General features: G+C 63.1%; 59 protein-coding genes, 1 tRNA gene and 1 pseudogene (2 of these 61 cut by a window edge). 28 read left to right on the forward strand and 33 right to left on the reverse strand.

All coding sequences use genetic code 11. The features are described 5' to 3' along the window. From thiL to CIT37_RS18530, 6 genes and pseudogenes are all read left to right on the forward strand, one after another. Positions 1–300, forward strand: partial view of a thiamine-phosphate kinase gene (thiL, locus tag CIT37_RS18505; protein WP_095426332.1) — the end only. Its footprint begins 699 nt before the window's first position; 300 of the gene's 999 nt are visible here — the last part of the coding sequence; its start codon lies beyond the left edge, outside the window; the stop codon is at positions 298–300. A gap of 234 nt (positions 301–534) precedes the next feature. Then, the gene (locus CIT37_RS18510) at positions 535–2,655 is read left to right on the forward strand and encodes a sodium-translocating pyrophosphatase (protein ID WP_028144407.1); all 2,121 of its coding nucleotides are present in this window, start codon (positions 535–537) and stop codon (positions 2,653–2,655) included. A gap of 473 nt (positions 2,656–3,128) precedes the next feature. Next, positions 3,129–3,848, forward strand: coding sequence for a reverse transcriptase domain-containing protein (locus CIT37_RS18515; RefSeq protein ID WP_161966427.1), 720 nt, complete (start codon positions 3,129–3,131; stop codon positions 3,846–3,848). Between the two features lie 172 nt (positions 3,849–4,020). Next, positions 4,021–4,275 (forward strand): ribbon-helix-helix protein, CopG family, encoded by a 255-nt coding sequence (locus tag CIT37_RS18520; RefSeq protein ID WP_223153759.1) that lies wholly within the window; start codon positions 4,021–4,023, stop codon positions 4,273–4,275. 140 nt (positions 4,276–4,415) lie between these two features. Further along, positions 4,416–5,483 (forward strand): annotated as a pseudogene (locus tag CIT37_RS18525) (recombinase family protein); the annotation flags it as partial. Positions 5,484–6,096: 613 nt separating this feature from the next. After that, positions 6,097–6,741 (forward strand): group II intron maturase-specific domain-containing protein, encoded by a 645-nt coding sequence (locus CIT37_RS18530; protein WP_197982510.1) that lies wholly within the window; start codon positions 6,097–6,099, stop codon positions 6,739–6,741. Between the two features lie 191 nt (positions 6,742–6,932). Here CIT37_RS18530 and CIT37_RS18535 read toward each other — a convergent pair whose 3' ends face one another. Together CIT37_RS18535 and CIT37_RS18540 are read right to left on the reverse strand one after the other, a co-directional pair. After that, positions 6,933–7,931 carry a Bug family tripartite tricarboxylate transporter substrate binding protein gene (locus CIT37_RS18535; protein ID WP_028141387.1) on the reverse strand — a complete coding sequence of 333 codons (999 nt, stop codon included), beginning with the start codon at positions 7,929–7,931 and terminating at the stop codon, positions 6,933–6,935. A 219-nt stretch (positions 7,932–8,150) separates the two neighbouring features. Continuing rightward, positions 8,151–8,636, reverse strand: a complete 486-nt coding sequence (locus tag CIT37_RS18540; RefSeq protein WP_018320052.1) for an outer membrane protein assembly factor BamE — start codon at positions 8,634–8,636, stop codon at positions 8,151–8,153. A gap of 98 nt (positions 8,637–8,734) precedes the next feature. Here CIT37_RS18540 and CIT37_RS18545 point away from each other — a divergent pair, with 98 nt between their 5' ends. From CIT37_RS18545 to CIT37_RS18590, 10 genes are all read left to right on the forward strand, one after another. After that, positions 8,735–9,298, forward strand: coding sequence for a ubiquinol-cytochrome C chaperone family protein (locus CIT37_RS18545; RefSeq protein ID WP_095425323.1), 564 nt, complete (start codon positions 8,735–8,737; stop codon positions 9,296–9,298). After that, positions 9,295–9,858 carry a YceD family protein gene (locus CIT37_RS18550; RefSeq protein ID WP_095425322.1) on the forward strand — a complete coding sequence of 188 codons (564 nt, stop codon included), beginning with the start codon at positions 9,295–9,297 and terminating at the stop codon, positions 9,856–9,858. The genes CIT37_RS18545 and CIT37_RS18550 overlap by 4 nt, the downstream gene beginning before the upstream one ends. Positions 9,859–10,157: 299 nt before the next feature. Further along, complete coding sequence (gene plsX / locus CIT37_RS18555) at positions 10,158–11,219, forward strand: phosphate acyltransferase PlsX (RefSeq protein ID WP_028141390.1); 1,062 nt, start codon at positions 10,158–10,160, stop codon at positions 11,217–11,219. Continuing rightward, positions 11,216–12,196, forward strand: coding sequence for a beta-ketoacyl-ACP synthase III (locus tag CIT37_RS18560; RefSeq protein ID WP_028141391.1), 981 nt, complete (start codon positions 11,216–11,218; stop codon positions 12,194–12,196). The genes plsX and CIT37_RS18560 overlap by 4 nt, the downstream gene beginning before the upstream one ends. 134 nt (positions 12,197–12,330) lie before the next feature. Further along, on the forward strand, positions 12,331–12,672 hold the full coding sequence (locus CIT37_RS18565; protein ID WP_028141392.1) for an integration host factor subunit alpha: 342 nt from the start codon (positions 12,331–12,333) through the stop codon (positions 12,670–12,672). Positions 12,673–12,696: 24 nt separating this feature from the next. Further along, entirely contained in the window at positions 12,697–13,281 is a 585-nt protein-coding gene (locus tag CIT37_RS18570; RefSeq protein ID WP_028141393.1) for a MerR family transcriptional regulator, read from the forward strand. 128 nt (positions 13,282–13,409) lie between these two features. Next, positions 13,410–13,487 (forward strand) — tRNA-Pro (locus tag CIT37_RS18575). A 182-nt stretch (positions 13,488–13,669) separates the two neighbouring features. Then, on the forward strand, positions 13,670–14,413 hold the full coding sequence (locus CIT37_RS18580; protein ID WP_095425321.1) for a TIGR04255 family protein: 744 nt from the start codon (positions 13,670–13,672) through the stop codon (positions 14,411–14,413). Further along, positions 14,410–14,865, forward strand: coding sequence for a hypothetical protein (locus CIT37_RS18585; protein WP_152036340.1), 456 nt, complete (start codon positions 14,410–14,412; stop codon positions 14,863–14,865). The genes CIT37_RS18580 and CIT37_RS18585 overlap by 4 nt, the downstream gene beginning before the upstream one ends. Positions 14,866–14,873: 8 nt before the next feature. Beyond that, positions 14,874–15,335 (forward strand): hypothetical protein, encoded by a 462-nt coding sequence (locus tag CIT37_RS18590; RefSeq protein WP_095425319.1) that lies wholly within the window; start codon positions 14,874–14,876, stop codon positions 15,333–15,335. A 3-nt stretch (positions 15,336–15,338) separates the two neighbouring features. Here the strand turns inward: CIT37_RS18590 and CIT37_RS18595 are convergent, their stop codons facing one another. From CIT37_RS18595 to CIT37_RS18635, 9 genes are all read right to left on the reverse strand, one after another. Then, the gene (locus tag CIT37_RS18595) at positions 15,339–16,013 is read right to left on the reverse strand and encodes a hypothetical protein (protein WP_095425324.1); all 675 of its coding nucleotides are present in this window, start codon (positions 16,011–16,013) and stop codon (positions 15,339–15,341) included. Then, complete coding sequence (locus CIT37_RS18600) at positions 16,010–16,768, reverse strand: terminase large subunit domain-containing protein (RefSeq protein WP_095425318.1); 759 nt, start codon at positions 16,766–16,768, stop codon at positions 16,010–16,012. The genes CIT37_RS18595 and CIT37_RS18600 overlap by 4 nt, the downstream gene beginning before the upstream one ends. After that, positions 16,762–17,388 (reverse strand): hypothetical protein, encoded by a 627-nt coding sequence (locus CIT37_RS18605; RefSeq protein WP_095425317.1) that lies wholly within the window; start codon positions 17,386–17,388, stop codon positions 16,762–16,764. Before CIT37_RS18605 ends, CIT37_RS18600 begins: the two co-directional genes overlap by 7 nt. Positions 17,389–17,790: 402 nt before the next feature. Further along, positions 17,791–20,190: a bifunctional DNA primase/polymerase gene (locus tag CIT37_RS18610; RefSeq protein WP_095425316.1), complete on the reverse strand. Its 2,400-nt coding sequence runs from the start codon at positions 20,188–20,190 to the stop codon at positions 17,791–17,793. A gap of 78 nt (positions 20,191–20,268) precedes the next feature. Further along, positions 20,269–20,496 (reverse strand): hypothetical protein, encoded by a 228-nt coding sequence (locus CIT37_RS18615; RefSeq protein WP_095425315.1) that lies wholly within the window; start codon positions 20,494–20,496, stop codon positions 20,269–20,271. Continuing rightward, a complete protein-coding gene (locus CIT37_RS18620) occupies positions 20,493–20,714 on the reverse strand; it encodes a cold-shock protein (protein ID WP_161966428.1) in 222 nt (73 codons plus the stop codon). Before CIT37_RS18620 ends, CIT37_RS18615 begins: the two co-directional genes overlap by 4 nt. A gap of 31 nt (positions 20,715–20,745) precedes the next feature. Further along, on the reverse strand, positions 20,746–20,925 hold the full coding sequence (locus CIT37_RS18625; protein WP_095425313.1) for a helix-turn-helix transcriptional regulator: 180 nt from the start codon (positions 20,923–20,925) through the stop codon (positions 20,746–20,748). Positions 20,926–21,046: 121 nt separating this feature from the next. Then, positions 21,047–21,244, reverse strand: a complete 198-nt coding sequence (locus tag CIT37_RS18630; protein ID WP_095425312.1) for a hypothetical protein — start codon at positions 21,242–21,244, stop codon at positions 21,047–21,049. 29 nt (positions 21,245–21,273) lie between these two features. After that, positions 21,274–21,489 (reverse strand): hypothetical protein, encoded by a 216-nt coding sequence (locus tag CIT37_RS18635; protein ID WP_095425311.1) that lies wholly within the window; start codon positions 21,487–21,489, stop codon positions 21,274–21,276. 293 nt (positions 21,490–21,782) lie between these two features. On the opposite strand from CIT37_RS18635, the gene CIT37_RS18640 reads away from it, so the two are divergent. Both CIT37_RS18640 and CIT37_RS18645 read left to right on the forward strand, forming a co-directional pair. Beyond that, positions 21,783–22,637: a hypothetical protein gene (locus CIT37_RS18640; RefSeq protein WP_095425310.1), complete on the forward strand. Its 855-nt coding sequence runs from the start codon at positions 21,783–21,785 to the stop codon at positions 22,635–22,637. Between the two features lie 56 nt (positions 22,638–22,693). Next, complete coding sequence (locus tag CIT37_RS18645) at positions 22,694–23,167, forward strand: hypothetical protein (protein ID WP_152036341.1); 474 nt, start codon at positions 22,694–22,696, stop codon at positions 23,165–23,167. Between the two features lie 41 nt (positions 23,168–23,208). Here CIT37_RS18645 and CIT37_RS18650 read toward each other — a convergent pair whose 3' ends face one another. The 10 genes from CIT37_RS18650 to CIT37_RS18695 form a co-directional block, all read right to left on the reverse strand. Beyond that, complete coding sequence (locus tag CIT37_RS18650; RefSeq protein WP_095425308.1) at positions 23,209–24,600, reverse strand: hypothetical protein; 1,392 nt, start codon at positions 24,598–24,600, stop codon at positions 23,209–23,211. Beyond that, a complete protein-coding gene (locus CIT37_RS18655) occupies positions 24,597–24,770 on the reverse strand; it encodes a hypothetical protein (protein WP_154694131.1) in 174 nt (57 codons plus the stop codon). The genes CIT37_RS18650 and CIT37_RS18655 overlap by 4 nt, the downstream gene beginning before the upstream one ends. Positions 24,771–24,933: 163 nt before the next feature. Then, complete coding sequence (locus tag CIT37_RS18660) at positions 24,934–25,821, reverse strand: phage tail tape measure protein (RefSeq protein WP_095425307.1); 888 nt, start codon at positions 25,819–25,821, stop codon at positions 24,934–24,936. A 3-nt stretch (positions 25,822–25,824) separates the two neighbouring features. After that, a complete protein-coding gene (locus CIT37_RS18665) occupies positions 25,825–26,490 on the reverse strand; it encodes a hypothetical protein (RefSeq protein WP_095425306.1) in 666 nt (221 codons plus the stop codon). Then, positions 26,487–26,738, reverse strand: coding sequence for a hypothetical protein (locus CIT37_RS18670; protein WP_095425305.1), 252 nt, complete (start codon positions 26,736–26,738; stop codon positions 26,487–26,489). Before CIT37_RS18670 ends, CIT37_RS18665 begins: the two co-directional genes overlap by 4 nt. A gap of 6 nt (positions 26,739–26,744) precedes the next feature. After that, positions 26,745–27,407 carry a hypothetical protein gene (locus CIT37_RS18675; protein ID WP_152036342.1) on the reverse strand — a complete coding sequence of 221 codons (663 nt, stop codon included), beginning with the start codon at positions 27,405–27,407 and terminating at the stop codon, positions 26,745–26,747. Positions 27,408–27,519: 112 nt separating this feature from the next. After that, positions 27,520–27,714, reverse strand: a complete 195-nt coding sequence (locus CIT37_RS18680; RefSeq protein ID WP_095425303.1) for a hypothetical protein — start codon at positions 27,712–27,714, stop codon at positions 27,520–27,522. 129 nt (positions 27,715–27,843) lie between these two features. Continuing rightward, complete coding sequence (locus CIT37_RS18685) at positions 27,844–28,056, reverse strand: hypothetical protein (protein ID WP_099421841.1); 213 nt, start codon at positions 28,054–28,056, stop codon at positions 27,844–27,846. 84 nt (positions 28,057–28,140) lie between these two features. Then, entirely contained in the window at positions 28,141–28,563 is a 423-nt protein-coding gene (locus CIT37_RS18690) for a hypothetical protein (RefSeq protein ID WP_143279310.1), read from the reverse strand. Continuing rightward, a complete protein-coding gene (locus tag CIT37_RS18695; RefSeq protein ID WP_095425301.1) occupies positions 28,560–29,981 on the reverse strand; it encodes a tyrosine-type recombinase/integrase in 1,422 nt (473 codons plus the stop codon). The genes CIT37_RS18690 and CIT37_RS18695 overlap by 4 nt, the downstream gene beginning before the upstream one ends. Before the next feature lie 366 nt (positions 29,982–30,347). Between CIT37_RS18695 and CIT37_RS18700 the strand changes: the two genes are divergently transcribed. Next, positions 30,348–31,214 (forward strand): outer membrane protein, encoded by an 867-nt coding sequence (locus tag CIT37_RS18700; RefSeq protein ID WP_244439225.1) that lies wholly within the window; start codon positions 30,348–30,350, stop codon positions 31,212–31,214. A gap of 29 nt (positions 31,215–31,243) precedes the next feature. Here the strand turns inward: CIT37_RS18700 and CIT37_RS18705 are convergent, their stop codons facing one another. Further along, positions 31,244–31,867, reverse strand: coding sequence for a TetR/AcrR family transcriptional regulator (locus tag CIT37_RS18705; protein ID WP_038948786.1), 624 nt, complete (start codon positions 31,865–31,867; stop codon positions 31,244–31,246). Positions 31,868–31,987: 120 nt separating this feature from the next. Here CIT37_RS18705 and CIT37_RS18710 point away from each other — a divergent pair, with 120 nt between their 5' ends. After that, positions 31,988–32,962 (forward strand): alpha/beta hydrolase fold domain-containing protein, encoded by a 975-nt coding sequence (locus CIT37_RS18710; RefSeq protein ID WP_028141396.1) that lies wholly within the window; start codon positions 31,988–31,990, stop codon positions 32,960–32,962. A gap of 120 nt (positions 32,963–33,082) precedes the next feature. Here CIT37_RS18710 and CIT37_RS18715 read toward each other — a convergent pair whose 3' ends face one another. Beyond that, positions 33,083–33,322, reverse strand: a complete 240-nt coding sequence (locus tag CIT37_RS18715; RefSeq protein WP_007611067.1) for a hypothetical protein — start codon at positions 33,320–33,322, stop codon at positions 33,083–33,085. Positions 33,323–33,934: 612 nt separating this feature from the next. On the opposite strand from CIT37_RS18715, the gene CIT37_RS18720 reads away from it, so the two are divergent. Both CIT37_RS18720 and CIT37_RS18725 read left to right on the forward strand, forming a co-directional pair. Continuing rightward, positions 33,935–34,906 (forward strand): SDR family NAD(P)-dependent oxidoreductase, encoded by a 972-nt coding sequence (locus CIT37_RS18720; protein WP_028141397.1) that lies wholly within the window; start codon positions 33,935–33,937, stop codon positions 34,904–34,906. 251 nt (positions 34,907–35,157) lie between these two features. Next, entirely contained in the window at positions 35,158–36,273 is a 1,116-nt protein-coding gene (locus CIT37_RS18725; protein ID WP_095425300.1) for an alpha/beta hydrolase family protein, read from the forward strand. A gap of 111 nt (positions 36,274–36,384) precedes the next feature. Here CIT37_RS18725 and CIT37_RS18730 read toward each other — a convergent pair whose 3' ends face one another. Beyond that, positions 36,385–36,891 (reverse strand): MarR family winged helix-turn-helix transcriptional regulator, encoded by a 507-nt coding sequence (locus CIT37_RS18730; protein WP_026202299.1) that lies wholly within the window; start codon positions 36,889–36,891, stop codon positions 36,385–36,387. 402 nt (positions 36,892–37,293) lie between these two features. Here CIT37_RS18730 and CIT37_RS18735 point away from each other — a divergent pair, with 402 nt between their 5' ends. After that, the gene (locus CIT37_RS18735) at positions 37,294–38,850 is read left to right on the forward strand and encodes a porin (protein ID WP_028141399.1); all 1,557 of its coding nucleotides are present in this window, start codon (positions 37,294–37,296) and stop codon (positions 38,848–38,850) included. A 319-nt stretch (positions 38,851–39,169) separates the two neighbouring features. Here the strand turns inward: CIT37_RS18735 and CIT37_RS18740 are convergent, their stop codons facing one another. The 3 genes from CIT37_RS18740 to CIT37_RS18750 form a co-directional block, all read right to left on the reverse strand. Beyond that, a complete protein-coding gene (locus CIT37_RS18740) occupies positions 39,170–39,712 on the reverse strand; it encodes a GcrA family cell cycle regulator (RefSeq protein WP_028141400.1) in 543 nt (180 codons plus the stop codon). 73 nt (positions 39,713–39,785) lie between these two features. Further along, on the reverse strand, positions 39,786–39,983 hold the full coding sequence (locus tag CIT37_RS18745) for a hypothetical protein (protein WP_007603456.1): 198 nt from the start codon (positions 39,981–39,983) through the stop codon (positions 39,786–39,788). 197 nt (positions 39,984–40,180) lie between these two features. Further along, positions 40,181–41,122, reverse strand: a complete 942-nt coding sequence (locus CIT37_RS18750; RefSeq protein WP_095425299.1) for an acetamidase/formamidase family protein — start codon at positions 41,120–41,122, stop codon at positions 40,181–40,183. 163 nt (positions 41,123–41,285) lie between these two features. On the opposite strand from CIT37_RS18750, the gene CIT37_RS18755 reads away from it, so the two are divergent. From CIT37_RS18755 to CIT37_RS18765, 3 genes are read left to right on the forward strand one after another with little or no spacing between them, the layout of a single operon-like run. Next, on the forward strand, positions 41,286–42,053 hold the full coding sequence (locus tag CIT37_RS18755; RefSeq protein ID WP_161966429.1) for a YdcF family protein: 768 nt from the start codon (positions 41,286–41,288) through the stop codon (positions 42,051–42,053). A gap of 55 nt (positions 42,054–42,108) precedes the next feature. Then, the gene (locus tag CIT37_RS18760; RefSeq protein ID WP_038948776.1) at positions 42,109–42,891 is read left to right on the forward strand and encodes a DUF169 domain-containing protein; all 783 of its coding nucleotides are present in this window, start codon (positions 42,109–42,111) and stop codon (positions 42,889–42,891) included. A gap of 9 nt (positions 42,892–42,900) precedes the next feature. Then, complete coding sequence (locus tag CIT37_RS18765; RefSeq protein WP_095425297.1) at positions 42,901–44,079, forward strand: saccharopine dehydrogenase family protein; 1,179 nt, start codon at positions 42,901–42,903, stop codon at positions 44,077–44,079. A gap of 203 nt (positions 44,080–44,282) precedes the next feature. On the opposite strand, the gene CIT37_RS18770 is transcribed toward CIT37_RS18765, so the two are convergent. Both CIT37_RS18770 and CIT37_RS18775 read right to left on the reverse strand, forming a co-directional pair. Beyond that, positions 44,283–45,254 carry an IS110 family RNA-guided transposase gene (locus CIT37_RS18770; protein WP_049801720.1) on the reverse strand — a complete coding sequence of 324 codons (972 nt, stop codon included), beginning with the start codon at positions 45,252–45,254 and terminating at the stop codon, positions 44,283–44,285. 308 nt (positions 45,255–45,562) lie between these two features. Beyond that, complete coding sequence (locus tag CIT37_RS18775) at positions 45,563–46,759, reverse strand: FAD-dependent monooxygenase (RefSeq protein ID WP_095425428.1); 1,197 nt, start codon at positions 46,757–46,759, stop codon at positions 45,563–45,565. Positions 46,760–46,906: 147 nt separating this feature from the next. Here CIT37_RS18775 and CIT37_RS18780 point away from each other — a divergent pair, with 147 nt between their 5' ends. Then, the gene (locus CIT37_RS18780; RefSeq protein WP_049801985.1) at positions 46,907–47,383 is read left to right on the forward strand and encodes a MarR family transcriptional regulator; all 477 of its coding nucleotides are present in this window, start codon (positions 46,907–46,909) and stop codon (positions 47,381–47,383) included. Here the strand turns inward: CIT37_RS18780 and CIT37_RS18785 are convergent. The 3 genes from CIT37_RS18785 to CIT37_RS18795 form a co-directional block, all read right to left on the reverse strand. Continuing rightward, positions 47,352–48,608 carry an O-antigen ligase family protein gene (locus CIT37_RS18785; protein WP_161966430.1) on the reverse strand — a complete coding sequence of 419 codons (1,257 nt, stop codon included), beginning with the start codon at positions 48,606–48,608 and terminating at the stop codon, positions 47,352–47,354. The two genes, CIT37_RS18780 and CIT37_RS18785, sit on opposite strands and share 32 nt — an antisense overlap. A 71-nt stretch (positions 48,609–48,679) precedes the next feature. Further along, on the reverse strand, positions 48,680–50,227 hold the full coding sequence (locus tag CIT37_RS18790) for an undecaprenyl-phosphate glucose phosphotransferase (protein WP_038973479.1): 1,548 nt from the start codon (positions 50,225–50,227) through the stop codon (positions 48,680–48,682). Between the two features lie 120 nt (positions 50,228–50,347). Continuing rightward, on the reverse strand, positions 50,348–51,481 hold the full coding sequence (locus tag CIT37_RS18795) for a glycosyltransferase family 4 protein (protein WP_095425425.1): 1,134 nt from the start codon (positions 51,479–51,481) through the stop codon (positions 50,348–50,350). 205 nt (positions 51,482–51,686) lie between these two features. Here CIT37_RS18795 and CIT37_RS18800 point away from each other — a divergent pair, with 205 nt between their 5' ends. Further along, positions 51,687–54,023, forward strand: coding sequence for a GumC family protein (locus CIT37_RS18800; protein WP_095425424.1), 2,337 nt, complete (start codon positions 51,687–51,689; stop codon positions 54,021–54,023). A 181-nt stretch (positions 54,024–54,204) separates the two neighbouring features. On the opposite strand, the gene CIT37_RS18805 is transcribed toward CIT37_RS18800, so the two are convergent. Then, positions 54,205–54,949, reverse strand: the 3' portion of a protein-coding gene (locus CIT37_RS18805) for a GNAT family N-acetyltransferase (RefSeq protein ID WP_038948768.1). The gene runs 437 nt beyond the window's last position; 745 of the gene's 1,182 nt are visible here — the last part of the coding sequence; its start codon lies off the right edge, out of view — the gene reads right to left on this strand; the stop codon is at positions 54,205–54,207.

A 54,949-nucleotide genomic window follows, 5' to 3' on the forward strand; every position in this document is an offset into this window, starting at 1 on the left:
GCAGCGTCCGGGGTCTCGGCCGTGGTCGACGTGGCAAGCGTGCCGCTCTCGGCCGCGGCAGCAAGCCTGATTGCCCGCAACGTCGTTTGCGTCGAGACGCTGCTTGCGGGGGGCGACGATTACGAGGTGCTGTGTACCGTTCCGCCCGCGCAGGCAGATGCGCTGATTGCCGCGGGGCGGGCGGCCGGTCTTGCCGTCACCGCGATCGGCACAATCGTCGCGGGGAAGCAAGGGCCGCGCTTCCTGGACGGGCAGGGCCAGGAATTGGTCTTGAGGCGGCTGTCCTACAGCCACTTCTAGGAATTGCTCCAAACCGGCATCTTAGTTCGCTGCACTTGGTCTAAATACCTGCCGAGATCGGCGTTTTCGGCCTTATCCGGCGTTGCACCCTCAATTTGATTTTGGCAAGCTTGCGACCGACTAAGGCCGCCCCTTTTGGGCAAGGGGCGGCTTTGTTCGAAATCAAGGCGCCGCACCGCTCGACGGACAACAAAAGGCGCCGGGGGTACATCAAGGATCTGAGGCAAAAATCACATGACAGCATTATGGTTGATAGTGCTCTGCGGAGTGCTTTCCGTCGTCTACGCGATTTGGGCGACGTCTTCGGTGTTAAGTGCGGATGCGGGGTCGCCGCGCATGCAGGAGATCGCGGGGGCGGTCGCTGAGGGTGCACAGGCGTATCTGCGGCGCCAGTACACGACGATCGGCATCGTCGGCGTGGTCATCTTCCTCTTGCTTGTCTATTTCCTCGGAATCTACGTCGCCATCGGCTTTCTGATCGGCGCCGTCCTGTCGGGGGCGGCCGGCTTCATCGGCATGAATGTCTCGGTCCGCGCCAATGTGCGGACCGCCCAGGCGGCGACCACCTCGCTCGCCGGCGGCCTCGAGCTAGCCTTCAAGGCGGGCGCGATCACCGGCATGCTGGTGGCAGGTCTCGCATTGCTCGGGGTGACGCTCTATTTCGGCTTCCTGGTGCATTCGCTGAAGCTTGCGCCTGACAGCCGCACCGTCATCGACGCCATGGTGGCGCTCGGCTTCGGCGCCTCGCTGATCTCGATCTTCGCCCGTCTCGGCGGCGGCATCTTCACCAAGGGTGCGGACGTCGGCGGCGACCTCGTCGGCAAGGTCGAGGCCGGCATTCCCGAGGACGATCCGCGCAACCCGGCCACCATCGCCGACAACGTCGGCGACAATGTCGGCGACTGCGCCGGCATGGCCGCCGATTTGTTCGAGACCTATGCGGTGACTGCGGTCGCCACCATGGTGCTCGCCGCGATCTTCTTCGCCAAGACGCCGATCCTCGCCAACATGATGACGCTGCCGCTCGCGATCGGCGGCATCTGCATCATCACCTCGATCATCGGCACCTTCTTCGTCAAGCTCGGGCCGAGCCAGTCGATCATGGGTGCGCTGTACAAGGGCCTGATCGCAACCGGCGTCCTGTCGCTGATCGGCATCGCCGGCGTGATCTACAGCCTGATCGGCTTCGGCAAGCTCGATGGCGTCGACTATACCGGCATGGCGCTGTTCCAATGCGGCGTGGTCGGCCTCATCGTCACCGCGCTGATCATCTGGATCACCGAATACTACACCGGAACCGACTATCGTCCGGTGAAGTCGATCGCCCAGGCCTCGGTGACCGGCCACGGCACCAACGTGATCCAGGGCCTTGCCGTCTCGATGGAGGCGACCGCGCTCCCCGCGATCGTGATCATCGCCGGCATCCTGGTCACCTATAGCCTCGCCGGCCTGTTCGGCATCGCGATCGCGACCGCCACCATGCTGGCGCTGGCCGGCATGGTCGTCGCGCTCGACGCGTTCGGCCCGGTGACGGACAACGCGGGCGGCATCGCCGAGATGGCGGGCCTGCCGAAGGAGGTGCGCAAGTCGACCGATGCGCTCGACGCGGTCGGCAACACCACCAAGGCGGTCACCAAGGGCTACGCGATCGGCTCGGCCGGTCTCGGTGCCCTCGTGCTGTTTGCGGCCTACAACCAGGACCTCAAGTTCTTCGTTGCAGACTCCGCGCACCATCCCTACTTCGCCGGCGTCAATCCGGACTTCTCGCTCAACAACCCGTATGTGGTGGTGGGCCTGCTGTTCGGCGGCCTGTTGCCGTATCTGTTCGGCGCGATGGGCATGACCGCGGTGGGCCGTGCCGCGGGTGCGATCGTCGAGGAGGTCCGGCGCCAGTTCCGCGAGAAGCCGGGCATCATGCAGGGCACCGACAAGCCGGATTACGGCAAGGCGGTCGACCTGCTGACCCGGGCGGCGATCAAGGAGATGATCATCCCCTCGCTGCTCCCGGTGCTGTCACCGATCGTCGTCTACTTCCTGATCTACGCGATCGCGGGCGGCGGCGCGGCCGGCAAGTCGGCGGCGTTCTCCGCCGTGGGTGCCATGCTGCTCGGCGTCATCGTGACGGGCCTGTTCGTCGCGATCTCCATGACCTCGGGCGGCGGCGCCTGGGACAACGCCAAGAAGTACATCGAGGACGGTCATTTCGGCGGCAAGGGCTCTGACGCCCACAAGTCGGCGGTGACCGGCGACACCGTCGGCGATCCCTACAAGGACACGGCGGGTCCCGCGGTGAACCCGATGATCAAGATCACCAACATCGTGGCCCTGCTGCTGCTGGCGATCCTGGCGCACTGAGCGGCGCAGACGAGACAAGACAAACCCCGCGGCGCGAGCCGCGGGGTTTTTGTTGTGTGCCGAGTATGAGCGACAGCTTGGAGGTGGAAGTCCTCTATCCAGCCTGATGGCGGCGAAGGATTAGCGAAGCGCAAGGGCGTCATCGTGAGGTGGGGTCTGAAGAAAGCGTGGAGCAAAGCCGCGGCCCGATGGACAAACACCGGATAACGAGGCCTACCCGGCCGGACGAGCGAGCAATTGATCGCGAAGTCCAAGGTCATCAAAGGTCGGGGTGGTAAATTCGGCGGGCGTGCGGTGAAGGCGGTCGGTCTTACCTCGGGAGGTCTGCGCTGTGTCTCGGCAACGAGACTGAGACCGTCGCAAGACGGCCTGACCGCAGCGCAGAAGTCAGCCGAGGGCGTAGTAGGCGGCAGCGCGCCGCTGAAGGCCTGAACGGTGGAAGTGGTCAGTAGAGCGGCGATCTCGTGCGAGCCATGCGGCAGAAGAATCAGGTCGAGCTGAACTTGAGCCCCGGAGCGGAGGGTGAAGCCCGAAGCGCCGGCGCCCGAGAGCCTGAAGCGCGTGCGGCGGAAGTCTGTCTCGAACGCCCGGCGGTCGCAGGACCGTCGATGGAAGACGTTGTCGAGAGTGAGAATCTGAAGGCAGCGTTGGCGCAAGTAAAGCGCAACAAGGGCGCGGCGGGCGTCGACGGGATGACCGTCGGCGAGCTGTTAGCCCACCTGAAGGAGCACTGGCCTGCGATCCGAGCCCAGTTGCTTGACGGCACCTACAAGCCACAGCCGGTGCGGCGGGTGGAGATACCGAAGGCGTCGGGCGGCCTGCGGCCGCTCGGCATTCCGACGGTGCTCGACCGCTTGATCCAGCAGGCGGTGATGCAGGTGCTGCAGGCGGATTGGGATAGGACGTTCGCCGAGACGAGCTTCGGCTTTCGGCCGGGGCGCTCGGCACATCGGGCGGTGGAACGGGCGCAGGCGTACATTGCGGCCGGCCACAGCATCGTGGTGGACATCGACCTGGAGAAGTTCTTTGACCGGGTCAACCACGACATCCTGATGGGACTGGTTGCCAAGCGGGTTGCTGACAAGCGCATCCTGAAGCTCATCCGCGCCTTCCTGAATGCGGGTGTGTTGGAAGGAGGGCTGGTCAGTCCGACGGAAGAGGGCACGCCGCAGGGCGGTCCGCTGGCTCCCTGAACGCAAAAGATAACTTCCGCTTTGAACGCGTCATCGTCGGCTGGCGTGATAGAGCCGTTGTTGATTTGAGACGCAAAAGGTAATACCGTTATGTCATATGATTCGATCGACGCAAGCGCAGAAAGCCGAGCGGCTGAGGGCGGCGCGACGCTTGCTCGCGAAGAAAATCGGCATGGCGGAGGCGGCCTTGGTGCTGTCGCGCGAAAGCGGCTTGTCGCTGCGGCAGGCCTATCGCTATCTCGAAGTGGCCAAAAGCAGGGAGCGGCTCCTTCCCGCGCCGCAGCCATCAGTGACGCTCTCCCTGAAGATGCCGGCCGATCTTGCCCAAAAACTCCAGACGCATGCGACGGCTTCCAGGCTTTCGGCAAGCGAGGTGATGCGCCGAGCGGTGGCCGCTTATCTCGCGTCTGTCCGCGAAGATGGCTGAGCGGCGAAAAAAACGCGACGTTCGACTCGAATTTGCGTTCGATCGCCTCGTCGCCGTCAAACTTGAACAGGTTTACGAAATTCTCGTTCCAGATCAGGTGCGCTTCGCGCGCGCTGGCGCCGATGTGACGGGAGGCGAAGATGAAGACCGCCGCGATTTACGCCAGAGTGTCGTCGGACAAACAGAAGGAGGAGAACACGATCGCCAGTCAGACGAGCGCGCTGATCGCTTTCGCGCGCGAGCAGAACTGCGACGTGCCGGCGGAATGGGTGATCGAAGACGACGGCTATAGCGGCGCGAGCTTGTTGCGCCCCGGACTTGAACGACTGCGCGACCTCGCCGCAGAAGGGCGGATCCAAGCCGTGCTCGTCTACGCTCCCGATCGGCTGAGCCGGCGCTATGCGCATCAAATCCTTCTTATCGAAGAGTTCGCGCGCGCCGGCGTCGAAGTCTTGTTCATTCGCTCGAGACGGGCAGCGACGCCGGAAGACGAGCTGCTGCTGCAGTTTCAGGGCATGATCGCCGAATATGAACGCGCGCAAATCCTGGAACGGTCGCGGCGAGGGAAGCGCCATCGCGCCCTTCAAGGCCAAGTGAGCGTGCTTTCCGGCGCTCCGTTTGGCTATCGCTACAAGCGCAAGACCGATCACTCTGCCGCCTATTATGAGATCGACGAGCGACAGGCCGGTATCGTGCGCTGGGTCTACGAGCTTTACACCGCAAAAAGCCACAGCATCGGCGCCATCACGCGCCTGCTCAATGAGCGCCAGATTCCGACAGCCAAAGAAACAGGCCGCTGGGAGCGCTCGACGGTCTGGGCGATGCTGCGCAATCCCGCGTATAAAGGAACGGCCTGCTTTGGCAAGACGCGGATCGCGCCGCGCATGCGTGTGACGCGGCCGTTGCGATTGCGCGGCGGCGTCGCTCCTCGCAATAGCGCAAATCATGAGCTTCCTCGCACAGAGTGGATCGAAATCCCTGTGCCGACCATCATCAGCGAAGAGACCTTCGCATTGGCGAACGAGCTTTTGGAAGCCAACAAGAAGCATGCCCCGCGACGCACGATCACGCCGAGCGCCCTGCAAGGATTGTTGAGCTGCGCCAAATGCGGCTATGGGCTCTATCGCACCTCGACCAGGTCGAGCGCTCGAACCATCCATTACTACCGCTGCTTGGGCTCGGATGGCTGGCGCCGGCTCGGCGGGCCGGTCTGCGACAGTCGCCCGACGCGCCAGGATTTGCTGGACGAGGTGGTATGGAAAGAGATCGCGCGTTTACTTGAAGACCGACAGCTCATCGAAGACGAACTTGAGCGCCGGCTCAAGGCGGCGCGCAACTCCGATCCCACACAGCGCCGGGAGGAAACGCTTCGCCGCGATCTTGCGCGTTCCCGGAAAAGCATCGAGCGTCTCCTCACGGCCTATCAAGAGAGCCTTCTCTCACTTGAAGAGCTGCGCAGTCGCATGCCCGATTTGCGTAGCCGCGAACAGGCTTGCTTGTCGGCGCTGCAGGCGATCGAAGACCAATCGCAGGAGCAGGAGGTTTGTCTGCGTCTCGCTGAATCCGTGACTAGCTTCCTCGAGCGCCTCCGCTCGTCCGTCGGCGCGCTCGATATAATCGAACGCCAACGCGTGCTGCGCCTTCTCGTGAAGGAAGTCCTCGTTGGCGACGACAAGATCGTCATCCACCACTCCATCCCCCTCCCACCCACCCCTCCCGGTGGAAAGGCGCCCGGCGCCGCCAATAGCTCCGTGACCGCTCCCCCACCGCAAAGTTATCTTTTGCGTTCAGGGAACCATCTCGCCGCTGTTGTCGAACCTGATGCTGGATGTGCTGGACAAGGAACTGGAGAAGCGCGGCCACCGCTTCGTGCGTTACGCCGACGACTGCAACATCTACGTGCGCAGTCAGCGGGCGGGCGAACGGGTGCTGGCTGGCGTCGAGAGGTTCCTCGAAAAGCGCCTCAAGCTCAAGATCAACAAAGCGAAGAGCGCGGTTGCCAAACCGAGTGTTCGCAAGTTCCTGGGCTTCAGCTTCACCGGCGGGCAAGAACCGCGGCGGCGCATCGCGCCGCAGGCACTCGCCCGCTTCAAGGCGAAGGTTCGGGAGCTCACGCGACGCACGCGTGGTCGATGCCTCGTGCAGATCGCCAAAGAACTGTCGACCTACCTGATTGGGTGGCACGGCTACTTCGGCTTCTGTCAAACCCCGTCGGTGTTGCGCGTGCTTGACCAGTGGATCAGGCGACGGTTGCGCGCCGTTGCCTGGAAGCAATGGAAGTATGGACCCGCTCGCTTTGCCGAGTTGCGACGCCGCGGCGTCGGCCGGGATCTGGCGGCGCAAACCGCCGGCAGCCCACGTGGCCCTTGGCGGCTCGCGAACAGCCCCGCGCTCACCATTGCTCTGCCAAACGGCTTCTTTGCCTCACTCGGCTTGGCTTCCGTCGCGGCACGGCGACCCGCATAATCCGCTGAACCGCCGGATACGGACCCGTATGTCCGGTGGTGTGGGAGGGGCGGAGCCGCGAGGCTTCCCCCTATCCCGATTGTCGTGACAGTGCGTAGGGCGGATTAGCGAAGCGTAATCCGCCGCCGCCCAAACTGCATCGAAGGCGGATTACGCTTTCGCTAATCCGCCCTACAGATCGCGGCCGTGCGTCACTGCACGTCCATCTGCAGTCCTTCCTTCTGGATGATGCCGGCGAACTTCTTCGTCTCGGCATCCACGAAGGCGGCGAACTGCTCGGGCGTGCCGTAATCGGCGCGCGCGCCCATGGCGGCGATCTGCTTCTTGATGTCGTCGCGCTCCAGCATCGCCTTGACCTGGAGATTGAGCGCGCTCAGCACCTCGGGCGAGACGCCCTTCGGCAGGAAGACCGAGAACCATGACGAGACGTCGAAATTCGCCAGCTCCGGTGCGCTCTCGCGCATGGTCGGCAGGTCCTTCGCAAGGTCGCTGCGCTCGGTGGTGGTGACGCAGAGGCCGTTGAGCGTGCCGTTCTGCACCTGCGGCAGGCTCGGATAGAGATTGTCGAACAGGATCTGGATGTCGCCCGCCAGTGCGGCTTGAAGCGCGGGGCCCGCACCGCGGAACGGGATGTGCGTCATCTTGAGGCCGGTGAGCTGGAGGAACCAGGCGCCGGTGAGGTGAGGGCTCTGGCCGACGCCGGAGGAGGCGTAGCTGAGCTTGTCCGGATTGGCCTTGAGATAGGCGATCAGCTCGGCGACCGACTTGATGCCGGTCTTCGGATGCGCCGACACGATGTTCGGGATCCGGATCATGTTGGAGACCGGCTGGAGCTGGTCCGGCTTGTAGGTCAGATTCTTGAAGATGCTGTAGGCGATCGCGTTCGGACCGGGATTGCCGACCAGGATGGTGTGGCCGTCGGGCTTGGCACGAACCACCTCGGCGGTGCCGATCGTGCCGCCGCCGCCCGAGCGGTTTTCCACGACAGCCGACTGGCCCCAGGCGGTTTGCAGATGCGCGGCCAGGAGCCGGCCCAACACGTCGGTCGAGCCGCCGGCCGCAGCCGGCACGACGAGGCGGACGTTTTCGGTCGGCTTCCAGTCCGCAAGGCTCGATCGCGGCAGGATCGCTGCGGCCGAAAGGCCGGCCATTCCGGTGAGCACGCGACGTCGGGACAAAGTCTTTGGCACGAATCCACTCCCTGCTTCTTTCTTTGCAGGGAGGGTAGGAAACCGCAGGTGCGACGGCAAGTCGCGCGCGGCGGTCAGTGCCGCGTGGACGGCGGCACGACGCCGCAGGCGAGGGCCATATACCTTCCGGCGGAATTGGAAGGCGTTCTGGATGCTTGTCTTGAAGCGTTTTCCTGATGCGAGCCGGTCCCCGGCTTCGCCCGAAAACGCTTCGGGGACTCAGTTGAAGCTGAGCAGCTTGAACAGCGGCGTGAGGTAGCTCATCTCCTGGCCCGACGTCGGCGTGGTGCGGCTGATGAAGTCGAAGATCTTGCCGTCCTGCAGACCGTAATTCGCGAGACGCCGCACGCGCCGGTTCTTGTCGAAATAGATCGCGATGACGCGCTGATCGACCACCTTCTGGTTCATGAAGGCGACCATGCGCTCCGAGCGCTGCGAGATGTAGTAGAACACCTCGCCGTCGAGGGTCGCGACCGTGGAGGGCGTGCCCATCACGATCAGCACCTGGTCCTGGCTCGCGCCGATCGGAATCTGCTCCAGCGCGCCGGGCGGCAGGATGTAACCCTTCTGGAATTGCTCGCCGGTGCAGCCCGTGAGCGCGGCGCCGACCAGGGCGACGGCGGCGAGCATGCGCAAGCCGCGCCAGCGTGCATGAAGGCCGCGCCGCTTGTCCGCGCGCAGGCTGATCTGGTTCGTTGTCGTCATAGCGGAACTGATTCCGTCCCCTTGCGTCGCGCGAGGCGCTGAAGTACCGGGCTGGGCGTCTGAATGCAACTCGCGCGCGCCCGCTTGCGGAAACCACAATGCTTTGGCCGTTCAATCACTTCAGGAAACCCCGGCTAACCCCGTCGGGCACCATTGAAGCCATCTATGGCATGATCGTGACGCAGGCGCGAGAACCCATATTTTACCGCGACTTGGGCGTGCCCGATACGGTTAACGGGCGTTTCGACCTGTTGCTGCTGCATCTGTGGCTGCTGCTGCGGCGCCTGCGCACGGTTCAGGGCGCCATCGCAGGAGCCTCGGAGCTGTCGCAGGCGCTGTTCGACCGCTTCTGCGAGGACATGGACGACAATCTGCGCGAGATGGGGGTGGGCGACCAGACCGTGCCGAAGCGGATGCGGGCGTTCGGCGAGGCGTTTTACGGCCGCGTCCAGGCCTATGACCAGGCCATCGAGGCCGGCGGCGAGGCCCTGGCAGAGGCGATCCGCAAGAATATCTTGAACGGGACCGACCTGGACCAGGCGAGGCGGCTTGCGGCCTATGCGCGGGTCACCGAGGCCGATCTCGGCCGGGCCGACGAGGCCGCGCTGCTGCGCGCCTCCTTCAGGTTTCCTCCAGCGCTTCCCGAGGGCGACAAGCCATGAGCCGACCAAATACCGAGCCAGATCCCTGGCGGGTCCCAATCATCGTTGCGCAAATCCCCGACACCGGCCTGCACCGCAAGCTCGAGGCCTCGGCCGCCGAGCGGCAGGCGATGGCCGGGCTTGCGGGCCTCCGCGAAGTCCTGTCGGCCGAGGCCGACTTCGACGTGGTGCCCAGGAGCGGCGGCCGGATCCAGGTGACCGGCAGCGTCCGGGCCCGAATCGGCCAGACCTGCGTGGTCACGCTCGATCCGATCGAAAGCGAGATCGAGGAGGAGGTGGACCTGTTGTTCGCCCCCGAAGCCGAGGCGCGTCGCCTGGCCGACCTGATCGCGGAGGGGCAGGACGAGGAGGCGCCGTCTCAGGTCGCCGACCCGCCCGAGGCGATCGTGGGTGGCATCGTCGACCTCGGCCGGCTCGCCACCGACGCCCTGTTCCTGGCGATCGATCCCTATCCGCGCAAGGAGGGGGTCGTGTTCGAGGCGGAGGTCACCGCCCCCGACCCGGAGGACCATCCATTCGCAGCCCTGAAGGCGCTCCAGGACAACAAGAAGGGCCGATAGCCGGGCATTTCCCCGCGGGATCGTCTTGCGGGGGTGCGCCAGGCATTTGCCGGGATGGTTTCAAAGCGCTCTTTATCTGACTGATTTCAGTGTGTTTCTTGCAAATTTCGCGGTTCGCGGCCGGATCGCCCCGGATGCAAAAGCCTGGGGGCAAGAGGTTGTTTCGGGGTAACAAAACGCTATTGTCGCGCCCCGGCCCGGGTGCGGCGTGGCGCTTGGCCGGCCGCCATGTCCGTGGCGAACTCATTTTGCGGTCCCGCTGATCCAAGACCGCACCAGACCAGGTTTCCAGGACTTTTATGCCAAGCAAGGTTCGCATCGCGCTGGACGCCATGGGGGGCGACGCCGGCGCCGCCGTGGTCATTCCCGGCGCCGCCATCTCGCTTCAGAGGCATCGCGAGACCGAGTTCCTGCTGGTCGGGGACCGCGCCAAGATCGAGCCCGAGCTCGAGAAACATCCGGCCCTCAAGGCCGCTTCGACGATCATCCACACCGACGTGGCCGTCAGCGGCTCGGACAAGCCGAGCCAGGCGCTGCGGCGCGGCCGCAAGACCTCCTCGATGTGGCTCGCCATCGATGCCGTGAAGAAGGGCGAGGCGGATGTCGCGGTCTCCGCCGGCAATACCGGCGCGCTGATGGCGATGTCGCGCTTCCACCTGCGCACGCTGAAGGGGATCGATCGCCCGGCGATCACGGGCGTTTGGCCGACCAGGCGCGGCGATTCCATCGTGCTCGACCTCGGCGCCACCATCGGCGGCGACGCGCACCATCTGGTGTCGCTCGCGGTGATGGGCGCGGCGATGGCGAGCGTGCTGTTCGACAGGAAGCGCCCCACGGTCGGGCTGCTCAATATCGGGGCCGAAGAGATCAAGGGGCACGAGGAGATCCGCGAGGCCAGCGAGATCCTGCGTGCCAGGAACCTGCCGGAGCTCGACTATATCGGCTTCGTCGAGGGCGACGGCATCGGCAAGGGGCTGGCCGACGTCATCGTGACCGAAGGTTTCAGCGGCAACATCGCGCTCAAGGCCGCCGAGGGAACCGCGCGGCAGATGGCGGACTTACTCCGCAACGAGATGCAGCGGAGCTGGCTGTCGAAGCTCGGCTATCTCTTTGCACGCAGCGCCTTCCAGGCCCTGCGCGACAAGATGGACCCGAACAAGTCCAATGGCGGCGTGTTCCTGGGTTTGAACGGATTAGTGGTCAAGAGCCACGGCGGAACCAGCGCCGAAGGCTTTGCCTATGCGATCGATGTTGGCTATGAGATGGCTCACTACGATCTCCTGAACAAGATCAATCAGATGCTCAACCGCGAGGGTGGTGCACTCAATTCCGTGCAGGCCGCGCAGGAGGCTGTTTCGTGACTCAAATTCGTTCGGTCGTGCTCGGCTGCGGCTCCTATCTGCCGGAGCAGGTGGTGACCAACGCCCAATTGGCGGCGCGTATCGACACCTCCGACGAGTGGATCGTGCAGCGCACCGGCATTCGCGAGCGCCACATCGCGGCCGAGGGCGAGTTCACCTCGCACTTGGCGATCAAGGCGGCGCAGGCCGCGCTGACCGATGCCGGCATGGACGCGCAGTCGATCGACCTGATCGTGCTCGCGACCTCGACGCCGGACAACACCTTCCCCGCGACGGCCGTTGCCGTGCAGCACGGGCTCGGTATCACCCACGGCGCGGCCTTCGACCTCCAGGCGGTATGCTCGGGCTTCGTGTTCGCGCTCGCCACCGCCGACAATTTCCTGCGCACCGGCGCCTTCAAGCGCGCGCTGGTGATCGGCGCCGAGACCTTCTCGCGCATCCTCGACTGGAACGACCGCGGCACCTGCGTGCTGTTCGGCGATGGCGCCGGCGCGGTGGTGCTGGAGGCGCAGGAGCAGCCGGGCAAGGCCGCGACCGATCGCGGCATCGTCACCACGCATCTGCGCTCCGACGGCCGCCACAAGGCAAAGCTGTTCGTCGACGGCGGACCGTCCTCGACCCAGACCGTCGGCCATCTGCGCATGGAGGGCCGCGAGGTCTTCAAGCATGCGGTCGGCATGATCACCGACGTCATCGTCGATGCCTTCCAGGCCACCGGGCTCAATGCCGAGACCATCGACTGGTTCGTGCCGCACCAGGCCAACAAACGAATCATCGACGCCTCCGCCCACAAGCTCCACATCGCGCCGGAGAAGGTGGTGCTGACGGTGGACCGTCACGGCAATACCTCGGCCGCCTCGATTCCGCTGGCGCTGTCGGTGGCCCGCAGGGACGGCCGCATCAAGAAGGGCGACATGGTCCTGCTGGAGGCCATGGGCGGCGGCTTCACCTGGGGCTCCGCACTCGTGCGCTGGTAGAGCCACAGTCGATAAAATTTTGCCGGATTTAGCCGCGATTATCGATGCGTCTGCATTGATGAGCGCTGTTGACCGCTGTAACGTAACCTCATAATTTCAGACAACAATTGTTCGCCGTGATGTGGGGCAGGGCGATGACCGATCAAAGTAAAACCGTAACGCGTGTCGACCTGTGCGAAGCCGTCTACCAGAAGGTGGGCCTGTCGCGCACGGAATCGTCCGCCTTCGTGGAACTCGTGCTGAAGGAGATCACCGACTGCCTGGAAAAGGGCGAGACGGTGAAACTGTCCTCGTTCGGGTCCTTCATGGTCCGCAAAAAGGGTCAGCGCATCGGCCGTAACCCGAAGACCGGCACCGAGGTGCCGATCTCGCCGCGCCGTGTCATGGTGTTCAAGCCGTCGGCGATCCTGAAGCAGCGGATCAACGGCCAGCACCGCGCCAACGGTGACGCCAGCAAGGCTCAACAAGAGGCGTAACGCCTTCGGCAAAGGATTTGGCATTTGGACAAGGCGCCGGATGCGTTCCGAACCATCAGCGAAGTAGCGCAGGAACTCGACATTCCGCAGCACGTGCTGCGGTTCTGGGAGACCCGATTCTCCCAGATCAAGCCGATGAAGCGCAGCGGCGGCCGCCGCTATTACCGCCCCGACGATGTCGACCTGCTCAAGGGCATCCGCCGGCTGCTCTACGGCGAGGGCTACACCATCCGCGGGGTGCAGCGGATCCTGAAGGAGCACGGCGTCAAATCGGTGCAGGGCCTCGCCGACAGCGCCGCCGCGGTCTCGTTCGGCGCCATCGAGGACGCCATCGGCGCCAGCCTGATGGAGCCCGAGGACGAGGAGGCGCCCATCAAGGGCGTCGCCGACAGCGACGATGACGACTACCAGGGGGATGAGGAGGAAGGCATCGACTTCCGCTTCACCGAGGTCGACGACGAGGACATTCTCACCACCTTCCGCAAGGGCGGCACGACGGCCGCAGCCCCGGCCGGCCCTAGTGCGCTGGACCGGGAGCGTCTCGGACGCGTCCTCGCCGACCTCGTCGCCTGCCGCGAAATGCTGGATCAGGCGCTGAAGGACGGGTGAGGAGCGGGTTCAGTCGGCTTTGCCGGCAGTTCCGGGCGCTTGGGCTCCGAGCCCATGGAGGGAGAGGCACCAAAATGCTGTGGCCTCGCCTTGCGCATCGCGCCGATCCTAGCTAATGGAACGACGTTCGGAGCGTGGCGCAGCCCGGTTAGCGCACTAGTCTGGGAGACTAGGGGTCGGAGGTTCAAATCCTCTCGCTCCGACCAATACTTAGCCGGATTTCAGGGCGTCCGGATTTCAGCCAGGGTAACGATGGGGGTAACTGGTGGCGCGCCAGCGGCCAGCCTGACATGTTTGTTGTACTTGGTTCTTCGAAACCTATTGTTTACATGTCTTTAAAGCGCGAAGTGCACCTTGGCGTCTTAGCAGCACTGGAAAACCGATTCTCATGACAGTTGCCAAGGATAGACGCCACTACTCCAAGGCTCCGGTTGTCGAGGCGCTCATCGATATTCAAATTGAGCAGGTGCCCGCTGTGGATCTGGCCGCCGTGGAACGACTCACGCAAGCGGTGCTTCCAGAGTTTCCAACACGACTTCCCCTGCATCATCTCCAAATGGGATTTCAGGTTAGTCCGGGCGGCGATGCCGAATTCATGAAGGACCAGCAGACACTGGGTTATCGGCTTGATCGTCCCGGGCGTGTACTCCAATTCCGAACGACCGGGTTTAGCTATAGCCATTTGGCCCCTTACTCTGATTGGACCACGTTCAGTGCGGAAGCTCAGGGATATTGGGATCTGTATCTGGATGCTCTCGCCCCCACTCGCGCCAATCGGTGCGCCGTGCGGATGATCAATCGGCTTCCGCTGCCAGCGGGTGACATTCGGCTCGTTAACTGCTTAAATTTCTATCCCACGTTGCCAGATTCGTTGCCCACCAACGCGCAATCTCTGTTTATGCAGTTGCAACTTCCGATGAAGCAGGTTGATCCGGATGCAATCGCCATTTTGGGACTTTATAGCGCGCCACCGGCGCCAGGACCGAACGCCATTATGCTCGATATTGATTTCGTAATTCAGCGGTCAATCCCAGTGGGCGAAGCGTTTCAGGTGCTCGCGATACTTGGTGACAAGAAGGACGAGATTTTCGAAGCCTGCATCACGGATGAAATTAGGAAATTGATCGCATGAACGCGATTTCTCCGACGCTCTATTTCCCTCAAAGCAACACTGTGTTTGCCAATAGTAGTCCGGTCGTCTCAACCGAAGCGAGCCAAGCGCGCCCGGTTCATCCATTTTCGAGAATCGATCTCGATCAGTGCATGAATAAGATGGCCAATCTGACGCAAGGAAACGCGAGAAGGCCGACCCAGCGAGCGCTGGAGCTTGCTTCAGAGTGGCTTTATCTGATTTTCGATCGAGCCAATAAGCTCGGCGGCTGGAGTAGACCTCACATTTCCTCGACTGAAGATGGCGAGATCGTCTTCGAATGGTGGCGGCAACGACGTAACCTAACGCTGTATTTCGGCGATGATGGTCCGGAGTATATCGAGGTATGGGGTCCCAACATAGATGACGATATGCGTTCGGGAGAGTTGACGAACTGGTCGTTCTCGACAGCTTGGCTTCGGCTGCAATCGTAAAGTGCGATATGGATCCTACCATCGTCGATGATGCGGAAGACCTCTACCGCTCAATTCGCGCGAATTCCGACGAATATACGTACCAAGATGGAAAGCTGTATTTTTCCTCTACGGCTTTCGACGACCGCCACATGCGCCCCTCTGTCGATCGATCTTCCATTCGGACAAATCCGATGGACGCGCGCAAAAGCCCTTCGGATGGTATCACCAAAGTTTTGGCGGCCGCCGTGCGAAGGTCGTGCAGGGTGGAGATTATTGAGAACGGTAATGTCGTCGGAAGCTATGCGGTAGACGCTATTCATCGACCGATCGAAAATGAGCAGGACCAAGTCGACAACCTCGCCCATTGTCAGATCGAGTGCAATCCTACGATCGCGAACAAGTCCCGTTTCAAAAAACTCAAGGCGGGTTTGGCAAACTTAGCTAACGAGCAAGGTTTTGTAGTTCAGCCCACTGACGATCCCGCATAGCGACTAGATCAGCAACTCGCTGACGATCGTCTCCGACCCCTGCGTCGCCATCCACAGCGTTATGGCGACTGAGAGCACCAAGTCGTCGTGAGCGCCGACTCGAGCCGCATAGGTAGTGCGGCCCGCCTCCGAAATCTTCCGTTTGAAGTCCTTCAGTTCTTCCCTCAACGCCGCGGCATCATTCGCGGCGGCCGCGATGCGCAGTTCGCCGCTGTGCGAATGGGCTTCGAGGTTCGAAATCAGCAAGCCCTTTGGCACATGCCACGATCTGCCGTGCTGTGTCGCCTCCAATCCCGCGGTGATGGTGATCCTGTTCGGGTGCAGTCCGGCAGCATCGAACATGTCACCGACCGGACGGCCGACGCCGGTCTCGTCGATCACCAGCTTGGGCTTAAGCCCGTCGAGCGGCGGGCGAGCCAACAGATTGACCACGCGCTGGATCTGTTGCGGGTAAGACATGCCGAGCGGCAAGCGCTCTAGATGGCGCACGTCAAAGTGTTCGGTTCGATCCTGGCGCCAGTAGCCCGCCTTGATATTCTCTTTCCACGTGTCCAGCGGCACGACGCGGTGGTTCATGACGCTGATCGCGGTTGGGTCGGTGCTCTGCCCAAGGTCAACGCCGACGAACCAACGGTCGACCGCGCGGGCGGGGATTTCACGTCTGCTGATTGCCGTCATGACCATAGCGGCCGAACCTCATTGGTGAACATGGCATCGATGATCGATGTCGAGAACGCGGCGTCCTCGGTATCGAGAAATTCGCACAGGTACTCCTCCCGGAATTTCGTCTCGCCAAGGTTCTTGCGCTCGCGCGCGAGGAATTCCGGCGTGATGCGGGGGCACGAGCCCAACGCCACGTGGATGCGGTGCCAGTCCGGATCGTCCGACCGCCACGTCTCATAGAAAACACCCCGCTTGCCGGCGGGCGTCGACAGATAGATCAGTTGGCCATTGGCGTTGGTGGCCAGCATCGGGCGGACGGCCGTGATCAGGGCGTCGGAGCATCGGGACGTCTCGTCAATGATCGCCATGCGGACGTTGGCCAAGCCGCGCAGCGTGTCGCCGTCGTTGTCACCGGGTAGGGCGAGAATACGGGCCTTGTTCTCCAATTCGATGCGGCGCGCTGCGTCCCCGACCAGGGCTGGCGCGTTCGGGATACGGCCGTACGCCAGGCGGGCGCGGCGCACGAACTCGTCGGAGAGGCGCTGTGCCGGCGAGACGATCAGGATCAGGCTCTCGGGTTCGGTGGTGGCGACCGAGAGGGCCTTCATGACCGCCGATTCGGTCTTGCCGTGCTGCCGGGGGATCAGCATGGCGATCTGCGAGGCGGTGGAGCGCACGAAGTCGGCTTGCCAGTCATCCAGCTCGATATCCGCGTCGAGGGCGAGCAGGGCTGGATCCAGCGCGCGGGCCATGTCGGCGGCCATCAGCATGGGAGCGGCACCGGGCAGGGCGGTACGGCTGGCTTGGCCTCGATGAGCAGGGGCGGCTTGCCGGCGCGCTGGGTGATCGCTGCGGCCGCGTCAGTTTCCAACCGGTGCAGGGCCGCACCCACGGCGCGCGCAGCCTCAGGGAAGGGGCGGAGGGCGGTCACGATTGCCTGGCGCATGGCCAGGTAGTCGGCGCTGATCAGGAGCGAAGTCGACCGCACGTCGTGGCGCTGCACGATCATGCCCAAGAGCTTGCCGACGAGCGCCAAGTTCGCGGTGATGGCGCCCTCGGCGCTGATAGCCGCTTTGATATCGCCGAAGTCGATCGCCGTCGCCACGTGCTGTTGCAGTCGCGCGCGCTGGTGCACGAGCTGGGACAGCAAGCCTTCCTGCTCGCTCGCCTGTAGCGCGTCTAGGTCGATCTCGGTGGGCTTCTGCGCGGTCAGGATCGCCGCCCGCATCGCGGGGCTGACGTGGTTCGCCGCGTGGCGGCCGACCGCATCAGCACTGACGTTGAAGCGGCGGGCGAGGGCGTTGTGCGCGATGCCGTGCGCGAGTCCGATCTCGATCTGATGCCGGGACTTGTGAGAGCAGATAGAACACTTCGGGCCGGTCTTGCCCATTACTTAACTCACCTGCGATTTGGCCACGCGAATTCGCGTTTCGATACCCCGATGTTTACCCCAGCATACCAAAGAATCCGTGAATCAGCAAAAGCGCTGCAATGTTAGTAACGCTGCGTAACGGAGCACTAGTCAGTAGAACTAAAGCGCATCGAATCGAGTGAGCAAAGCGGCGCAGATCAGTGGCAAAGAGCGCGCGCATTGATGCAGCGTTACGACCAGTGAGCATTCTCCACCGCCGCCGTGCTTCAGCGCACGCCCGGACGTGGTGGACACGTTGGACGCGGTTTCTCATGTACTCTTTCAGCTCTGCTCTTTTCTCTTTTTCCTATGTCTACACATTAGTGAACTCAGATTCTGACAACATAAAAAACCGCGTCCACCACGTCCAACGTGTCCAGATCATGTTCGAGCCGGCACCGGAGGCGGTACGGCGGCGGCCACGGTGATGCGCCTTGCCGCTGCCAGCCGATCCTGTTCGGTCAGTTCCTGCCGCGCATAGATTGAAATCCTGCCACCGGGTACGCGCCACCGCCCGCCGCTGTCCCGGGCTTCCGGGTTCGTCACGGCGACGTAGCCACATTCAGCAAGGCGCTTCGGGATTGCTCGGCGAAGCTTCGCGTCCTCGAACAGCAACCGCAACTGACTGTCACCGGGCGTATGCGATCGGACCATTGCGAGCGTGAGTGCGTCCGGCTTGCCCATGCTTTCGATCACGTCGGACAGGTCGCCGCTCTCGGGGGCCACGCCGGCCGCGACCACCATGTGCCAGGCGGCTGTCTTTGGCGGGGGCGCCTTAGCGTTGAAGCCTGCCAGATCCAGATCGGCCAAGTAGTGCGCGACCGCTTCGTTCCCGCCGTTCTCGAACCACGCATTGATCTCGTCCCAATATGCCGGGGTGAAATCGTCCTGCGTTCGGGTCGACACGCAGACGAAGTGCCGGCGGTCATCCGGAGCAAGGTACAGAGCATCGAGGTGGTTCGACGTCATGACCACCCCGCACACGTTCGCAGCAGCGTACTGCGGAACATGCTTGGTGTTGATCCGGTGCGCTTCCGGCGGGTTGGTGATTACGTCCTTGGTGGCGTCATAAAACCCGTATCGGGACTCGCCCCCGAGGTCGTGGGCTTCGTTAATCCGGAGGATGACCGACTGCAAATAGTCGTTCCATTCCGAATTGAAGAATGTTTTTGCGGTGATCTGCTTGAAGTTCTGCGGACCGATCGCGGTAATGGCCGGCTTTAGGATGGTGTCTTTGCCGATGCCCTGCGAACCGATGAACACGAGCGCATGGTTCACCTTCTCGCCGGGCCGCTGCACGCGGTGCGCCAGCCACATCACGATGTGGTCGGCTTCGCCGGGATAGATCGCCTGAATATGGCTCAGCCATTTCGAGACGTCGCCCTCGATGCGCTCGACGTGGGGCGGGACGTAGCGATTGAACGTCCGGTCGCCGCGGCTGCGGATCCATCCGTCATTCGTCAGAACCTTGTCGTCGATAATCTTCGGTTCTCCGGGCGCCCAACCCATCGACTTCACAAAACGATGCTGCGAAAGCCATGTGCTCGCGAGGGTGCCCGGGCCTTCGGTCTTCATGGCGTCTTTGACGCGGCCGATGTGCTTGTCGACGCTGGCGGAGTTGAATAGCTCGCCGGTGCGCTCATAGATCATTCTGCCCGACGGCAGATGCGCCCAATAGTCGGTCAGCGCGTTCGCCTGATCGATTGGCAGCTCCGGGTGATCCGGCAGCGGCCCGAGCGCGGCAGTTTGGTATTGCTCGCGCTCTCGCTTGTACCGTTCAATGATCTCCGCGGGGATCTGCACGGGGAGCGGAACAGGGCACTTCGGCGGCTGCGGGCACCCTAACACGCTCCCGAACATCCACGTTGCGTCGCGCTTCAACAGAGCCGGAAGCGTTTCGAGGTTCTCTCCCTCTGTCTTGAAGTCGGCAGGATTCCACCAGCGACGGGTGACTTGGTCGTGCCGGTCCTCCCAAGACATTGCCAGGAATGCTTTCAGGCCGTCTTCACCCGGGAAGCTCAGTTTGATCCGCTTGCCGATCGATATCCATTCATCGTTGCCGAGCGTCTCCGCTCCGCTTGTCCAGCGTTCCACCTTCTTGCCGATCCACCACACAAGCTGATCGTAATGAATGCCGTCGTGCGACACGCCACCGACTGCATCGGGTACCGGCCCGGTGACTGAGGCGCCTTCGGCGCGCTTTAGAAGTGCGAAAAGCGGTGCTGTCTTCTCGCTGTAGGGAATGGGCGGAGGCGCATCGCCGGCAAGCAGGTACGGACAACCACCGAATGCCGAACCGGGCGCGACGTTGTACGCGCGATTGCGGATCGAAATGCGCTCCCGATCTTCCTCCCCGGGCGCCAGCGTGCGGAAGTGGGAAACCTTAATGGATTCGTGTCCGCGATGTTTCTGCGGATCGAAATCGGCCGGGCATTGGAAAGCAAAATGCCAACCGCCGCTCGGGGAATGACAGTAGGGGTTAGGAAGGTCTATGCCGATCTCGGCGCACCAAGCGACAAACTGCGCCCACGCTTCGGCGCGATCGCCGTGGGCGTCGACATCGATCAGGATCAGGCGCGACAAGCAGGCGCTAATCCCGAGTTGGTGACCCTGTGCTCGCCAGGTGTGCCACTCTGCCGCGCTCGTCGTTGCGTCATAGAAGCCGTTTTCGCAAGCCGGCGTTTTGGTGTCGGCCCGGAGGGGAAACAGTGCCAAGCCGTTTTGCTGCGCATACTCGAAAAACGTTGCGATTTCGACGGGATTAGTGTATGAAATTTGCATCGATTGCGCCCTCCATCGGCGCGGTCAGGTGAATGCAGAGCCCGGCGCGTGCCACCGCGTTGGGCTCGTTTCATTTTGTCAGCGCCGCAACGCCGAAGGTGGCGGCGGATATTTCGGCGGGAGCGTCTTGGGTGACCAGGGCAACCGCTGCTCGCGGCAAAAGATCAGCCAGGACAGGTTTTCGGCCAGTTCTTTTGCCCGACGGTGCCAGTCGCCGGGTTCGCAGACGATCTGCTTGCGATAAAGCTCGCAGTGACCGTGCAGCAGCTCGACTGCGTGCCCGATGGCGAGATCGATTTCGCTCATCGGCCGATCACCTGCACGGCGACGGCTTTCGCCTGGCGTCCAACCGGCTTGCGATCATCGCGCAAGATTTCGTACTGGACGCGGTCGCCGACGACGATGGAATCGAAGTCGACAACGTTGCTCGCGTGAAAGAACAAGTCCGGGTCGCGCTCGGAATCGGGTCTCAGAAAGCCGAACCCGCGACTGTCATTGATGAATGTAATTCTTGCGGTGGGCACGTGTATTTTCCTTCTGCTGATGGTTGGCGCGCTACGAGCAGGTTGCCGGAGGTGACTCGTGCGCTGCCAGCCAATCGGCCGCCGCGGCCTCGCTGATGCGGGTGCACTTCCCGATCTTGACTACACGTGGTCCTTTGCCTTCGGCGTGCAGTCGATAAAAGGTCGTGCGGCCGATTCGGTATCGCTGGCAGAATTCGTCGACAGTCAGCATGGTTACACTCCTGTTTCCGAACGCAAAAAATCCCGCCGTAGGCAATCAAGCCTTTGGCGGGTTCGTCACAGCGCAGATGATGCGCTGTAATTCCTAAGCGTTCGTTACTGTCCCTCGTCGTTCACGAGCCGTCCTTGTACAGACGACGAAAGCCCCACATGTCGAGACGTCCATGGTCTGGTGTGTTGATGTACTCAATTTCGACGTCGCTTCTTTCGAGATTTTCGGCCGTTGCAAGGGCCTCCGCAGCGGTATCCTTTTCGACCTCAAAGGACTTCTTGTCGTAGTCTCGATAGCGGCAACCGATTGTGAAAGTCACAATGTTCTTCCTTGCAATGGTCGTTGACGCTACTCGCCACACACGGCCGGCAAGCGACTCCCGGGATAGCTCGCCAGCATCCGGATCTGATTTGCCGGGATGCCAAGCCCGAACAAAGTGGCCATTAAGTCCCGCTGGCTTCCGCCGCGGGTGAAGGCGTCGAGCGCGTCGTCGTACTTGTCCAAATCGGCGATAGTGCGCAGCGCAACGCAGCCAGGATGCCTGGCGCGGATGGTGTCGAGCATGTGATGCAAGCCCCTTTGTGAATCCCCACAGCATGGAACCACAGCAGCCGCAGCGAGTCAATAGAAATTCGGATTTATGTAAATTGTCAACGCGCCTTTACTGCGGAAGACCTCGTGTTTCCGAATGTAAGCCCGGTCGAAATTTCTGGATTGAAGACGAGTTGCAACCAAAAACTGTGCAAACATACGTTGGTTATGCAGGCTGCAGATGACGATGGACACCGTGTGGTCATATGGTTCCCGAGTGACGACCACGCGAAGGCGTTGGAGGCGATCGCCAAGGAGTTGTTATCGTGAAATCGGCTGACTGGCTCCCTTGGATTTCATTGGCAATCAACTTTGCGACCGTCCTCGCTATCTTTATTGCCCGCAATTGGCTCAGGGCTCGCTTGGAGAAGGGGGTGCAACACGGATTCGATCGCAAAATCGAACAAATGCGCGCGGAGTTGCGGCAAAGTGAAGAGCGCCTCAAAAGCGGTCTGCGAGATCGCGAGACCGAGATTGCGAGCTTACGCAGCACGTTGCTAAGTGGAAGTGCCGGCCGGCAGGCAATGCTAGACAAGCGTCGCTTTGAAGCGGTCGAGCGCATATGGACAGCCGTCAATGATATGGCCCCGCTAATCATGCTCTCCGGAATGATGGCGGTCGTAAACGTTATCGAAGTTGAGAAGGAAATCCGCGACCCAAAGATGAAACAGTTCCTCGGGATAATCGGAAGAAGCGCGCCATCCGACCCAACTCAGTTGAAGAATGTGGCAAGGGACGAACAGCCCTTTGTTCCAGAGTTGGCATGGGCCTACTTTAGCGCCTATTCATCCATCCTATACGGCAATCTCATGACATTTAAGGCCTTAGAGAATGGCGTGGAGCCGACGAGAATTCTCAAAAAGGACGCTAACAAAAACATTCTAAAAGCGGCTCTCCCACATCAGAGCCAATGGATCGATCAGACCGAACCGCAGATGTACCATTTTCTATTGGAGGAATTGCAGGGCAATCTCCTCAAAGAATTGCGAAAAATACTAGACGGCGCGGACGCCAGCAAAGCTGAAATTGAAAAGGCTCGGCAGATCTTGGACGCTGTTAAGCGAAGCGAGGCAGGAAACATCGAAGTCGCCGCCGCCATGGGGCACACCGTTGGCACCTGAAACCCTAGTGTTCGATTGCCCGTCGCGGTGCGGGCGGCGAGTTGAAGGAGACGCATTTGGACGAGCGACCATCGCCAAAGGCTACGCGAGCAAACCAAGAGTTTTTCGATATCTTGGCGGGTGACATTTTCGCGCGCCTCTACCATGCCTTTCCGGCGCCCACCGACTTGATTCCGGACGGAATTATTCCGGCGCTCGGTGGACAAGAGGAAATTGACGACAATCCGGAGCGCATGCAAGCGCTGTACGGGCACACCGTCCAATGGCTTTCCGATGAAGGATATCTGAGGTTTGGGCAAGCTGCTCATCAGGACGAGGACGACAGTGTAGCATTCTTTGATGTGGTGCTCACTTCGAAGGGCCTGGAAGCTCTCCGCAAAACACCAGGTTCATTGACGGGACCCGGGGAGACCCTTGGCGAAAAGATCGAGGAGACCGCCAAAGACATAAGTTCAGACGCAGCGAAAGACCTGATGAAGCAACTTATTCCCCTAGCGCTAGGCTGGATCAAAGGAATGAGCGGCCTTTGATCGCCCTGAGCCGTCGCCATTTGATCGTCGCGGCGGCTCGTCTATCCAACTGTCGCCAGCGCCCTAAGGCCATAGACAGCCGAAGCTGTGCCGCCTCCAATGGCCCGCAGGCCGAACGACACGTAGTGATATCCGTCCGCTCCTGCCTTTTGATTCATCATGCCTGATGCAGGAATGCGGAGCGTTGCCCCGGTCGGGTTGACGTCCCAATTGTCCCCGACCACGCCGTCGAAGAACATCGCGAACCCGCAGGCACCCGTGCTCGTGTAGTTGGTCAATGTTCCCGTGATTTTCGCGTCGACAACCTCGTCCGCCCAGGCAACGAATTCAGCCTTGGAAACCGCTTTCTCGGTGTAATTGCTCGTTCCGGTGTCGGTTGAAACTCCGTCGACCGCGCCAGTCACATCGCGGCGACCGCGATTGAACCACGACGCAACGAAGCGCTGCGACGCCGTGTCCGCGAACGCAGGTCCAGTGATGACGCGGACTTGACCGACGAGCGAACGCGCATCGTCGCCGCTCTTGATCTCGGTGCCCTCGTTGCCGCTGGTTGTCGAGGTTGCGTGTGCTGTCGTTGACGCTTCGAGGGCGTTGACCACGCCACCCGATTGCGTCGCATAGATGAAATAGGTCGTCCCCGGCGTGAGGCCAGTAGGCGCCAACGATACGCCCGCGTTCGGGACCGAGCAGACTTGGCCGTTAATTCTGATCGCCTTGCCGTTGAACTGTTGCAGGACGACATTCGAACCGGACTTGACCAGCTTGCATTGCCCCGTTGCGCCGGCACCGGCCGCGCCCGTGGCACCGGTGGATCCTGTGGTGCCGGTATCACCCTTGCTCGCCAGGAGCTGCCAGTAGGTCGTATTCGGCGCGGCCTGACCAGAGCCGGGTGTTGCATTGATCCAGATATAGGACGACCCGGCGTCGGTCATGACGTCGCCATAGGAATAAACCGTGGCGTTGTCGTAGGCCCCTGTGAAGTTGAACCCCTTGTAGATGCCGAGGAAGGTCCACACGCCCCCGCTCATCACCCAGACTTTGCCGGTCGACGGCTGGATCGCGGTCTGATCTTCCTCGCCGAGCGAGGGATCCGGCACGGTCTCGTCATCGCCGACGACGACCGGAATCTCACGCGCATTGAGCGCAGTGACCAGCTTGCCGACGGTCGACATCGCTTCGGAGCCAGCGAAACGCTGCGGCGAGACCTGCCAGATCTTGTAGGCCGCGCCGGAAACAGCGCCGCCGCCCCAGGGCGGGATAACCAGATGCGTGGCGTCGGTGACGTCAGTGATGACCGACTGAAAGTTGCCGATTTGGAGAATGTCGCCGGGCTTGACACTGCCGTCATTCCAGATCGTGCCGGAGCCCGTCGCCGTCGTTCCGCCAGCGGAGACGGAGACGGTGCCGGTCGAGTATGAGGATAGTGCGGTCATCGAGATTTTTCCCTTGCTTCAAGAATTGCGTTCGCTTCCGCGCTTGGAAGCCACACGCCGTCGACCTTCTGCCAGGTCTTGCCGGTGGATGGCTGGAAGGCGACCAGACCGATTGCGTCGGCCGGCGGCTCGGTAAGTTCAGGCGGAAGGTTGTGCAGTTCGATTTTCATAGCGACGCTCCTCATTCGTTGTGCTCGCGATCAGGCCATTTCCACCGGCTCCATTCGGCATCCGCACCGAGGGAGTCGAAATCTTGGTCGAGTATCGTCGCATCGACCGGAGGCGCCACGGGCGGTTGCTCGCTCCGATCCCGCCGCTGATTACGGTCGGGAATCATATCTCCCGCCTCTTTTTGGCCATGTGGAAAATACGTACGGTATCAGCGTGGCGGGCGGCGCGGTCGCGGGCCAATTCCTCGCGCAGTTGCAGAACCGTTTCTTGCGAGGCGCCTTCGCCGATGCTGATCTGCCGGTTGTCCTGCATGACCACGGCGGGGCTGCTGTTGCCGGCGGCGCGGCTCATGTGTCCAACCAAGCCGCCATCCGCATAACCGCGCAGGCTGTCCAGATTGGCGACGCCAACGCGACGCACGGTGACCGCGTCCATGACGTATTCGCCCTTGTGAACGATACCGGCCGGTTCGAATTTGCCACCGGAGCCAGTGAAGCCGCCATTGGCGAACATGGGGAACGACAGGCCACCAGTGCCGGCCCCGAGTTCCGAGCCCGACCAAGTTGGGACGCTCCCCGAACCCGCGCCGCCGCCGATCCCAAACAGTGAACCGATGCCGCTCGATGAGCCACCAAAGGCGCTTGCCCACAATTTGTCGGCCGCCATCGACACGAGCTTGTCACTGATCTTGCCGAGGGCATCGAGGCCGGAGGATTTGAAAGCATCCCAGGCGCTCGCGCCGCCGCGGATCTGCTGGCCGAAGCTCGTGAAGAACCCGCGGTTCACGCTCATTCCCTCGACCATGAGCGAGTCGAGTTGCTTGCGTGCATTGCCAGCGTCGTTCAAGGCTTGCTGAAGTTGGGGCAGAGCGGCGCCCGCAACCTTCGCCTGGTCCCCAAGGTCTTCCATCTGGCGCGCGCTGCGATTCAGGGCCGCCGCAAATTCGTTCGGATTCTTTGGATCAAATAGACCCTGCTCTTGCCACATGCGAAGCTGATCCCCAGCCGCCTTTGTGGCGTCACCCATGCGGAAAATGCCGATCTGCGCCATGGTTCAGTGCTCCTCAATCGACATGCGTTGGCCAATCCGATCGTCCGGCCAACGGTGAAAAATCTGCGTCTCGATGCCGTCGGGACTGATGGTGGTCAGTTCGGCATAACCGCCGACGCGGGAATAACCATCGTCCGCGGGCGTCCGTCGCTGCAGATTGATGAGATCGCGCAGCCCGTTCACGATGTCCTCGGGGGCGTCGTCTGGATCCGGTGCGACGAAGCCAGTTGCCGCAACCAATTCATCGGATGGCCATGGGCCAAAGAAGGTCGATCCGACGGGGCAAATTAGATAGGGCCGCAGACCTATACCGCTGCTATCGTGGCCCGGCGTGCGGATGAAAAACAGTGACGGGCAACCACGAAAGAAGCCGGCGAGGTTCAGTTCGAAAGGTCGGTACAGTCGAAATTCCTCGACGATCAACGGCAGCTCACGCGATACGATGCCGATCAGTTCGTCGAAGCTGGAAGCGCGTTTCTGAAGTTCGCGCGCCCCGGTGTCCAGGCCGAACGAATTGCCCCGACCGGTGATCACGGCCGGCCATTCGGGTATCGCGTGAATCTTGGACTTGAATTCAGTGACTGTGCCTTCGTCCAGATACGCCGCCGCGTCCGTTGCGATCAAAATGCAATTATGTTTTTTGGAGGCGATCAGGTTGTTCGCGGTCATCGGTTCGAAGCCTTCCGCTGCTTGTCAACCGTCCCGATGGTCTGCTTGGCCATGGTAGATTTCGTGTCGATTTCCAGGGCCGCTGAAAAGATCGCTTCGAGCAAGTCACTATCGGCGCCGGTTTTCAGTTCGCGCAGCCGCTCGACAGCGTCGTCGCGCGCACGCTCGACGTCTGACGGGCTGCCACCGCTTGCCACGGCGCGGAGCGCCGCAGCTTCGAAATCGAGAACGATCTGTTGGAGTGTCACGTCCGCTCACTCCGCCGCGGACGCGAGCGAGCCAAGCACGTTCAACGCTTCCGGCCCCTGACGCCGGTAAAGCTCGTCGAAATCGGCGCCCGCATCAGTCAACAGCGGATCGACCAACGGCTTGGCCCACACACGGAAATCGGTCGCGTGTGCCACTTCCGCGGCGGCGCGGATCTCCTTGTCGGCCTCGCGAATGAGTTCGTCGGCCATCTCCATCGCGGCCACGTCCGCTGCGATCTTGGCCAGCTCGGCGCCATGCGTCTGCCGAAGCATCGCATTGACGAGTTCGCCGTGAACGCTCTCGGGTACGCCGGAGAGTTCGGCAGGCGCCCTGGCCACCGCGGCGGCGATGTCCGGATGGAGACGCTGCGCGCGCTCCCGCTGCTCCTGCGGGAGGCCGCGAACATAGGCGCGGAATTCTTGATCTTGCAGAACGCCAGCAAGATCATCCTTTTCGCGCCCCGGCAGCTTCGGCAGCGACGACTTGATCTCGGCGCGAAGCTTTCGCAGAGTGACCCGGGATTGTGCGTTGGACTGAACGAGGCCGGCGATCTCGTCTCGCTTCGCAGCCTTCCGGCCGAGGTCGTTCAGGTGTTCCCATTGTGCTGACTTCGCAGCGCCTGCGGCCTTGTCTTTCACGCCGTTTTTGATCCCGAGCTGAATTCGCATGATCTCGCCGACTTGCTTCTGCACAGGGCGAGTTACGTCGAGCTGGTTGATGACGTCGGCGAAAAATTTGGACATTCGATTTCCTCTTTGAGGCTGCGCGGCCGGCGTCGGATTACTTGCGCGGGTCAGCCGGAACGATGGTCGTCACGCCGTTGACGGTGCTCGACATCGGAATGGGCGGCGTGGACGTGTGATGACCGAACGAGCCGTCGGACTCCATGCGGTGCTGACCGCGCTCGGCGACGTGATGACCGAATGAGCCGCCGGATTCCATGAGCGGGGTGTTGGGAACGACTACCTTGGACATTGCGAAATCTCCTTTGATGATTGAATTGGCGCAGGGCCGGCGAGAGGAACGCACCAACCCCGCGCCGTTCAGCCGCTGCTCATGCGGCGGCGGTAAGTTGAAAGTTTGCACTCATGTTGATTGTCAACATCACGCGGCGATAGGTTGGCCGCGCGCGGCGACGTCGCGTTCCCATGCGGCGAGTTCACCGAGGCGCCAGAAGCGAAGACGAGCGATGTAGATTGGGCGAGGGAAGGTGGGGTCGTCTTTGAGGCGACGCTCGACCCACATATGGCTAACGCCGCCATAACGGGCGCGGAGTTGCGTCGTGCGGATCAGGGCGTTGGGATCTTCAGTGGACATGCGGACCTCGTTGTTACTAACAAGGTCTCACAACTCATCACGTCCCGCTATCGAGTGGGACAGAGTGCCATTTCACGTTGACAGTTAGTGTCCGAGCAGAGCGCGGCGGATTGATTTCGCGCTGACGCCAAGTTTCGCGGCGGCGCGCTTGCTTGCTTCCGAGTCTGAAAATCCGCGATCACGCTCTGTCCAAAATGCTTTCCGCCGTTCAGCATCTCGGTCATGTGCTTTTTGATCGGGCGATTTGTATAGAGCCAGGCGACGAGCTATTTCGCCAAGCTCGCGGAGCGCTCCCAAGCGTTCGCCAAGACGATAACCAATGTAGGCCGCCGCCGCCGCATCGCCTTGCGCCAGGGTTCGGCGCAGTTCGTGGCAGGTTTCTGAAGCCCATGCAGCTACGCCATGGATATCGGCGGCGACGCATTCAGGGCGAGCCAAGATGTCCGCGGTGATGGCCTCAACCTCATCTAATAGGGTCTCGACCTGTTGCGGGCGCTGAACCGTCATGCCTGCTCCCTCTGAAACGGGAACACATTGCTGGCGGGACGACTGTTCACCAGATCGTCCACGTAGCGGGCCCATGCGGTGAATGCCTGCGTCTTCTCGCGGAGATATTTGTGCCGAGCGTAGACCCGGGCGACGCCGCGGATAGCGCCCGACGAGTGGTTGACGCAGGCTTCCGCGATCTCGATGGAGAACCCGAGCGCCTGCAAGCCGGAATAGAAGGTCCGGCGCAGGTCGTGCAATGTCCAGGGCTCAAATTGCGCGTTCGCGTCGCTCTTGCGCAACTCGGCAAGCATAGCTTCGTCGAACCGCTTCTTGGCCTTAGATAATCCGCTAATAGGCGTCTCGCCCGTCGTGGTGAACAACAACCCTTTTCCCTTGATTGTGGGAAGGGACTTCAGCAGCGCAACGGCCTGAGGGCTGAGCGGCACAAGATGCTCGCGCCCATTCTTGGTTCGCTCTTTTGGGATCGTCCACAACGGCTCGTTCCATCGGCTGCCGTCGTCGAGAACGATTGAGGTGCCGTGCAAGTCCAGCTCGGTTCGCGGCAGCTCGCGTAGTTCGTCGCGGCGCTGCCCGAGCAGGATCAACCCCTGCACAAGACACCCAAAGGGGTAGCCCTCCCGATCGGCCACTTTCCAGGCGGCGACCAGCTCGGCGGCCGTCAACTTGCGTTCGCGCTCTGTCTCGCGGGCGACGGCATCGAGCGATGCGACCGGGGACGCCTCGCGCATGTCCCGGTCGACGCACCAATCGAAAAAGGTCTTGAGGGTGGTCAGAGTGCGATTGGCTGTCACGCCGCGGCCGGAATCGACCAGTGCGTCGAGCAGCACGATCGCGTCATGCTTGGTGATGGAAGCGAGGGGGCGACCTGACCATTTGCCGAGAACGCCATTCCCGGTCGTTCCCCACTCGCCCGGCTTTTCCGGATCTGCTTTTAGGCCGAAATAGTGGGCAGTGAGCAGGCGGGTAGATTCCCGCAGACCTTGGCGCTTGCGGCCCTTGTACCGCTTCAGGAATTCGATCATGGCCGCGTCGATCGTGTTGTCGCGGACCGCCTCCCGCTTGGCCTCAGCCTTTTCCTGGCGGCGCACATGGGTGGGGTCAATCCCGCGCCGGACGTCCTCGGCGGCGGCCGTGGCAAGCATCCGGGCTTGGCTGGGTGTCAGCGGATGGCCAATCTGCGGCTGAGCCGGGGAGGGGGTGAGCGCCAGCGGCCCGAGTGTGAGCTTCTTAGGCGCGCGCTGGCCGACCTCGTCGCGCTCGACCGGCGAGCGGAAGCGGAACACCCACGACTTGATGCCGGAGGGGTGGACCACCAAGAACAGGCCGGCGGCACCGCCGTCCGACTTCTCATAACGGACCGCGCGCGGCTTAAGCTGTTCGATTGCCAGGTTGGACAGCGCCCTAGTCTTCGCCATGCCGTTACCCCAAGGTGCTCAGGGGTAACGTCTTGGTGCCGTTAGCGAACGTTACCCTGCGTGACTATCATGGCGTAACAATCGCAAAAAATCAATGAAAAACAGAGGAGTTTGCGCGGCCGGACGTTCAGTCTCGTTACGCTTTGTTACGGTATAACCTTCGTCTGGGAGACTAGGGGTCGGAGGTTCAAATCCTCTCGCTCCGACCATTTCAAAGAATCAAATTTTCGGGCGGGTTACCGCGGGCCGCACGTTTGCGGTTGCAACGTTCCGCGAGTGTTGCCTTGACGTCACAGCGTGCAGCGTCAACATGATTTAAGAATTTCGGGCGCGTTGGAATCGCGGAGGGGGCGTCCCGTGAGAAGAGTGCTGGCCGCTGTAGCAGTCTTGGCGAGTGTCGCGTCGGGGGCGGAAGCTGCTGACCAAAGCCCTTCACTTTTCACGAAAGCGCGCACAGCTGACCCCAGCCCGAGCTGGACGGGATTTTATGTAGGCGGCAACGTTGGTGGGGCATGGGCAAACCGGTCCGTGGTTTTTACGAGTGACGCCGCTTCCGCTTTCCTTTTCAATCCCGGAGTTCCGCTTGTAGCTCCGTTTGCGGGGCAGGTTGCTCTCAGCGCTCACGATTTTTCGATGAATGGTGTAACGGGAGGTTTGCAGGCGGGCTACAATTGGCAGCTGGGTGGCAAATGGCTCGTCGGCGTTGAAGGCGACTTGAGCGCATCCAGCTTGCGCGGAAGCGGTCGCGAAACCGCGCCGATTCTGCCCCCAGCTTTCACACAGACCATCTCGGCCGAGCAAAAGATTGATTGGTGGGGCAGTATTCGTGGGCGCTTTGGGGCGCTGGTCTCGCCTAGCGTTCTTCTGTATGGGACCGGCGGCTTCGCTTTTGGTCGGGTGGCGACATTTGACGACTATATCGTAAACGGACCGCCTGGAGGCTTCAGTATCTCCGTCAGCGGCACTTCATTTGCTTGTACAACGGGATTGACGTGCTTCACGGGGAGCAATTCCCGCATTCAGACCGGCTGGACGTTGGGTGGAGGCGGCGAATGGCGCTTTGCGCCTCGTTGGAGCTTCAAGGCCGAATATCTTTACGTTGACCTCGGCAAATCGTCAGTGACGGCCAACGCACTCGCAACGGGTATTGGTCCGAACCTGTCCAGATACACTGCGAATTTCGGCCGGGCGGATTTCCACGTGGCGCGAGTGGGCGTGAACTATCACTTTTGAGCTTTGGAGCAGATCTCCGTAAGGGCCACCTACCTCAAATACCCCACCACCATCCGCGTCGTCTCGTCCACCAGCGTCCGCACCATCTTCTCCGACAGCATCTCGGCGCCGTGCAGCACCGTGTTGTGCGCGATCGCTTCGATCGCGCTGACGCAGATGAAGGTTGCGACATCGAGATCGACCTTGCGCATCTCCTTGCGGCGGCTTTCGAGATAGGCGCGCACTAACGTTTGGATCTCTCGGTTGTAAGCTTCGACGTCTTTGAGCTGGCCGGTGCGTGGGATCTGCTCGGCGAGGACGCGGTGTAGCTTCGGATTGATGCGGTGGGCGTCGATCGCGACGGTGACGAGTTTTCGCACCGCCTTGTCGATCGGCAGATCGGCGACTTCAACGAGCGCGGCGCGGACGATGCCCATGATCTCGTCGTTGTGACGGTCGATCACGGCGGCGACGAGCGCTTCCTTGCTTGGAAAATACTGGTAGAGCGAACCGACGCTGACGCCGGCGATTTCGGCGATGCGGTTGGTGCTGGCCTTCTCAAAACCTTCGCGGACCAGAATGCGAGCGGTCGCCTCGACCAGAGCGTCGATGGTGGCGCGTGATCGCGCCTGCGAGGCATTTTTCCGGGGTTTTGTCGGCGGTTGGCGAGCCACGATCTTGTGATCCGAATGCGAGTAGGAAAAGCGAGCGAATACTCGCATTATATCGGCAGGTGGCGGTGGGTCGGCAAGCCCCTTGTCGCCGTTTCGAAAGTGCCAGATGGGGATGTGGCCATGAGCGTTGCCAGACTAGTGTCGGCCTTGCAGTTCTGCCCGGGCGGTTGCGTGTTCGGTCCACCGGCCCGGCGCGATCCCGCCCCAAGCCTGCAAAGTCGCGTCTTCAACATGCTGCTCGCCCTGCTGCCCTACAAGCAGCAGCTGGCATCAATCGAAGCCGTGCAGGCGCATGTGCAGAAGCTCGCCTTGCAGCCGGCCTCTTACGAGCCGCCGGGCCTGGGGCGCGGCGTCGAGGCGACGCTGACCAAGATGGGCGGCTGGCCGGTCTATTACACCGCGCCGTCGTCGGGCTTCGAGGACTGCAACTACGTCATGTTCCTGCACGGCGGCGGCTTCATCAACGAGATCGCGCCGGCGCACTGGCGCTTCGTTGGCGAGATGACGCGCAAGGCGCGCGTGTCGTGCGTCGTGCCGATCTATCCGTTGGCGCCGCGCGCGACTGCCAAGGACGTCGTGCCGGCAACGGGTGAGCTGCTGCGCATGCTGCTGGAAGACGCCGGATCCGCAAAGGTCACGGTGGTCGGCAACTCGGCCGGCGCTGGCCTCGCGCTCGCTGCCTGCCAATGGCTACGCGATCGCGGTCATCGGCAGCCTAACCAGATGGTGCTGATCTCGCCGGCGGGCGATGCGTCGGTCAGCCGTCCGGAGCAGATTGAGATCGCAAAGCGCGATCCGATCCAGGACATTCCGGGGATCGTCGAGGCCGGGCGGCTCTATGCCGGCGCGCTCGATATCGGCCATCCCTTCGTCAGCCCGCTCAACGGCGCTTTCCGCTGTCTCGCGCCGATGACGATCTTCGCTGGGACTCGCGATCTGCTCTATCCCGACAGCGTCGATCTCGCCGAGCGGGCGAGGGCGGTGGGCGTGCCGGTCGAGCTGCATCTGCTGCGTGACCAGCCACACAACTACGCGCTGATGCCGACGCCGGAAGGGCGCAGGGCGCGTGCGCTCATCATGCGCATGGTGGCTTAGGGGGACGGTGTGACCGTGGTCACAGGGCGCGCCGCCTCGATGGGGCTGGCGCTGACGGTGCTCGCGCGGAGGGCACGGCGGCCCCCGGGCGTTTCCTCGGATCAGTAGTTTTGCGGGGCCTTAGGCGTGGCCCTTGATCTCGTAATGGCCGGGCACGCATTTGTACCGATCCAGGCGCCAATTGGCGTGATAGATCGGATGCTCACCCATCCATTTCGCGAGCGGCGCCTGTGCGCCGATCGCACATTGCATCATCGACATCTCGGGCGTCATGTTGCTGTCGGTCACGATTTCCTCGATGCAACTGCCTGAGCTGGCTGCACTCAGCCGGCAGAGCACGGCAACGACGGTCACGAACATTCCTGTCACCTCATCGGTAGTTTCAGACCACGAAGAGGATGCAAGCGGAGTGCCAGAGCCTGTGACACGCAAACAACACGCTGGCCTGGCCGACTCGACCCAGCGTCCGGAGTCCATTTGATGATTCGGATTGTAAAAAAATGCCCATAAACCGAAGCCGGACAAATACGGGAACCGGGCATTTTTGCCCGACTGTGGCGGCAGCGACGCGGGCGCTCTCTCGCAACGGCCGGGCTATCGCGTGTGCTTCCTGGCGATGGCCGAGCAAGCGCCTCGTCCTTCGAGACGACCGCTGCGCGGTCTCCTCCGGATGAGGCTGATGAACATCGGTGCTCGTTGAAGGTGCTGCCACGCACCGAGTCCTCATCCTGAGGGCCCGCCAACGGCGGGCGTCTCGAAGGATGTGCCGCGGGCGAGGCTGCCTCACATGCACGGACCGCGTGGCAACAGCATCGGAACGGCCAATAGTCCGCGCGCCGAAATAACTGATGCTGAAGATTGCCTCGCCGATCCGCTTTCATTTGCGGATGCGGCGCTGCTACATTTCGTGCGCGCTCCAGTGAGTGCGCGATGACGAAGAAACATACCGACAAGGGAGGGGCCGAAAGTCCCATGAAGGATTTCGCAGGAAAGATCGCAGTCATCACCGGCGGCGGCACGGGAATGGGGCGCGAGCTCGCGCGGCAACTCGTCGCCGAAGGCTGCAATGTCGCGATGTGCGACGTCTCGGAGGCCGCGATGGCGGAGACCAAGCGACTCTGCGAGATCGAGAAGCTGCCGCAGGGCCTGCGCGTCACGACGCATGTCGCGGACGTCTCGATCGAGGATCATCTGAAGCGCTTTCGCGACGAGCTCGCCGAGCAGCAGAAGACCGACAGGATCCACCTGCTGTTCAACAATGCCGGCATCGGCGGCGGCGGCAGCCTGTTCACCAACACGCGCGAGCAGTGGGAGCGCACTTTCAACATCTGCTGGGGCGGCGTCTATCTCGGCGTGCGCACTTTCCTGCCGATGCTGGTCGCGGCGGACGAGGCCCACATCGTCAACACCGCGAGCGTCAACGGCTTCTGGGCCTCGATCGGCATGGGCCAGGCGCACACCGCCTACAGCTCGGCCAAGTTCGCGGTGAAGGGATTTACCGAAGCGTTGATCAACGACCTCCGCCTGCATGCGCCGCACGTCAAATGCTCGGTGGTGATGCCCGGTCACATCGGCACCTCGATCGTCTCCAACTCGCGCAAGGTGCAGAGCGCCGACGGATCGGAGCGACTCAATGCCGACGAGGTCGCGCTGACCCGCAAGCGGATGGTCACGGCCGGCGTGCCGGATGCCGACAAGATGTCGGACGAGGACATCCAGGCGGCGTTCGCCGAACGCGCCCGCAGCTTCCTGGAGGATGCGCCGACCACGGCTGCGCAAGCCGCGAAGATCATTCTCGACGGGGTCAAGGCGGAGCGCTGGCGCATCCTCGTCGGCGAGGACGCTGAGCGACTCGACGAACGCGTGCGCGCCACGCCGGAGCAGGCCTATGACCGCGCCTTCTACGAAAGCTTTACGCAGGAGGTCGGCTGGCGGCTCGGTTGAGACCGCCTCGAAAGGCGCGCCGATATAGGTATGATAATCATCATGGCAAGAGGCGCGCAGGTAATTGTACGTGCCACCTCCTGCCAATGTTCGTCGCCTCATGACGAATTGGAATGTCACGCATGCGAGGGGGCCGTTTCGTTCAAGCGATGGTGATCTCGAACGGCTCTCATTCGGTGCACGGCTGCTTGGTCGGTAAACTGAAATAGTTTACTCAATCGGGGATAACGCGATGATAGAGCGTAGCTCCGATGATTCCCGCATGCCTCTCCGACGACTGGATCCTTTGCCCGGAGCGGGAGGACATCTCCGCTGAATTTACGCGGCTCTTGACCGCGGCCCAGGAGGGCGGCGCCACGATCGCCGAATGCCTGATGATCGCGCGGCAGCTGAAGCGCGGTGACGACCGGTCCTGGCATCGCGAGTGGAAGAAGCTGGCGCAGGCCAATCGGCAGCGCGCCGAGGCCGCGTTCGCGGAAGGCCACATGGCGAGCGCGCAGCGCAACTGGCTGCGCGCCATGAACTACTACGGTGCGGCGGCGATGCCGCTCGACCCGGCCGACGAGCGCCGCTGGGTTGCGGTGCTCGCGATGCAGGAATGCGCACGCCGCTATCTCGCGGCGCGCGGGCCCGCCGGCGAAGTCGTGACCATCCCCTGGCTCGACGGACATGCGTTGCAGGGCTACTTCGTTCCCGCGCCGACGGGAAGCGGACTGGCTCCGACCGTGATCTGCATCGGCGAGCCCGGCCATCGCAAGGAGGAATTCCTGTTCAAGCTCGTGCCGCATGCGCGCGAGCGTGGATTCTCGATGCTGGCGCTCGATTTGCTCGGCGACCAGCGCGACGACTATCTCGACGCGCTGTTGCGGCGCCGGGATCTCGAGAGCGCAATTCCCGGCGTCATGGACTATCTGGAGACGCGCGGCGACATCGATTTCGCCCGGGTCGGGATCATCGCTGACGGCTGGGGCTCGTCCTTCGTGGCGCGCGCGGTGTTGCAGGAGCCGCGGCTCGCCGCCGCCGTCTGCGACGGCGGCCTGTGGGACCTGCACGAGCGGGCCTTCTTTGCCAGCCGATTCGCGATGAGCGATGTCAGCATCGTGCCGGTGCCGCATGCGCCGCTGATGGCCTCCAGCGCCGACTGCCCGGTGCTGATCACGCTCGGCGAGGACGGCTGGCTCAAGGCCGACCGGGCGCGTCAGATCGTCGAGAACTCCCGGCTCGCCAGTTCGGATGTCATGCTGAAGGTGTTCAGCGCGGCCGAGACCGGCGCGGCGCAGGCCCATGCGGACAATCCGAGCCTTGCCAACGAATACATCTTCGACTGGCTCGAATCGCGGCTCGGCACCGCCGCGCGGCGGATCTGAGCGCGGGGCCCTAAAGCATGATCCGGAAAAGTGCGCAGCGGTTTTCCGAAAAGATCATGCTTAAACAACAACCTGAAGCGCGATGACGATTCATCCTGATCGCATCGCGCTTTAGAAGTCGAGTGAGATCCGGACGCAGGCTTTCTGGAGGCGGTTCTTCAGCGTCGCGAGCTTGCCGGTGAATTCCGTCAATTCGTTCTCGTCGAACTCCTGGAAGACGAATTCGCGGATCGTCTTGTACTGCTCGTTGAGGCTTGCGATGTGCTTCTGGGTCTTGTCGGTCAGGGACAGCCGGACCACCCTGGCGTCGGTCGGCGAGGGGCGACGGCGGAGCAGGCCCTTCTTTTCGAGCAGCTTGGACTGGGTGGTGACGAAGGACGGATCCACGTGGAGGAGCTTGGAGACCACGTTGACCGGAATGCCGTCGTCCTTGTCGAGGTCGGAGATGGCCATCAGGATCAGCCATTGCGGGCCGCTGATGCCGAGCGTCTTCGCCCAGAACTGACGCAGTTCCTCCAGATACATGTTGATCGACGATATCTCCCAGGTGAAGCGCCTGATGATATCCAGGTTGCCGATCGAGCGCAGGCGCGCTCCTTCTTTCCTCGTCGCGGACACAGCGTCACTCCCGTGAACCGATTGTTCAGGCCGGTGTTCGTGGAGGGCCATAGTCCACGCAAGCCTGCTCTGACGCAAGTGCAGGGCAGGGTAATTTCGTCACTAAAACTACAAAGATGATCAGCTCAGCGATCGGCTTGGTCCCGGTGTTGCGCGCGGGGCACAGGCTTAGCGAAAACCGGAAAGCTGACTTAATAAAGTATTTTGATTAGCGAACGACGCAGGCATATTGGTGCGCGACGGTGGGGGGTACTCGATCGTCCCGTTGCAGGTGGTTCGCTGACGTTGCTCGCGTCGAAAGCGGGTGTGTCCGAAAGCGGCCGAGCGGATTGATAGAGACGGGGATCTTGGGGGGCCTCACGGTCCGGTCTCCGTAAAATGAGCAACTTGGAGGTTTTTAAGATGAAAGTGGTGAAGAGCCTTTTGCTCGGCACTGCGGCGGGTCTGATCGCCGTCGGTGGAGCCCAGGCGGCCGATCTTCCGGTCAAGGCCAAGGCAGTCGAGTACGTCAAGATCTGCACGCTGTACGGCGCGGGCTTCTACTACATCCCGGGCAGCGACACCTGCATCAAGCTCGGCGGCTATGTGCGTGCCGAAGTGGCGCTCAACGCCGGCGGCAATTACAGCGCCCAGTACAACGGCGTGTTCGCGGCCAACAACCGCCTCACCAACTACTACTCGATGCGCGCTCGTGAAGATCTCAACATCGACACGCGCACCGCGACCGAGTACGGCGTGGTCCGCACCTATTTCGACGCGGTCTTCACCTGGACGACCGGCAGCTATGGCGGGACCGGTTCGGGCACGGGTGCGACCCAGTACAGCGGCACGATCGGCCTCAACGCGGCCGGCACCGGCCTCACCGGCTCGAGCGGCGGCAACATCAACGGCACCGACGGCAATCTCTCCGGCGGCGCGCTCGGCGTCTACTACGCCTTCGTCCAGTTCGCCGGCTTCACCATGGGTAAGGCCGTGTCGCAGTTCGACGCGCCCTGGATCAACTATCCCGGCAACAATTTCGACCAGCTCGTCGGCGGCAGCGGCACCACCAACGGCGTGACCCAGTTCACCTACACCGCCGACTTCGGCCAGGGTGTGACGGCCGCGTTCTCGGCGCAGGACCAGACGCAGGTCTTCCAGACCAACATCTGGAACACGGCGGGCATGTCGACCACCGGCGTTCTCGGCGGTGCCTACGGCTCGAACGACATCGGCGGCACCCGCTCGCCCGACCTCGTCGCCATGGTTCGCGTCGACCAGGCCTGGGGCCTGTTCCAGGCGTCGGTCGCCGCGCATGACAACCATGTCGGCTATTACGGTGCGACCGAAGCCACCGGTCATCCCGAAGACAAATGGGGCTGGGCCGTTCAGCTCGCGTTGGGCATCAAGAACATCCCGACCGGCGCCGGCGACGTGATCAACATCTCGGGCGTCTACACCGAAGGCGCGAGCCGCTACAACTTCCAGGAGCTGGCCGCGACCAGCTACTCGATGTTCGGCAGCTCGAACGCCGCCTATCAGAGCATCGGCTTCGCCGGCGTGTCCGATGCGGTGTTCGGACCGGGCGGCCAGCTCGAGCTGACCAAGACCTACGGCTTCCGGGGTGCCTTCACCCACAACTGGAGCCCGTACTGGAACACGGCGCTGTACGGCGCGTGGGCTGCGGTCAATTACAGCGGCACGGCGAAGAGCATGATCTGCGGCAGCGCGGCGTTCGCCACCCTGACCGGCTCCTGCAACCCGGACTTCAACATCGGCCAGGTCGGTGTCATCACCCGCTGGACGCCGGTGAAGAACCTGACCTTCTCGGCTGACTTCACCTACAGCCATCTCGACCAGAAGTATTCGGGCGTGATCACGACCGGAGCACTGACGGGCGTCGCCAAGCCGGCGGCGACCTACGAGCTCAAGGACCAGGACACCTACAGCATGCTGCTGCGCGCCCAGCGCAACTGGTAAGCTCGAGGTCTTTTGCGATCCGACACGGCCCCGGCGGGACACCGCCGGGGCTTTTTTGCAGGGCCTTCGGAAATCCGAATGGCCCGTGCGGAAGGCGAAGACGAGCTATGCGATTCCGTCGGCCCCGATTTATTTACTTACATGAGTTACTAAGCTATATATCTCTCAGCCAAATACGAAAGTTGCGGCTCTTAGCTTCATGCTAAGCCTCCAGAAACCTCCGGCGATGCCCCGCCGGAGGTTTTTCGTTTTTGGGAGGCACAGCGTTTTCGAGCGAAGTGGATACCGGTTCGCGTCAAGAGAACGCGTCAAACAGATGCTAGCCACGCACCACGCGGGCGCGTGAGTTCGGCCGGTAGGCGAGGCGGCTATGGCCGGCGCAATAGGGCTGAGCGTCGGACGCGGCGTTGCCGCAGAAGCAGAAATCCTCGGCGCCCGGCGTCGAGATCGGCCAGCGGCAGCGGTTCTCGGCCAGCTCCATCAGCGAGCAGCGATTGGCGTCGTCGATCGGACCTGTGGCCACGGGTGCGTCGGCTTCGCCATAGATCGTGGCGAGCATCTCGTATTGCAGCCGCGGCACGGCTCTCGGTGCCCGCGCCGGCCTGTCCTGAACCTTGCGCTCGTCGATGGTGCGGCCGCGCGTGAGATTGAGGCGGGACAGCTTGCCGATCACCGCGTTGCGGCTGACGCCGATGTCGGCGGCGATCTCGCGGCAGGAGAGGCCGGCCTCGAAATGCCGCTTCAGAAGTTCGATGCGCTCGTCGGTCCAGGTTTTCGAGGAATAAGTCCTCGCGGAATAAGTGCTTGAGGAAGACGTCGGCGCAGGACAGGTCGATGAAGACGTTGGTGAGAGAACAGGCATGTGTCACGGTCCCAGGTTGCAGATGTGGCCATCCGCCTTGCCGAGATCCGTCCGCCTCGCATTCGGCGCGCGCTCACGTCCTGCCATTGTCGCGAATCGACAAAAGCCCGTCCTTGATGGCGAGACGGATGCCTTCCTCGATCAGGGTACGTGCGACGCCGGGAACGCTGGTGCCGTGGGTGCCCTGTCTCACCAGCTTCTCCAAATAGGTGATGGTCGAGAGCGCCAAGGTTACGGGAATACGGTCAGTCTCGGCTTTTTCGGTGGCCATGGCGCGAACGCTAGCCTCTTACTCGGGTACATAAAAGTAACGATTAAGACTCTATTTAGGTTCGGGGGTGGAAGTCAAATGCAGGCTGAGCTTGATGCTCAGCACGTTGGAATCGCACGGGAAATTAGACGCGGCGAGGCGCGCCGCGCGGGAGTCCCGGCGGCGTGGCGTCGACAGGTCAGGAGGTGCGGGCCGGCTCAGCCGTGCACGATCGCCTTTTCGATCATGCAATGGATGCCCTTGGCGCCGTTGACGGTCTGGGTCACCCTGAGATCGGCGGCCAGGCTGCACAGCGTGTAGGCGTCCTCACGCGACAGGTTTCGCCGCTCGCCGAGCAGCGCGATCATGTCCCGCAGCGCGCGTACGACGCACTGGTCGAGGTCGGGATCCATCGCCATGGTCATGTAGTGGGTCGCCGTCTCGGCGCGGGGATAGTCGAACTTCAGGTCCTTGCGCAGCGTCAGGCGGAAGCGGCCCTGCAGCGCGGTCTCGATCGCGGTGACGCACACCTCGCCGTCGCCCTGCACGCCATGGCCGTCGCCGCAGGAGAACATCGCGCCCGGCACGAACACCGGCAAATAGAGCGTCGCGCCGGCGCCGAGCTCCTTGTTGTCGAGATTGCCCCCCATGGCGCGCGGGATCAGCGAGGAGATGCGGCCCCAGCCAGGGGGTGGCGACACGCCCATCACGCCGAAAAACGGCTTGAGCGGCAGGTCGAGGCCCCACGGCATGCGGCCGGTCATCCGCGTCCGGTCGAGCGGGATGTTGAGGATGCGGGTCTCGTGGAAATCGTCGGGCAGGGTGCCGGACAGCGGCTTGATCATGTTCCAGCCCCAATCCTGCCGGAGCTGGACGTCGAGGATCTCGACCGCGAGCACGTCGCCGGGCTCGGCGCCTTCGACCGCGATCGGGCCGGTGAGAATGTGGCCGGGCAGCATGCGCTCGTTGTTGGCGTGAACCTCGAACATCTCGGGGGGAATGTGAAACTTGTCGCGGTCGGGCAGCATGTCGGGGCCGCCGCTGATGGTGTCGACCGTCACCTCGTCGCCGCTTTTGATCGTCAGCACGGGCTTGAGCGCGGCTTCGAAGAAGCCCCAATGGCAGGTTTTGGGGCTGGAATGCAGGTGGTGATGGGTCATGTGCCGCGTCCGGTCGCTTTCATCAGGCCGGGCTTGACCCGGCGATCGATCCTCAAGAAGATTTCTGAAGATCGCCGGGCAGGTCAAGCCCCGCGCGGACCGGCCAGTTCATTCCAGCGAGGCTCCCCTGTTTTTCGTCCTTTCCAAGACGCTTGGCACCGCGTTGCTGCCGATCAACTTCATGGTCGAGCTCGGCATCCTGTCGCTGGTGCTGATGGCGACGCGCTTTGCCGCGCTCGGCCGCAAGCTTGCCGTGACCACGCTGGTGCTGCTGGCGCTGGCGGCGTTCTCGCCGCTCGGCAATCTCCTGATCTATCCGCTGGAGTCGCGCTTTCCGGCGTGGGACCCTGCGCGCGGCGCGCCCGACGGCATCATCGTGCTCGGCGGCTCCGTCGACGCCGATCTGTCGGCGGCGCATCGCACGCCGGTGGTCGCGCACGCCGCCGATCGTCTGTTTGCGCCGGCCGAGCTCGCGCGCCGCTATCCGAATGCGCGCATCGTGTTTACTGGGGGGACGGCGAACCTCGTCTCCACTGATGCCAGGGAAGCGGATTACTCCGCGCCGATCCTGGAAAATTTGGGCATCTCGAAAGAGCGCCTCGTCCTGGAACGCAGATCCCGCAATACCTGGGAGAATGCGATCTTCACGAAACAGCTGGTGGCGCCGAAGCCGGGCGAGCGCTGGCTTCTGGTGACATCGGCCTTCCACATGCCGCGCTCGATGGGGATCTTCCGCAAGGCCGGATTCGACGTCGAGGCCTATCCCGTGGACTGGCGGATGGGCGGGCGTGACGATCTCTTCTCCTTCACCAATATGGGCGCGGACGGGCTGGGCCGAACCGAAGTCGCGGTGCGCGAGTGGATCGGCCTCGTGGCCTACCGTCTGATGGGCAGGACCGGCGAGTTGCTTCCGGGACCGGGCAGGGACTAGAACGAGAGTGTAAAACAAGAACACACGGCGCACGATCGCCGGGCCGGAGGAAGCCATGCAACAGCAGAGTGCAGACAGCATCGATCTTGGCGGCCTCGTCGCCGATCTCAACAGCCTGCTGCGGCTGAAGACGACAGTGATCGGCATGAAGCTGTTCGCGCAAGCGGCAGAGATGGAGGCGATCCCGAAAATCCGGCGGCCGAATGCGATCCACACCACCGACCAGATCGTCAGCATGGCCGCGCGCCTGGGCTGGACCGTCGGCATCACGGCCGATGACCTTGTCGGCGCGCAATGCCGCGCGGTGATCGGGCTCGCGCCGCAGGACGAGAAGTGGCTCGCCGGCGAAAATTATGTCGGGGTCTGGCACGGCACGGCGGAGGACGCGCGCAAGCGCCAGGAGGCGCTGGACGTGGTTCCGTTCGGACACTATCAGGCGCTCGCCGTCAGTCCGCTCGCCAGCGGCCGGCTCGATCCGCCCGACATCTGCCTGGTCTATGCGACGCCGGGACAGATGATCATCCTGATCAACGGGCTGCAATATACCGGCTACAAGAAGTTCGAATGGGGCGTCGTCGGAGAGACGGCTTGCGCGGATTCCTGGGGGCGGGCGCTCAAGACCGGGGAGCCCAGCCTGTCCTTGCCATGCTATGCCGAACGGCGCTATGGCGGCGTGCCGGACGAGGAGATGCTGATGGCCTTGAAGCCGTCGCATCTCGCCAAGGCAATTGAAGGCATGAAGGCGCTGGCCAGGAACGGCCTGCGCTATCCGATCCCGCCCTATGGCATTCAAAGCGACGTCCGTGCCGGCATGGGCGTGAGCTACGCGAAGAAGTAAAGGCCAGTCATGAGCTCTGCGAAATTCGACATCGTCGTCTACGGCGCGACCGGATTCACCGGCCAGCTCGTCGCCGAGTATCTGGCGGCACATTACAAGGACGACAAGGCGCTGACATGGGCGATGGCGGGCCGCAGCCTCGACAAGCTCAAATCGGTGCGCGACGCCATCGGCGCGCCCGCGGATACGCCGCTGATCGTGGCGGATGCGTCGGACGCTGCCTCGCTGAAGGCGATGGTGGCGCAGACCAGATCGGTGATCACGACGGTCGGACCGTACCAATTCTACGGTGAAGAGCTGCTCGCAGCCTGCGTTGCACAGGGCACAGACTATTTCGATCTCTGCGGCGAGCCGGTCTGGATGCGCCAGATGATCGACAAGTACGATGCGGCGGCCAAGGCGAGCGGCGCGCGCATCGTGTTTTCCTGCGGCTATGATTCCGTGCCGTTCGAGCTCGGCACATTCTTCGTGCAGGAAGAGGCGAGGCGCGTGTTCGGCGCGCCTGTTGCGCGCGTCAAGGGCCGCGTGCGCGACATGCGCGGCACGCTGTCAGGCGGGACAGCGGCGAGCGCGAAGGCGACCTTCGATGCCGTCGCCAAGGATCTCAGCCTCGTCGCCATCCTCAACGACCATTTTGCGCTGACGCCCGGATTTACCGGTCCGAAGCAGCCGAAAGGCAACAGAGCGGCTTACGAGGAGGATCTGCAATCCTGGGCCGCGCCGTTCATGATGGCGCTGATCAACACCCGCAACGTCCATCGCTCCAACATGCTGATGGGCTTTCCCTACGGCCGCGAGTTCGTCTACGACGAGATGGTCCTGACCGGTCCCGGCGAGAAGGGCGAGGCCAACGCGAAGCGAGTGATGGCGGTCAATGCCGAGAAGACCGGGCCGAATGCGCCGAAGCCAGGCGAGGGGCCGTCGAAGGAAGAGCGCGAGAACGGTCTATTCAACCTGCTCTATGTCGCGATCGCGCCCGACGGCCGCATGGTCCGCGCCGGCGTCACCGGCGACCGCGATCCCGGCTACGGCTCGACCTCGAAGATGATCTCCGAATGCGCGATCTGCCTGCTGCGCGACGCCGCGGACGTTCCGGCCGGCTTCTGGACCCCGGGCGCAGCGATGCAGCACAAGCTGATCAAGCGGCTGCAGGATCATGCCGGGCTGACGTTCGGGGTGGAGGGCTAGCTCGGTGCCGTAGCAACCATTAAAGCACGCCCGATTTCCGCGAGCATGACGCCGTGCTTGCGGCCGTCAAGGCGTGGCCTGGCGGCAGTCGACGTGAGGTGAGACGAGCGCGACGGCCATCCTTGACGGCCGCGGCGCGCGGCGTCGTCTTGACGGCAGGTCGGGACGAAGAAACGGTCGCCTGATCGAACAAAGAAACGAGATCAGGTGACGGACACACTCGCGGTTCTGGGCGGTTCGGCGACCCACGGTGTTCCGCGGGCGACGACGGCGTTGATGATGACGATCAGCTTCCTGGCACAGGCGACCAGCGCGCGCTTGTGGCCCTTGCCGGCGGCGATCAGCCGGCTGTACAGGGCCATGAGCTGCGGATTCCAGCGGAAGGATGCCGGAAGAGCTGCGGTGTAGAGCGCCTGACGCAAGCGCTGGCGTCCGCCGTCAATCCTGCGGGCGCCGACATGCTTGCCGCTGTCGTCATCGTACGGCGCAAGCCCGGTGAGGGCTGCGGCTTGCTCGCGGGTGATCTGACCGATCTCGGGCATCCTGATCAAGATGGCAACCGCGGTCGGCAAGCCGCTGCCGCCAACGCTGTAGATCAGATCGAGCCGTGCGGCGAGATCGCGATGCTTGCGGATCGCTGCCACCAGGGCCTTGAACTCGGCTCGTCTGTGCTTGGCCAACAGAGCGATCTGCTCCTTCCAGAACTTCTGGATACGTTCGTCAGGGCAGCTCTCCAGCCGATTCTTGAGCTTTGCGATGTCCTCCTTGATCTGGTCGATCATCGTCAGATGCACGGCAAAAGGCTGCAGCCGGGGGTCTGGAGCGGGATGGATCTTCTTGACCGCGGCGGTGCAGGCCGCAATCAATGCGGCATCCATTTTGTCGTTCTTGGCCCGTTGCAAATGGAACGTGGCATAGGCGCGGACCTGGATCGGCTGAAACACGATGACGACAAACCGCTGGCGTCGCAGTTCGGCGACCGCCGCCTGCTCGTAACCACCGCTTGCCTCGATCCCAACCCGCTTGACCTTGTGGCGCTTCAGCCACTCCACCAGCTCCTGGTGGCCTTCCGCCGTGTTCTTGACCTGCAGCTCCTCCGAACTGCCATCGAGCGCCACGTCGAGCTTATCTTTGCTGGTATCGATTCCAGCACAGATCGTGTTACGTTTGGCCATCTTCCTCGACCCTCCCTTGTGATGCGAACCTGAAGTTCGTTCAACCATGCGGGTCCCGATGAAGTGCCGACCGCGATCTTGCTACAAAACGCAGCCCTCAAGGCTTCGGTGGGCATCGATCCGATCGATCGGCGGCCCAGCTCGGGCGGCCACCCGGGCTGGGCCATTCCTCACGGAACCAGGCCATTCTAATCCGGCGCGCTAATACAAGGGTGGGCAAAGGCGCAACGCGCCGTGCCCACCATTGTCCCGATTGGATAGAAATGGTGGGCACGCTGCGCTTTGCCCACCCTACGGCACCGTCTCTGTTACACCGCCCGCGCATCATACGCGTACATGAACTCCATGCTTTTCGATCCCAGCGGCAGCAGCCATTTCAGCATCTGATTGCGCACCCACGCGCCGGTGGCGCTGAATTCGCGCTTGCTGTTGCCGTTGCGGCGGGCCATGGCGACGATCTTCTCGGTGCGCGGGCGACGCTCGGCCTCGAAGGCCTGGAAGGTGGCGCCGAGCTCCTGGCCCTCCTGCATCAGGCGGGCAAGGCGCATCGCATCCTCGAGCGCGAGCGAAGCACCCTGGCCGGCATGGGGGCTGGTCGCATGCGCGGCGTCCCCAATCAGCAGCGAGCGCTTGCGCGACCAGGTCGGCAGGCTCGCGACGTCGAGCGTGTCGGTGACCACGATGTTCTCGGCGGCCTCGATGATATCGGGGATCGGGTCGTGCCAGCCGCGGTGGAAGCCGCGCAGATGCTGCTTCAGCGTCGACCAGTCGAGCGCGCGAAACATCGCGGCGTCCATGCCGTGCGCGGGCTGCGTGCTCCACCACATCACGCCGTCCGTGGGATCGGGGCTGCAATAGCCGTAGCCGAAGAAGCCGCTCTGGCCGAACGTGGTCTCGACGTGCCGGCCGATCGATCTGCCGTCGAGGACGGCGTGCGGCACGAAGCCGCCGAAGCCGATCAGTCCGGTGTTGAACGGCTGGGGTCCGTCCGGCACCACCTGCCGACGTGTGATCGAGTGCACGCCGTCGGCACCGATCAGGAAGTCCCCCTCGGCTGTGGTGCCGTCGGCGAAATAGGCAATGATCGGCTGGTCGCCGCGATCCTCGACCTTGATCAGGCGCTTCTCGAAATAGAGCGAAACGCAGGCGCACCAGGCCTTGTCGATCAGGATTTCGTTCAGCGTGGCGCGGCAGACGTTCACCGCAGGCTGGCCGAAGCGCCGTTCCATGTCGCGGTTGATCGAACCGAGCCTCACGCCGCCTTGAGAATAGAAGTCGAAGGATTCTGCGACCGAGCCGCGGCCGATCAACTCATTCGCCAGCCCGATCTCGTCCATCACATGCATGCCGTTCGGCGCGATCTGAAGGCCGCCGCCGATGCCCTTCGAATAGGGCCAGGCCTCGAAGATCGCGGACTCGATGCCGGCGCGGCGCAGCAGGATCGCGGCCACGGGGCCGGCAATGCCGGCGCCGATGATCAGGGCCTTGCGGGGTCGATAGGACATGGCTTGCTCCCGACGTTTCCGTGGTGCTAGGAGGAATTACGGTCGCTAAATATCTTAGTTACTAAGATATATATCGCCTAAGATATGAGGTCCGCCTTGTCAAGGACGAAGGCGCGCAACGCGCTGCTGCAGGAGCTCGAGGACGCCATGCGCCGGTCGTCCGCGCAGGGCGTGCTCTATGGGCAAACCGTTGCCAATGTTGCCGGAATTGCCAATTCCGATCTCGAATGCATGGACATCCTGTATCTCGAAGGACGCGTCACTGCCGGGAGGCTCGCCGAGGTCACGGGGCTCACGACCGGTGCCATCACCGGCGTGGTCGATCGGCTCGAAAAGGCGGGGCTGGTGCGCCGTGAACGCGATGAGAAAGACCGCCGCAAGGTCTTCATCGCCGTCGTGCCGGACGCGGCGATGAAGATCGGCCAATTCTACGTGCCGATGCAGCAGGCGATGGAAAAGGTATTCGGCGGCTATTCCGACGAGGAATTGAGGCTGCTGCTGCGTTTCGCCAACGAAGGCTACAAGGGCGTGCTCGCGGCGACCGAGGCGCTGAAGAGCCTGCTCGACACGCCGCCGGAAAAACGTCCGGCTCTCAAGCTGAAGACGCGTCCTCGCCAGCCCTGATCTTGTAGATCTGCGCGGCCGCGATCATGCCCCACATCGCGCCCAGCATCATCCAGAAGTGCCGCCAGTGGTCGGTGTCGATCACGAAGCTTTCGCCGACGGTGCCGACGAAGGCGGAGAACACGGCGAGATAAGCGCGCTGCCAGGGCACCGGGACGAAGATGTGCCGGAAGCCCATGATGACGGTGGTGAAGACCAGCGCGGGATAACACACGCCGGACAGCCAGCCGCCGGACATAAAGGCGTTGAGATAGGAGTTGTGGGTGTCCTCGGGGAAGAAGCGGTGGAATTGCAGGGGGCCGATGCCGAACGGCAGGTCGAGCGCCATCTCTGCGCCCAGGATGTGGCGGCCGAACCGGCCGAAGCGGCCCTCGTCGTAGCTCTGGTCGAAGCTCGCGCGCTGCTTGAACATCTCGGCGGTGGAATCGAACGACAGCAGCACCGCGATCAGCGCGAGCCCCAGCACGGCGGCGACGATCGCCATGATGATGATGCGCGAGCGCTGCGCGTTGGTGCGGCTGGTCAGCACCATCAGCGCCAGCATGAAGGCGGAGGTCAGCACGAGGCCGCCCCAGGCGGCACGTGAGAAGGCGAGCAGGATCGCCAGCGACATGATGCCGAAGGCGATGACGTTGCGGAACGCCTTCGCCAGCTTGTCCGAGACCACGCTCTGCAGCGCGAACAGCGCCGGCAGAATCAGGAAGGCGCCGAGCACGTTCGGATCCTTGAACGTGCCGCGCGCGCGGCCGTAGAGCGTAAGGAGATCGTCGCCGCCCGGCACCAGGTGGAAGTAGCCGGCGACCGCCAGGAGTGAGGCGATCATCGCGCCGACCACGAGGCCGCGGCGGAGCATGTCGAGCCGGGCCGCGGTGTCTTCGGACGTGACCATCGCGAAGAACACCACGGTCACCGCCATGTACCAGGAGGTCGCGATCCAGCTTACGACCTCGGACCGCTCGAACAGCGGGATCGCGCTGATGGTGTAGCCGACATTGAGCAGGACCAGCATCAGCACCAGCGGCATCAGCGCGAGCCGCAGCCGCAGGCCGGTGGCGAAGAACGTGACGGCTGCGAGCAGCGTCATGATCTCGTAGGGGCTCGGCTCGATGAAGACGACCGCGCCGGAGGCACCGACCAGCCACACCAGCGCGCGCTGCAGCGCCAGCACGCCGGGCGCAGCCGGTACGGCTACGTTCACTCCACCGGCTGTCGCCGCATACGCCATCACATGCTCACGCTATTCGGACGCCAAACACCGCTGTCATCGCCCGGTCAAGCCGGGGCATGACGGAAAACTCAATACGCGTTCTCGTTCTTGGTCAGCAGCGAGATCGGTGTCTTCAGGAGAATGTAGAGGTCGAACAGCACCGACCAGTTCTCGATGTAATAGAGGTCGAACTCGACGCGCTTCTGGATCTTCTCTTCGTTGTCGATCTCGCCGCGCCAGCCGTTGATCTGGGCCCAGCCGGTGATGCCGGGCTTGACGCGGTGGCGGGCGAAATAGCCGTCGACGGCTTCGTCGAACAGCCGACTCTGCAGCTTGCCCTGCACCGCATGCGGGCGCGGGCCGACCAAAGAGAGATTGCCGGAGAAGACCACGTTGAAGAGCTGCGGCAGCTCGTCGAGGCTGGTCTTGCGGATGAAGCGTCCGACGCGGGTGACGCGCGGATCGTTCTTGGTCACGACCTTGGAGGCCGTGGGATCGGCCTGATGGTGGTACATCGAGCGGAATTTGTAGACGTCGATGCGCTCGTTGTTGAAGCCGAAGCGCTTCTGGCGGAACAGCGCCGGGCCGGGGCTGTCGAGCTTCACCGCCAGCGCCACCAGCCCCATCACCGGCAGCGCCACGAGCAGCGCGAGGCTGCCGACGACGCGGTCGAACAGCCATTTCATCACCAGATCCCAGTCGGTGATCGGCGCCTCGAACACGTCGAGCGTCGGCACCTCGCCGAGATAGGAATAGGAGCGGGGCCGGAAGCGCAGCTTGTTGGTGTGCGCGGAAAGGCGGATGTCGACCGGCAGCACCCAGAGCTTCTTCAGCATTTCCAGGATGCGCGTTTCCGCCGAGATCGGCAGCGCGAACAGCACGAGATCGACGCGGGTGCGGCGGGCGAATTCGACGATGTCGTCGACCTTGCCGAGCTTGCGCGCGCCGGCGCAGGTGTCGAGCGCGCGGCTGTCGTTGCGGTCGTCGAACACGCCGAGCACGTGGATGTCGGAATCCTCCTGCGCTTTGAGCGTTTCGACCAGCTGCTCGCCGTTGCTGTCGGCGCCGACGATGATGGTGCGGCGGTCGAGCCGGCCCTGGCGCGCCCAGCCGCGCACCAGCGATCGCAGCACCAGACGCTCGGCAAGCAGCGCGGCGAGCCCGAGGAAATAGAAGGCGGCAAGCCACAGCCGCGAGATTTCGCTGCCGTATTTGGCGAAGAAGGAGATGCCGATGAACAGCAGGAAGACGAACGACCAGGACGAGATCATCCGTGTCATCTGCCGGAGCTGACCGCGGAACAGCTGCACCTGATAGATGTCGGCGGCCTGGAAGCAGATCACGGCGGCGATCGATACGGCGATGACCTCGGCGGGATAGACCCAGCTGAAGCCGGAGAGCGGCATGACGTAGCCGACATAGAGCGCGATACCGACGAGGCTGAGCAGCGCGAAGTCGGCCACGCGCACGAAGCCGGCGATCACGATCGGCGAATAGGCGCGGGCGACCTTCTGGTTGACGACGTCGAGGGCTGCGGGCGAGAGCCGGCGGCGGCGCTCCACGAAGGGTTGGTCAGCCGGTTTCGCCGCGGCACTGGTCGCGGCATCGAGCATCGAGCGTGCGTTGAGCGGTTCCACGGGCGTCCACGTCCATTTCAAGCACCCGCGGGCCAATGGCATTGGCGCCCCGGGCGGCATCCCCCGGTCCTTCGATTATCGAACAAATCGGAAGATTTTCTAAAGCGGGCTTAAGGATGGTTAATGATTGGCAAATGCGTCGCGATAGCCGGCGATCACGCCGTCGACCATGGCGGCTTGCGAGAAATGCGCCGAGATGCGTTCGCGCAACGACACGGCGCGCTGCGCCGTTGCGGTGGGATCGTCGAGTGCGGCCGCGATCGCCTCGGCCATGGCCTCGGAATTGCTCGGCGCGAACAGGGCCGGACTCTCGGAGCCGAAGATCTCGGGAATGCCGCCGATGCGCGATGCGATCATGGGAATGCCGGCAGCGCCGGCCTCGATCACGACATAGGGCATGGAATCGCCGCGCGAGGGGACGACCAGCAGCCGCCCCTTGGAGAAGCCGTAGCGCGCCTTGACGTGACCGATGAAGCGGATGGCGCCGGACAAACCGAGCTTCTCGACCTGCGCCTTCAGCGCCGCCGTCTCCTCGCCGTCGCCGCCGAGCGTCAGCGTGACCTTCTTGCCGCCCTCGTGCAGGCGCGCCACGGCATCGACCAGGAGATCGGCGCCCTTGATGTGCCTGAACTCGCCGACATAGGCGAGGTCGGTCGCATCGTCGGTGGTCACGACCGGCTCGAACTCCTCGGGCGTGACGCCGTTGAAGACGCAATGCACCACGCCCTTGGGCGTGCCGACGATGCGTTGATAGGTGTCGCGGGCAAACGCGCTTTCGAACAGGAACAGGTCGGTCGAATCCATCAGCGAGCGCTCGAGTCGCGCGTAAAACTCGCCCTTCAAGGTGTTGAGGGGATAATGCAGCGAGCCGCCGTGCGGCGTGTAGATGCGGATGGTGTCGTCGGAGCGTCGCCGCATGCGGATGAAGGCGCCGGCCTTGGCGCCGTGGCCGTGCATGACGTCGGGCTTCAGGGTGGCAATCAGGCGCCGCATGCGAAGCCACACCAAAACGTCGTCCGGAGAGGGCTCGCGGCGGATCGCCATCCGGTGCACGCCGAGCTTCAGCCGCGGCGCGAGCTCGGCGAGGGCCTTGTCGGCGCGCTCGCCCCCGGTGAGGCTATCGGCGAGGATGCCGACATGGTGGCCGCGGTCGACCTGGCCGTTGGCGACGTCGAGGATGTGGCGGAAGATGCCGCCGACCGGAGCACGCACGGCGTGCAGGATACGAAGCGGCCGGTCAGGAGAGGGGGGCATGAATCAAAACCAGCGCTCGACGGCGAATGCCGAACAATTCCTAGGAAAATATCGAGACGGATTAAGGGGCCTCGTGGTTAACAAACGGTGACGCGTGCGCCTGCGCAAGTCGCCGCATGCCGCGATTAACCCAGCGGCAACCTTAATGGAGTGTAATCGCCGGGGTTGAGGTAGCTTAGTGGCGTTGCCCCTGCGGGAGTGTTCGATGCGTTTAGCGTTCTGGCGTGCCGGCAAGGACAAGGCGGTGGTTGCGCGGGCTGTTGGAAAGTCCAAGGCCGAAGTCGCGCCCAAAGCTGACGTCAAGGCTGAAGTCCAAGTCGAGCCCAAGATCGAGCAGAAGATCGAGCAGAAGATCGAAGTCAGGCCTGCGCCGATCGTCACGAAGCAGGCCCAAGTCGAGTCCGGCGATATCGACCTGCACGCGCTCGGCGCGGCATTGGCGCGCAAGCGCGGCTGGATCATCGTGCCGACGGTGCTGGCGCTGGTCGCATCCTTTGCGGTCGTCAATCTCGTCACGCCGCGCTACAAGTCCGAATCGCGCATTCTCATCGACGGCCGGGAGAACGTGTTCCTGCGTCCGAGCAGCGACCGCGCCGAGGAGCGGCAGGCGCTCGACGCCGAGGCCGTCACCAGCCAGGTGCAGCTGGTGCTGTCGCGCGATCTCGCGCGGGAGATCATCAAGAAGAACAAGCTCGCCGAACGCCCCGAGTTCGATCCGGTGCTGCAGGGCATCTCGCCACTGAAGTCGCTGGCCGCGATGATCGGTATCGGCCGTGATCCGTTCTCGATGACGCCGGAAGAGCGCGTGCTCGATGCCTATTACGAGCGCCTGCAAGCCTATGCCGTCGACAAATCGCGCGTCATCGTGGTCGAATTCCAGTCCGCCGATCCGGATCTTGCCGCCCGCGTCGCCAATTCGATCGCCGACGGCTATCTGGTGCTCCAGCAGAATGCGCGCCAGGACCAGGCCAAGAATGCCAGCCAGTGGCTCGCCGGCGAGATCGAGAGCTTGCGCAAGAAGGTCTCCGACGCCGAGGCCAGGGTGGAGGACTTCCGCTCCAAGTCGAGCCTGTTCATCGGCACCAACAACACCACGCTGTCGAACCAGCAGATGGGCGAGGTGAACACCCAGCTCAACAATGCGCGCTCGCTGAAGGCGGATGCGGAATCCAAGGCTAGGCTGATCAAGGAGATGCTCCAGAGCGGCAAGCCGATCGAGGCATCCGAAGTCGTGAACTCCGAATTGATGCGGCGGCTGTCGGAGCAAAGGGTGACGTTGCGTGCGCAGCTCGCCGAGCAGTCGTCCACGCTGCTCGGCAATCACCCGCGCATCAAGGAGCTGAAGGCGCAGCTTGGCGACCTCGACAATCAGATCCGCGACGAAGCGGCCAAGATTTCCCGCTCGCTCGAAAGCGACGCGCGGATCGCCAGCGGCCGCGTCGATGGCCTGACCGTGAGCCTCGAGCAGCTCAAGAAGCAGGCGACCTCGACCAACGGCCAGGACGTCCAGCTCCGCGCACTCGATCGCGAGGCCAAGGCGCAGCGCGATCTGCTGGAGGGCTATCTCGCCAAGTACCGCGAGGCCAATACCCGCGAGACCATCGACACGGCGCCGACCGACGGCCGCGTCATCTCGCGCGCCATCGTTTCGAACACGCCGGCCTACCCGAAGAAGCTGCCGATCGTGCTGATCGCGACGATCGCGACGCTGCTGCTTTCGTCCGGCGTCGTCGTCACCGGCGAGCTATTGCGCCAGACCGCACCGCGCGCTGTGGCCGCGGTCGGCCCGGCGCAAACGCAGGCACCGGTGCGCCGGGAACCGGTTGTCCAACCGGTCGTCCAGCCGGTTGTGCGGCCCGAGGTCGAGCCGATCGCCGATCCGGTCATGGCAGAGGCCGCGCCGCTTCAGCCGGAGATGACTGATCATGCCGACGTCACCGAATTCACCGAGATCGAAAATCTGGCCGGCAGCCTGCGCGCCGCGGGCGCTGCGGCGAAGAAGGTCACGGTGCTCGGCACCGCCTCCGGCGAAGCCATTACGCTGTCGACGCTGACGCTCGCCCGGCATCTGGCGCGCGAGGCGCGCGTCGTCGTGGTCGATCTCGCTGCGTCCTCGCCGACGATTGCCGCGGTGTCCGTCGATGCTTCGGCGCCCGGCCTTGCCGAGCTGATGCAGGGCCAGGCGTCGTTCGCGCAAATCATCACCCGGGACAAGCTGTCACGGCTCCACCTCGTCATGGCCGGCCGTCCCGGCTTCGACCGCAGCGTGCTGCAATCGCCGCGGGTGACGCTCGCCATCGACGCGCTGCTGCGCGCCTATGATCACGTGCTGGTCGACGCCGGCAGCGCCTCCGACCTTCCGGCCGAGCTGCTGACGGCGCATGCCCGCGCCGTCGTGGTGCCCGATGCCTCGATGGCGAGCGATGCGCGCACGCTGATGTGCGAGCAGCTCCGGGCGGTCGGCTTCAGCGAGGTGACGATGCTGAGCAAGCCCGTGCAGGCTTCGGATGCGGTCGACGCGCCGCGCGTGGTGGCGGCGTAGGCGTTTCTTTCTCTCTCCGCGCACTCGGAATCGTAGGGTGGGCAAAGGCGCGTTCGCGCCGTGCCCACCACCTATTCGATACAGTAACAGAAGACGTGGGCACGCTTCCGCCTTCGCTCTGCGAGCTACGGCGGACAAGTCGCTTTGCCCACCCTACGATTTCGGCGTTCGCGGAGAGGCTTTACCCGAATGCCTGCCGCAGCCGCCTGGCCAGATCAAACAGCATCTGGTTCTGCTTCACCAGCCGCTTGCCGTGGCTGAGCGAGGACATCGCCATCGCCGCGAGCTTGCCGCGCGAGGTCAGCGGGACAAAACTGTCGAAGATGTCTTCGTCGTCCTTGCAGAACATTCGCTTGTAGTCGTCCGAACCGATGCCGAGGTCGAGCGAGCGGTAACCGCGCTCGCCGTAGCGATCGATGATGTAGCGCATCAGGATCAGGCCGGGGCTGTAGCGGGCGTGCTCGGACATCGTGTAGGTGTTGAACATCATCGAGAAGCGCTCACCGTCGGCGACGCCGGCGAAGATCGCGATCACCTCGTCGTCGCATTCCAGTGCATGGATGTCGATGACGCGGCCTTCGCCGCGCGGCGCAAGGCAGGCGCTGCGGACGAACTGTTCGACGCCCGGCTCGGCGAAGACGTTCGGGAGCTTCTGTTCTGCCATCCGCACCGGCTTGACGCGGAAGAACCAGTCGAGCAGGCGGGTGACGTCCGCGTCTGACGTGGCAAGGTGATAGCGATAGCCGGCGAGCGCCTGGAGCTTCTTTTCCTTGCTCTTGAGGCGGCGGCGGAAGGAATTGCTGATCCGCGATGCCGGCGGCCCGCCCGGCTCCAGCACCAGTTGCGGGCAGCCGTTGATCGGGCTCTGCCGCGGCAATAGGGCAAACGGGTTCTGCTGGCCGTGCCAGCGCTGCGGCTGCTGCGTC

Source organism: Bradyrhizobium ottawaense (assembly GCF_002278135.3).
GTDB lineage: Bacteria > Pseudomonadota > Alphaproteobacteria > Rhizobiales > Xanthobacteraceae > Bradyrhizobium > Bradyrhizobium ottawaense.

What these genes read in the sequence shown, in the direction of transcription:
- CIT37_RS18510 (WP_028144407.1), top strand. Translation starts at nt 535, where the DNA reads ATGACAGCATTATGGTTGATAGTGCTCTGCGGAGTGCTTTCCGTCGTC.
- CIT37_RS18515 (WP_161966427.1), top strand. Translation starts at nt 3,129, where the DNA reads ATGCGGCAGAAGAATCAGGTCGAGCTGAACTTGAGCCCCGGAGCGGAG.
- CIT37_RS18520 (WP_223153759.1), top strand. Translation starts at nt 4,021, where the DNA reads ATGGCGGAGGCGGCCTTGGTGCTGTCGCGCGAAAGCGGCTTGTCGCTG.
- CIT37_RS18530 (WP_197982510.1), top strand. Translation starts at nt 6,097, where the DNA reads ATGCTGGATGTGCTGGACAAGGAACTGGAGAAGCGCGGCCACCGCTTC.
- CIT37_RS18540 (WP_018320052.1), bottom strand. Translation starts at nt 8,636, where the DNA reads ATGACGACAACGAACCAGATCAGCCTGCGCGCGGACAAGCGGCGCGGC.
- CIT37_RS18545 (WP_095425323.1), top strand. Translation starts at nt 8,735, where the DNA reads ATGCTTTGGCCGTTCAATCACTTCAGGAAACCCCGGCTAACCCCGTCG.
- CIT37_RS18550 (WP_095425322.1), top strand. Translation starts at nt 9,295, where the DNA reads ATGAGCCGACCAAATACCGAGCCAGATCCCTGGCGGGTCCCAATCATC.
- plsX (WP_028141390.1), top strand. Translation starts at nt 10,158, where the DNA reads ATGCCAAGCAAGGTTCGCATCGCGCTGGACGCCATGGGGGGCGACGCC.
- CIT37_RS18565 (WP_028141392.1), top strand. Translation starts at nt 12,331, where the DNA reads ATGACCGATCAAAGTAAAACCGTAACGCGTGTCGACCTGTGCGAAGCC.
- CIT37_RS18580 (WP_095425321.1), top strand. Translation starts at nt 13,670, where the DNA reads ATGACAGTTGCCAAGGATAGACGCCACTACTCCAAGGCTCCGGTTGTC.
- CIT37_RS18585 (WP_152036340.1), top strand. Translation starts at nt 14,410, where the DNA reads ATGAACGCGATTTCTCCGACGCTCTATTTCCCTCAAAGCAACACTGTG.
- CIT37_RS18590 (WP_095425319.1), top strand. Translation starts at nt 14,874, where the DNA reads ATGGATCCTACCATCGTCGATGATGCGGAAGACCTCTACCGCTCAATT.
- CIT37_RS18595 (WP_095425324.1), bottom strand. Translation starts at nt 16,013, where the DNA reads ATGACGGCAATCAGCAGACGTGAAATCCCCGCCCGCGCGGTCGACCGT.
- CIT37_RS18600 (WP_095425318.1), bottom strand. Translation starts at nt 16,768, where the DNA reads ATGCTGATGGCCGCCGACATGGCCCGCGCGCTGGATCCAGCCCTGCTC.
- CIT37_RS18605 (WP_095425317.1), bottom strand. Translation starts at nt 17,388, where the DNA reads ATGGGCAAGACCGGCCCGAAGTGTTCTATCTGCTCTCACAAGTCCCGG.
- CIT37_RS18610 (WP_095425316.1), bottom strand. Translation starts at nt 20,190, where the DNA reads ATGCAAATTTCATACACTAATCCCGTCGAAATCGCAACGTTTTTCGAG.
- CIT37_RS18615 (WP_095425315.1), bottom strand. Translation starts at nt 20,496, where the DNA reads ATGAGCGAAATCGATCTCGCCATCGGGCACGCAGTCGAGCTGCTGCAC.
- CIT37_RS18625 (WP_095425313.1), bottom strand. Translation starts at nt 20,925, where the DNA reads ATGCTGACTGTCGACGAATTCTGCCAGCGATACCGAATCGGCCGCACG.
- CIT37_RS18635 (WP_095425311.1), bottom strand. Translation starts at nt 21,489, where the DNA reads ATGCTCGACACCATCCGCGCCAGGCATCCTGGCTGCGTTGCGCTGCGC.
- CIT37_RS18650 (WP_095425308.1), bottom strand. Translation starts at nt 24,600, where the DNA reads ATGACCGCACTATCCTCATACTCGACCGGCACCGTCTCCGTCTCCGCT.
- CIT37_RS18655 (WP_154694131.1), bottom strand. Translation starts at nt 24,770, where the DNA reads ATGAAAATCGAACTGCACAACCTTCCGCCTGAACTTACCGAGCCGCCG.
- CIT37_RS18660 (WP_095425307.1), bottom strand. Translation starts at nt 25,821, where the DNA reads ATGGCGCAGATCGGCATTTTCCGCATGGGTGACGCCACAAAGGCGGCT.
- CIT37_RS18665 (WP_095425306.1), bottom strand. Translation starts at nt 26,490, where the DNA reads ATGACCGCGAACAACCTGATCGCCTCCAAAAAACATAATTGCATTTTG.
- CIT37_RS18675 (WP_152036342.1), bottom strand. Translation starts at nt 27,407, where the DNA reads ATGCGAATTCAGCTCGGGATCAAAAACGGCGTGAAAGACAAGGCCGCA.
- CIT37_RS18680 (WP_095425303.1), bottom strand. Translation starts at nt 27,714, where the DNA reads ATGTCCAAGGTAGTCGTTCCCAACACCCCGCTCATGGAATCCGGCGGC.
- CIT37_RS18685 (WP_099421841.1), bottom strand. Translation starts at nt 28,056, where the DNA reads ATGTCCACTGAAGATCCCAACGCCCTGATCCGCACGACGCAACTCCGC.
- CIT37_RS18690 (WP_143279310.1), bottom strand. Translation starts at nt 28,563, where the DNA reads ATGACGGTTCAGCGCCCGCAACAGGTCGAGACCCTATTAGATGAGGTT.
- CIT37_RS18695 (WP_095425301.1), bottom strand. Translation starts at nt 29,981, where the DNA reads ATGGCGAAGACTAGGGCGCTGTCCAACCTGGCAATCGAACAGCTTAAG.
- CIT37_RS18710 (WP_028141396.1), top strand. Translation starts at nt 31,988, where the DNA reads ATGAGCGTTGCCAGACTAGTGTCGGCCTTGCAGTTCTGCCCGGGCGGT.
- CIT37_RS18715 (WP_007611067.1), bottom strand. Translation starts at nt 33,322, where the DNA reads ATGTTCGTGACCGTCGTTGCCGTGCTCTGCCGGCTGAGTGCAGCCAGC.
- CIT37_RS18720 (WP_028141397.1), top strand. Translation starts at nt 33,935, where the DNA reads ATGAAGGATTTCGCAGGAAAGATCGCAGTCATCACCGGCGGCGGCACG.
- CIT37_RS18725 (WP_095425300.1), top strand. Translation starts at nt 35,158, where the DNA reads ATGATTCCCGCATGCCTCTCCGACGACTGGATCCTTTGCCCGGAGCGG.
- CIT37_RS18735 (WP_028141399.1), top strand. Translation starts at nt 37,294, where the DNA reads ATGAAAGTGGTGAAGAGCCTTTTGCTCGGCACTGCGGCGGGTCTGATC.
- CIT37_RS18740 (WP_028141400.1), bottom strand. Translation starts at nt 39,712, where the DNA reads ATGCCTGTTCTCTCACCAACGTCTTCATCGACCTGTCCTGCGCCGACG.
- CIT37_RS18745 (WP_007603456.1), bottom strand. Translation starts at nt 39,983, where the DNA reads ATGGCCACCGAAAAAGCCGAGACTGACCGTATTCCCGTAACCTTGGCG.
- CIT37_RS18750 (WP_095425299.1), bottom strand. Translation starts at nt 41,122, where the DNA reads ATGACCCATCACCACCTGCATTCCAGCCCCAAAACCTGCCATTGGGGC.
- CIT37_RS18760 (WP_038948776.1), top strand. Translation starts at nt 42,109, where the DNA reads ATGCAACAGCAGAGTGCAGACAGCATCGATCTTGGCGGCCTCGTCGCC.
- CIT37_RS18765 (WP_095425297.1), top strand. Translation starts at nt 42,901, where the DNA reads ATGAGCTCTGCGAAATTCGACATCGTCGTCTACGGCGCGACCGGATTC.
- CIT37_RS18770 (WP_049801720.1), bottom strand. Translation starts at nt 45,254, where the DNA reads ATGGCCAAACGTAACACGATCTGTGCTGGAATCGATACCAGCAAAGAT.
- CIT37_RS18775 (WP_095425428.1), bottom strand. Translation starts at nt 46,759, where the DNA reads ATGTCCTATCGACCCCGCAAGGCCCTGATCATCGGCGCCGGCATTGCC.
- CIT37_RS18780 (WP_049801985.1), top strand. Translation starts at nt 46,907, where the DNA reads ATGCGCCGGTCGTCCGCGCAGGGCGTGCTCTATGGGCAAACCGTTGCC.
- CIT37_RS18785 (WP_161966430.1), bottom strand. Translation starts at nt 48,608, where the DNA reads ATGGCGTATGCGGCGACAGCCGGTGGAGTGAACGTAGCCGTACCGGCT.
- CIT37_RS18795 (WP_095425425.1), bottom strand. Translation starts at nt 51,481, where the DNA reads ATGCCCCCCTCTCCTGACCGGCCGCTTCGTATCCTGCACGCCGTGCGT.
- CIT37_RS18800 (WP_095425424.1), top strand. Translation starts at nt 51,687, where the DNA reads ATGCGTTTAGCGTTCTGGCGTGCCGGCAAGGACAAGGCGGTGGTTGCG.